Origin of the sequence: Nibrella saemangeumensis (assembly GCF_039541915.1) — a bacterium.
GTDB lineage: Bacteria > Bacteroidota > Bacteroidia > Cytophagales > Spirosomataceae > Nibrella > Nibrella saemangeumensis.
This window is the reverse complement of sequence record NZ_BAABHD010000005.1, coordinates 57,672-115,342: the sequence shown is the minus strand read 5'-3', so window position 1 is coordinate 115,342 and position 57,671 is coordinate 57,672. Positions and strand designations below refer to the sequence as shown.

Below are 57,671 nucleotides of genomic sequence, written 5' to 3'. Positions count from 1 at the left end.
TTCTGACGCAGCGGGATTTGCCCGCCAACCGTAAAGACCCCATTACCTCGGCGGGTCATGCGCAGTTGGTAGAAGGACCCGACGGGAAGTGGTACTCGATTTTCCTGGCCGTCCGTCCCTACGAAGGCGACTTTTACAACACGGGTCGCGAGACGTTCATTGCGCCGGTGGAGTGGGTAAACGACTGGCCGATGATTGAGCATGGCGAGAAAGCGATTTCGTATAGCTATCCGGTTGGTTACAAAGAAGTAAAGCCTAAAGGAGCGTTACCGCAGTCGGGAAATTTTGCCTACACGCTCACCTTCGACAAGGCGCTCGACCCGTCGCTGTTGTTCATGCGCACCCTGGATAAGAGCTGGTATTCGCTCTCCAAAAAGCAGGGGTTAACTCTGAAGTTAAAGCCCGAAACCATTATGGAGATGGGCAACCCGGCGTTTATCGGCAAGCGCCAGCAGCACCTCTACAGCACGGCCGAAACGGAGCTGGATTTTACGCCGACATCGGAGAAAGAAAAGGCAGGGTTAGTCATTTTTCAGGACGAAGGCCATTTCTACTTCGTAGCCAAATCCATGGCACAGGAGAAGGCTGTGCTGCAGCTTTACAAAAGCAAACCACGGGAAAAAGACATGGAACTGCTGGCCGAAGTACCCCTGACCAATGCGTCGGGTAAAACGGGCCTTCGCATTACCTCGAAAGGCGACACCTACAGCTTTCACGTGGCAACGGACGGAAAAAACTGGACGCTGCTGAAAGACAATGTGGACGCCAAATTCCTGAGCACTAAAGTAGCCGGCAGTTTTATCGGCTGTGTGTACGGGATGTACGCTACATCGTCGGGCGAAAACAGCACCAACACGGCGTCGTTCAGCTACCTGAAATACCGGGGCGATGACCCCATGTACAAATAACAAGTATTGACCAGCATACGCTACTTATCCTTTCTAAACCCATGAAAACGGTAACCGCAAAATTTTCTTTACTGCTTATTGCCCTGCTGACAAGTGGCATCGCTTACGCCCAATCCAATTTCAGCAGCAAAGTCATTGGCATAGGCGTTGTTGTGGCAGACCTTCAACGCTCGCTGGACTTTTACGTCAACGGCATTGGTATGGTGAAAACCGGAAGCTTCACTATCAACGAAGAGTTTTCGAAACGCTCTGGTCTGGCAAATGGGGCGTCTGCTGCCGTAACGATTCTGAAGCTGGAAAACAGCCCCGAGGCTACCGACTGGAAGCTGATGAGCTTCAACACGAAAGCGTCGCATCCCAAGCCCAAATTCATTCAGGACGATACGGGTATGCAGTACATCACCATCAACGTGAAAGCGCTGAAGCCTATCATTGAGCGGCTGACCCAGATGAAAGTGCCCTTTCTGGGCAGTACGCCAACGCCCCTGAATGGCAAATCGCACTTTGTGCTGGTGCAGGACCCCGACGGGACGTTTATTGAACTGATTGGTCCACTTGAGTAATACGGCCAGGCGGCCCCTCAGAACCCTTGCTCTATGAAGACCCTGCTTGCTCGTACTGGTTTGTTATTGATTACGCATGTGCTAATGCAGCTTTCCGCACAGGCGCAGAACGCCCGTAACCCAATCATTTTCGCCGATGTGCCAGACATGGCCATGATTCGGGTGGGCGATACCTACTACATGAGCAGCACGACTATGCACCTGAGTCCGGGTCTGCCGATTATGAAATCAAGAGACCTGGTCAACTGGCAGTTGGTCGGTTACGCCTACGACACGCTGGCCAATGTGGATGCGCTGAATCTGACTAACGGCAAAAGCACCTACGGCCGGGGCTCGTGGGCCAGTAGCCTGCGTTATCACAACGGTACCTATTACGCAACGACTTTCGCCCAGACGACTGGAAAGACGTATGTCTATACCACCAGAAATATTGAGAAAGGCCCTTGGAAAGTTGTTTCGTTTAAGCCATCGTACCACGACCACAGCCTGTTTTTTGATGACGACGGACGAGTATATCTGATATATGGCGCAGGCAAACTCCGGCTGGTCGAATTGACGGCTGATGCGTCGGGCGTAAAACCCGGAACGACCGAGCAGGTTTTGATTGAAAACGCCAGCACACCATCCGGCACCGGTGGTGGCCTGCCCGCCGAAGGGTCGCAATTGTTTAAGGTGAACGGCAAGTATTACCTGTTCAACATCAGTTGGCCAAAAGGCGGTATGCGAACGGTAATTATTCACCGTGCCGATAAGCTGACCGGCCCCTGGGAAGGCCGGGTAGCCTTGCAGGATTTGGGCGTGGCGCAGGGTGGACTGATTGACACGCCTGATGGCCGGTGGTTTGCGTACCTGTTCCGCGATTTTGGCGGGGTTGGCCGGATTCCGTATCTGGTACCTGTCAAGTGGGAAGACGGCTGGCCGGTGCTGGGCGAAAATGGTAAAGTGCCCCAAACGCTCGATCTCCCCGCCGGCAAAGGCCTGATTCCGGGCATCGCTGCCTCCGACGAGTTCACGCGCAAACGAGGGGAACCTGCGCTGCCGCTGGTCTGGCAGTGGAACCACAATCCCGACAACAGCCTGTGGTCGGTGGCGGAACGCAAAGGGTACCTGCGCCTGAAAACCGGCCGTACCGACACCGCCTTTGTGATGGCCCGCAATACGCTTACCCAACGAACCATTGGCCCTGCCTGTACGGGCACTACCCTGCTCGACGCGTCGAACCTGAAGGACGGTGACTTTGCCGGGTTAAGCCTGTTGCAAAAGAATTATGGTCTGGTGGGCGTGAAAGCTGAAAACGGGAGCCGGTTTATCGTCATGGTCAGCGCCGGTTCCGGTAGGCCCATTGAGGTGCAGCGCGTGCCGTTGAGCCGGAAAACGGTTTACCTGAAAGCCGAATGCGATTTCCGCGACCGCAAAGACACCGCCCATTTCTTTTACAGCCTCGATGGTACATCCTGGACGGCGATTGGTGAAGCCCTGAAAATGCCGTACACCATTCCCCATTTCATGGGCTACCGCTTTGGACTGTTCAACTACGCTACCGTTTCGGCGGTCCGACCGGAACCTGGGGGCTATGCCGACTTCGATTTTTTCCGGATTACCGATACGATTTCGAATCCAGCAACGAATTAACGCCCACTCAAGCTTTTCGACAACCTATGCCTTACCCTTTTCCTTATGAAAAAGCCAACAATCCTATTGGTTAAACACTCCCAGACTCCGGGCAAAAGGCTAATGACCGTGGCCGCGTTAACCGGCTGGCTACTGGTTTCGCCATTCGTATCGCAGGCGCAGGAGGTCATTCCGCTATACTCCGCTGCGGTACCGAATTCAAAGCAGGCAGAGGTCAGCGAAACGGGTGTAGAATCGGGCGTGCTGAAGGGCATTACCAAACCCACGCTGGAGTTTTTCAGACCTGCGGCCGGTAAAGCATCCGGGGCGGCTGTCATCATCATCCCCGGTGGGGGCTACGGCGTGGTTGTGTATCGGGGCGAAGGGGTCAATACCGCCAAAGCGATGGCCGAACAAGGTGTCGCGGCTTTTGTGCTGAAGTACCGGCTGCCCAGCGATGCCATTATGCCCGATAAGAAAGTTGGCCCGTTGCAGGATGCCCAGCAGGCTATCAAACTGGTGCGGGAGAATGCCGGCAAATGGGGTGTTGATGCTAACAAAATAGGCATCATGGGCTTTTCGGCGGGTGGGCATCTGGCTTCCACCGCGGCTACGCACTTCGACAAAGCGTATATCGACAATGGTAACAGCACCAGCCTGCGGCCCGATTTCCAGATCCTGATTTATCCGGTCATCAGTATGCAGGATAGCCTGGCGCATGGTGGTTCGCGGGGTAACCTGCTTGGCAAAAATCCGTCGCGGCAAGACATTGATTTGTTCTCCAACGAGCTTCAGGTAGGCGCTACCACGCCCCCCACGTACCTGACCCACGCGGCCGACGACAAGGTGGTCGACGTCGATAACAGCATCGTCTATTTCGAGAAACTCCGACGCCAGAAAGTGCCCGTCGAAATGCACATCTATCCCAAAGGGGACCACGGATTTATTTTCCGGCACCCCGGCTGGATGGACCCGCTGTTTGCCTGGATGAAAGCGAATAACTGGATAAAAACCAATTAACTGCACCCTTCCTGTCAGCCATGTTTCTTACACCATTAACCAGTACGCTCTTTCGCTCATTCACTCTTTCGCTCTTTAATCTACAATGAATCGATTAGCCTTACTCACTTTGCTTCTGCTGTACTGTCGGATTACTTCCGGGCAGCCATCGCCGGTCTCAATTCAGGTCGATGCCGCAAAGCCGGTGGGCGACATGAAACCATTCTGGGCGTATTTCGGGTACGACGAGCCCAACTACACCACCCGGAAGGATGAGCAGAAACTACTCACCGAACTGCAACAACTGAGTCCTGTGCCGGTGTACGTGCGGGCGCACAACCTGCTTACGTCCAAAGGCAACAGCCCCGGTCCGGATTTGAAATGGGGCTTTACGGATGCTTACCGGGAAGACGCCAACGGCAAACCCATCTACACCTGGACAGTGGTCGACAGCATCATCGACGCCTACGTGAAGCGGGGCATGAAGCCGCTGATGGAAATCGGGTTTATGCCCAAAGACCTGTCAGCCAAACCAGAACCCTACGAACATACCTGGAGCCAGGGGGGCAACATCTGGACCGGCTGGACGTACCCGCCCAAAGACTACGACAAATGGCGCGAACTGGTGTATCAGTGGGCCAAACACAGCATCGACCGCTACGGAAAACAGGAAGTGACAAGCTGGCTCTGGGAGGTCTGGAACGAGCCGGATATCGGCTACTGGTCCGGTACGTTTGAGGAATACTGCAAGCTGTACGACTATGCCGCCGACGGCCTGAAACGCGCCTGCCCCGAATGCACCATTGGCGGACCACATACCACCAGCCCCCGCAGCGAAAAAGCTTATAGTTACCTGACGCGATTTATCGAGCATTGCTTGCGGGGCAAAAACTACGCGACGGGTAAAGTCGGTACGCCCCTGCAATACATTGGCTTTCACGCCAAAGGCAATCCGGAGTTTGTCGACGGGCATATCCGCATGAACATGGGCGTGCAGCTGAAAGACATTCAGCGGGCGTTTGAAGCCGTCAACTCGTTTCCCGAATTGAAAAACATTCCCATCATCATCGGCGAGTGTGACCCCGAAGGCTGTGCCGCCTGCGCCGTTACCCGCGACCCCAAATACGGCTACCGGAATGGCACCATGTATTCAAGCTACACGGCTTCTTCGTTCGCCCGGATTTACGAACTGATGGACCAGCACAAAGTCAACCTGCGCGGAGCCGTGAGCTGGTCGTTTGAGTTCGAGGACCAGCCGTGGTTTGCGGGTTTCCGCGATTTGGCAACCCACGGTGTCGACAAGCCGGTGCTGAACGTATTCCGCATGTTCGGCAAGATGAGCGGCCAGCGCGTTGCGGTCCAGACCGACAACGGATTAACAGCTTCCAATATCATTGCCAGTGGCGTACGGGCGCAGAACGACGTGAATGCCATCGCCAGCAAAAGTCCGAACTCGGTCTGCGTAATGGTCTGGAATTACCACGACGATGACGTTACCGGACCGGCCACACCTGTTCAGCTTACGGTCAACGGACTCGGTAAAAACAAGGTTCGCATCCGGCACTACCGCGTGGATGGTCAGCACAGCAACTCGTTTGAGACCTGGAAGGCGATGGGGAGTCCGCAGCAGGTGTCGGCCGACCAGTACAGGACATTGGAAAAAGCCGGAAAGCTTCAGGAACTGGCTCCACCTGTTTCAAAAGTGGTTGCTAACGGCAAAACGACGCTCACCTTCGACCTGCCCCGGCAGGGTGTATCGCTGATTGAATTGACTTTATAATGCTTGGCTGACTATGGATGTGAACGTTCGCAAAAACTAACCCTAAACCTTAATCAATGATGAACCAACCATTATCAATTCGCTTTTTGCTGGCCTGCCTGCTGCTTAGCCTGGGTAGGCTGGCAGGGGCCCAGCCGCCCGGAAGCCCACCGGTGGTATCGCCCCAGGTCAATACCGACAACACGGTTACGTTTCGCTTGCTGGCCCCGGCTGCTAAAGACGTAAAACTGAACGCCCAATTTGAGAAAGCCCCCGTCGCCATGACCAAAGACGCGCGGGGGGTCTGGAGCGTAACAACAGGTCCGGTAAAGCCGGATATGTACCCGTATAGCTTCACCGTTGATGGCATTTCAGTAGCCGACCCCAAAAACTCGTCCATCTTCCCAAACGAAGGGTTTCAGAACAGCCTGGTTGAAATAACCGGTTCGCCCCCTCTAGTACATACCATTCAGAACGTACCGCATGGCACCGTGTCGTACCAGTTTTACACCTCGCCCGAACTGGGACAACGGCCCGTGGTGGTGTACACCCCGCCCGGCTACGAAACCGATACAAAAACAACCTACCCTGTGCTGTACCTGCTGCACGGCACTACGGACCTGGAAGAAACCTGGACCAAAGTGGGGCGGGCCAATATCATTCTTGACAACCTGATTTCGCAAGGCAAAGCCAAACCGATGGTGATTGTGATGCCGTACGGAAGGGCTTTCCCGGTCATCAGCAAATCGTCGGGGAGCCTGCGCAACTGGGACAACCTACAGGCGTTCAAAAAGGATTTTCTGGGTAATCTGATGCCGTTTGTTGAAAAGAATTACCGGGTCAGGAAAGACAAAGATAGCCGGGCGATTGCCGGTTTCTCGGGTGGTGGTGGCGAAACGCTCTATCTGGGCCTAAACAACCCCGACCTGTTTAGCTGGGTTTGTGGCTTTGCGCCGGGTATGCTCAAAGAGGAGTTTGAGCGGAACAATGCCACCGCTTTTGCCAACCCTGCCCTGACCAACCAGCGGCTGAAGCTGTTCTGGATTGGTGTCGGGAAAGAAGATATGCTGTACCCGGTTATCAACGATTACCTGAAGGTGCTCGATGACAAGAAAATCAAACACGAAACCCTGATTTCGGACGGTGGTCATACCTGGATGAACTGCAAGCTCTACCTGTCGACTATCGCGCAGAAGTTATTTCGATAAACCGTTGCCTGTTCCTAAACCCGACACGTTCCGTAGTGTCCTTATCCGTTCAATACCATGAATCCAAAACTTCGTACACGTCTATTGTTTCTCTGGGCAATAGTACTGGTGCCCATTCTGGCAGGGGCCCAGCCACCCCGCGGCCCGCTGGTGGTGTCGCCCCAGGTGAACGCCGACAAAACCATTACGTTCCGGTATCTGGCTCCGCAGGCCAAAACGGTCGAACTGAGCGCGCAGTTTGAAAAAGCGCCCGTCGCCATGACCAAAGACGCGCAGGGCGTCTGGAGTGTCACGGTCGGCCCCGTTAAGCCAGACATTTACCCGTACAGCTTTCGGGTGAATGGCATTACGGTCATGGACCCGGCCAATGTGGCGTTCTTCCCCAATGAGCGTTTCAAAGCCAGCCTGGTCGACGTACCCGGAGATACGCCCCTGATTCACGCCATGCGCGATGTGCCCCACGGCTCCATTAACTACGAGTACTATCCATCGATGGAAGGCACCACGGGTTCACTGGTGGTCTACACCCCGCCGGGGTACGATACGAATCCGAAACAGAAATATCCGGTGTATTACCTCATCAGCGGCACCACCGATACCGAAGAAACCTTTTTCAAGGTCGGTAAAACCAACCTGATTCTGGACAATCTGATTGCGGAAGGAAAAGCCAAACCGATGATTATCGTAATGCCCTACGGGAACATAGCTGCGCGGGTCGCCGAGCAAAAAGGCGGTGCCAAGCCCGCCGACCCAACGGGGCGCGATAACCCGGATGCGGTAAAACGAGCCAACGACTTCGCTACTGATCTGGTAAGCAACGTCATTCCGTATATCGAGAAGAGTTACCGGACGATTCCCAACCGCGACAACCGGGCTATTGGCGGATTCTCGCGCGGGGGCGGCCAAACGCTGCGCACAGCTTTCAGCCACATGGACAAGTTTGCCTGGGTTTGTGCTTATAGCTCGTACCTGTCGCCGGAAGAAATGGAGCGCAGTTACCCGTCCATCGTCGGCAATCCCGCCAATACCAACAAACAGCTCAAACTGCTGTGGGTGAGCGTAGGGAGCGATGACTTTCTGTACAAGGGCACCGTGGAGTTTATGGACTACCTGAAGGCCAAACAGGTGAACTATAAAAGCCTGATTACCGACGGCGGTCATACCTGGATGAACGTCAAAACGTACGTTGCCGCCACCACGCCACTTCTGTTCCAATCCCAAACCCCACGCCCATGAAACGAATCGTATCTCTGCTGTCAGCCGTTTTTTTGGCTGGTATTACGGCCATGGCCCAGCAACGCCCACCAGCCATCAGTTCACCCGACGTTCACCCCGACCACAGTATCACGTTCCGGTATTTCTCCCGCAATGCCAAAAAGGTGATGGTATCCGGCGAATTTTTGTCGGCCCCGGTCGCCATGACCAAAGACACCTTAGGCATCTGGAGCGTGACGGTACCACCTGTTAAGCCCGATATTTACCCGTATAGCTTTACCGTCGACAGCGTCCAAATGTCCGACCCGAATAACACATACATCTTTGCCAACGAACGTTTCAAGCGCAGCATCGTCGATGTGCCCGGCGACCAGCTGCTGGTGCATTCGCTCCAGAACGTACCCCACGGCAAAGTTAGCTACCGGTATTACAAGTCCGGTACATTGGGTACCACCCGGCAACTGCTGGTGTACACCCCACCCGGCTTCGACCCGAACGGCAAAACCAGATACCCGGTGCTGTACCTGATTCACGGCGGCTCCGATACTGAAGAAACCTGGACCAAAGTGGGCCGCGCCAACCTGATTGCCGACAACCTGATGGCGCAGGGGAAAGCCAAGCCGATGCTGATTGTGATGCCCTACGGCAATGTGCGTCCCGCGCCCATGCCCGATTTCACCAAAGACATGGTGAATGACATAGTGCCGTTTATTGAAGCCAACTTTCCTGTCATCAAAGAAAGCAAAGGGCGGGCCGTCGCTGGCTTTTCGGTCGGGGGCGGGCAGACGCTGAACATCGGCCTGACCAACCCCGATAAGTTCGCTTACGTATGTTCGTACGCGCCCTTCACGGCTACCGACGAGTTCAAGAAGAATTTTACCGATTGGTCACCCGATGCCGCGCAGATGAACAAGCAGTTGAAGCTGTTTACCATCAGCGTCGGTACGGAAGACTTTCTGTACGAGCCGGTGAAGCAGAACATCGCCATGTTTAAGGATAAAAAGCTGGCGGTGAAAAGCTACATTGTGCCGGGTGGGCATACCTGGATGAATTGCAAGCAATACCTGGCAACGACGTTGCAGGAGGTTTTTAAATAATTTTAAAACTCTTACCCCAATGACACTTAAAACGATTGCTGCCTTATTCGCAGCCACGGTAATCAGTACAGCCTCTTTTTCGCAGGCCAGCCAACCGGCCATTGCAGAAGATTTCAAGCCCTCTACCCTGAACCAGCCGGGGCAGGAGTACCCGCAGGTAAACTCCCAGGGGTACGCCCGATTCCGCATCCATGCTCCTAAAGCCGACAGTGTCCGGGTGAGCCTAGGGCTGGGTGGCCGGGGCGGCACCATCCTCACCAAAGGGGAAGACGGCTTCTGGACCGGCACCACGGCGGGACCGATGGATGAAGGCTTTCATTACTACAACGTCACGATTGACGGCGGCAAATTCAACGACCCCGGTGCCAAGAACTACTACGGTTCCGTCCGGTGGGAGAGCGGTATCGAAATACCCGCTCACGACCAGGACTTCTACGCCCTGAAAGACGTACCGCACGGTCATGTTCAGCAGGTGCTTTTCCCCTCAAAAAGTACGGGAACATCACGTCGGGCATTTGTGTACACCCCGCCGGGCTACGAGAAAGACCGGTCGAAAAAGTATCCGGTGCTGTATTTGCAACACGGTTGGGGTGAGGATGAAACCGCGTGGAGCAATCAGGGCCACGCCAATCTGATTATGGACAACCTCATCGCCGAAGGCAAAATCAAGCCTTTTATCATTGTGATGACCTACGGCATGACCAACGAAGTGAAGTGGGGCCGCATCCGCGATTTTAAGATTGATCCCTTCCAGACAGTGCTGACCGAGGAGTTGATTCCCTACGTGGATGCCAACTTCCGCACCCTCGCTAACCGCGACAACCGGGCGATGGCCGGCCTGTCGATGGGTGGCATGGAAACTAAAATGATTACCCTCAACAAGCCGGAGACGTTCGGGTATTACGGCCTGCTCAGCGGGGGCGTTTACGCCCCGGAGGACCTCAAGGACAAGGCAAAACCGAAGCTCGTTTTTATTAGCTGCGGCAGCAAGGAACGGCCCGATGGCGTGAAGAAGGCGGCCACCGATCTGAAAGCCGCCGGATACAATGCCGTTTCGTACGTGTCGGAGGGTACCGCCCACGAGTTTCAGACCTGGCGTCGCAGCCTGCACGAACTGGCTCCACTGCTGTTTAAGTAAAACCGTTTTGCGGACCGTTCAGATTATCACCCCGCAATACCCCTAAGAAATCCTATGCAGGCCTTTTTATGAAAACAATCATCACTTTAGTTGCCTGGGCTGTGTTGCTGACCAGCACCGTTCGGGCTCAGAACGCTGGCGTACCGGCATCCACCAATATTCCAGGTCAGAAATACCCGCAGATTTTGCCCGACAACCGGGTCGTGTTTCGGGTGAAAGCGCCGGAAGCCCAGAAAGTCCAGATGGACCTGGGCCGGAAGTACGACATGGTAAAAGACACCAGCGGTTTCTGGACCGTTACGACTGACCCTATCGTGGAAGGCTTCCATTACTACTCCCTGATTATCGACGGCGTTCCCCTTTGCGATCCATCGAGCCAGACGTTCTACGGCATGGGCCGGATGGCCAGCGGCATCGACATTCCGGACAAGGACATGGAGTACTACCAGCCCAAAAATGTGCCCCACGGTCAGGTTCGTTCGGTCAGTTACTACTCCGACATGACCAAAGCCTGGCGACGGGCTAATGTCTACACTCCGCCCGGCTACGATGAAAATCCCAGAATGCGCTATCCGGTGCTCTACCTGCAACACGGTTCGGGCGAAGACGAAACCGGCTGGCCCACGCAGGGTAAAATGAATTTTATTCTCGATAACCTGATCGCTGAAGGCAAAGCAACGCCCATGATTGTGGTGATGGAGCGTGGCTACGCTACTGACCCAACCAAACCCGTTAGCACAACGGTCAGCGGTCCGGCCGGGGGCGGCCCCGCCAGCATGAACAGCAATGTCTTCCCCGACGTGCTGGTGAAGGAGGTGATCCCCATGATCGACAAGTCGTTTCGAACCCTGGCCGACCGCGACAATCGGGCAATGGCCGGCCTGTCGATGGGTGGTTTTCAAACGTTCCAGACTACGATGACAAACCTCGACAAGTTTGCCTACATTGGTGGATTCAGCGGAGCAGGACGTTTGCAGCCGGGCGCTGATATTAAGCAGCTTTACAACGGAGCCTGGGCCGATGCCGACGCTTTCAACAAGAAGGTGAAAGTGGTCTATGTGAGCATCGGCACCAAAGAGCCGGAGCGCATGTATGCCGGTGTGAAAGGGTTTCACGAAGCACTCGATAAAGTAGGTATCAAACACGTCTATTACGAGTCGCCTGGTACGTCGCACGAGTGGCAGACCTGGCGCCGGTCACTGCGGCAGTATGCCAGCCTGCTCTTTAAAAAGTAACCTGCGTTTTTGTCATCCCGACGCAGGAGGGATCTTCGGGAAAGACTGAAAACCTTTCGGCTAGCGAAGATCCCTCCTGCGTCGGGATGACAAAAAGGTCCCCGGAATCAACTGATACTTACAAAAACGATATACGAATGAAACGACTCTTTCTGCTGGCGGCCATTATTGGTATTTTCTGCTGTGATGGCTTCGCTCAGCCCACCGACAAAGAAGCCCCAAAAGGCTTTGACCAGCCGCAAACGGGCATTCCCACCGGCAAGCTCGATACCGTCCGGTACGAGTCCAAAACGGTAGGTACCACCCGGAAAGCATTGGTGTATACCCCGCCCGGCTTCAACAAAAAGACCAAGTACCCGGTGCTGTACCTGCTGCACGGCATTGGGGGCGACGAAAAGGAATGGCTGAACGGTGCCAAACCGCAGGTCATTCTCGACAACCTCTACGCTCAGAAGAAGCTGGAGCCGATGATTGTAGTGATGCCCAACGGCCGGGCCATGAAAGACGATCGGGCCGTGGGCAACGTCTTCGACCGGGAGAAGGTAGAAGCCTTCGCCACGTTCGAGAAAGACCTGCTGAACGATCTGATTCCGTTTATCGAGAAGAAATACCCCACCCGGACCGACCGCGAACATCGCGCCATTGCGGGACTGTCGATGGGTGGCGGGCAGTCGCTCAATTTTGGCCTCGGCAATCTGGATAAATTTGCCTGGGTGGGTGGCTTTTCGTCGGCCCCCAACACCAAACGACCCGAAGAGCTGGTACCCAATCCCGAAGACGCCAAAAAGAAACTGAAGCTGCTCTGGATTTCGTGCGGGGACGCCGACGGGCTGATCTCCTTCAGCAAGCGCACGCACGACTACCTCTACCAGAACAACGTACCGCACGTTTACTATGTCGAGCCGGGCGGGCACGATTTTAAGGTCTGGAAAAACGGGCTGTATATGTTCTCGCAGTTCCTGTTCAAGCCGGTGGATAACGCATCGCTGACGAAGTACACCGTGCTGGGTTCACCGGCGGCTACCAATATACGAAACGCGAAGTATCCGCAGATTCTGCCCGATAACAGGGTGGTATTCCGCGTAAAAGCTCCCGAAGCCCAAAAGGTACAGGTTGACCTGGGTAAAAAGTACGACATGGTGAAAGATACCGCCGGTTTCTGGACCGTCACCACTGACTCCATCAGTCGCGGGTTTCATTACTACTCGCTGCTGATTGATGGCGTACCGCTGGCCGACCCCGCCAGTGAAACCTTTTACGGCATGGGGCGCATGGCCAGCGGCATTGAGATTCCCGACCGGGACGAGGGTTTCTACGCCCTGAAAGACGTACCCCACGGCGACATTCGCATTAAACGTTATCTCTCCAAAGCTTCGAACACCTGGCGGGAAATGTACGTCTATACCCCACCGGGTTACGACCAGTCGGCGGAGAAGTACCCGGTGCTGTATCTGTTGCACGGTGGGGGCGAAGACCAGCGCGGCTGGGCCACGCAGGGCCGTACCGGTCTGATTCTGGATAACCTGATTGCCGAAAAGAAGGCCAGACCGATGGTCATCGTGATGCTCGACGGGAACATGGGCAATGCCGGCGGCCCTGCCGGGTTTAACGAAAACGTGCTGCGCGCATTCGAAAACGAGCTAAAACAGGGTGCCATTCCATTCGTCGAAAGCAATTTTCGGGTTGAATCCAACGCGAAAAACCGGGCTCTGGCGGGCCTGTCGATGGGCGGTTTGCAGTCACTGTATGCCGGTATCAAAAACACGAATATGTTCTCCTCGCTGGGCGTATTCAGTTCGGGCTGGTTTGCCAACAATCCCAAGCTGTCGGACCCCCAGTACGCCTTCATGAAAGACAATGCCAGTACCATTAACAATAACTTGAAGAACCTGTGGATTTCGATGGGCGGTAAGGAAGACATTGCTTACCAGAACTGTCAGGTCATGATGAAGAAGTTCGATGAAATGGGCATCAAATACACCTACAGCGAATATGCCGGCGGGCATACCTGGCCCGTCTGGCGGCACGATCTGATGATGTTCAGCCAGTTGCTGTTTAAATAGTTGTGATGCTCCTATTCGCTAGTTTGTTCCGGTTGTGTTTTTGTCAATAATCGTGTGTTTGTCATCCCGACAAAGGAGGGATCTCAGTGGTGGCTCACGGCTAAGATCCCTCCTATCGTCGGGATGACAAAGCGACGGGATGACAAAAAACGCTAATGGCAAACAAGTAAAGTGTAATACACCTCCCTGAATTTAATCTATGAAAAACCATTTAGCCACTCTATGCGCAGCAACCCTGGCCGGCATGACCCTGCTGCCCGTTGCTACCCTGGCCCAAAAAATCCCTTCGTTAAAAGATACGTTCAAAAAGGACTTCGGCATCGGCACGGCACTCAATAACGCCCAATTTGAAGAACGGGACCCGCAAATGACCCAGTTTATTGCGCGTCAGTTCAACATGGCCACGCCCGAAAACATCATGAAGTCGGCGCTGATTCATCCAAAATGGGATACCTACAACTTCGAGCCGGCGGATAAGCTGGTTGAGTTCGGCAAAAAGCACAACATCAAAATCAATGGACATACGCTGATTTGGCATAGCCAGTTACCCTCGTTCATCCGGGGAATTAAGAGTAAGGATTCTATCCAGACTTTTTTCAGGGATCATATCAAAACGGTGGCCGGGCGCTATGATGGAAAAGTGTTCTCGTGGGATGTCGTTAATGAAGCACTCAACGAGGATGGAACGATGCGAAAGACCGTTTTCCTGGATCACCTTGGTGACAATTACGTAACCGAGGCTTTCCGGCTGGCGCAACAGGCAGCCCCTAAAACGGAGCTGTATTACAACGATTACAACAATGAAAAACCGGCCAAGCGGGCGGGCTGTATTGCTCTGATCAAAAAGATTCAGGCCGCCGGAGTCCGTATCGATGGTGTGGGTATTCAGGGACACTGGCACGTGGGCCGGGTACCGCTAAAAGACATCGAAGAAAGCATTCTGCAATACGCGGCCCTGGGCCTGAAAGTGATGTTTACCGAGTTAGACATCGAGGTCTTACCCCGCAATTTTCAGGGGGCCGAAGTAAGTCAGCGGATGACCGCCAACGAACAGTCGAATCCCTATACCGCCGGCCTTCCCGATAACGTGCAGCAGCAACTGGCCGCTGATTACGAAGCCCTGTTTAAGCTCTTTCTCAAGTACAAAGACAACGTTACCCGCGTCACGTTCTGGGGCGTGAACGACGGCGATAGCTGGCTGAACAACTGGCCTATCCGGGGCCGGACCAGCTACCCGCTGCTGTTCGACCGGAACAACCAGCCCAAGCTGGCTTTTTATAAAGTAGTTGCCTTAAAGAAATGATGTGCAGCTTTCACTGTCCAATCGTGGACAGCGATTTGTCCGCTTCTGGACAGTGTTATTCGCCCGGTTATGGCTATGAGTACCTGAACACTGGTTTTAAGCGCTGGCACCAGATTTGATTTAGGAATTGCTGACTTTTCTATGGGTACGTGACGAGCGTGGATCAGGCCAACACGTCGAGTGGATGCACAATCCATCGGGCCACGTCGCGCGAAGCTGACCGACAGTATCGATACCTTCACGGTCTTGAGAAGGTATCGATACGAAGACCACCATTTGATAACCTTTTCAGCAATTGAATCATGATTGGAAGCTACATCAAAACATCGAGCCGCAACTTAATTCGCAACAAGCTGTTCTCGTTCATCAATATTGTTGGCCTTGCCATCAGTATGTCCGTCGGGTTACTGTTGATCGCGTTCGTGCTCGACTTGCTTTCATACGACAAGTTCCACAAGAATGGGGAGAGGATCTATCGCATCACCAGCGTACTGAATGCCAATCGTGAAAAAAAACCATCGGGGTCTGGCCAATCGCGGTCGGGCCAATCGCGGCCCGGCAGTAAGTTTGCAACCACCTCAATAAAGGCCGGGAAGCTTATCCGGGAGAAAGTGACCGGCATTGAAGAGGTAGCCATTTTGCGCAACGATTTTTCGCAGGATGCGAAGGTTGGCGACGACGTTCTACCTATCAAGGGCTACTGGGCGGATCCGTCACTATTCAGGATTTTTACATTTCCGATGTTGGAAGGTAATCCCGAAACGGCACTCAAAGATCCTTACTCGATCGTTCTCACGGAAACGGCAGCGAAAAAGCTATTCGGCAACCAATCGGCGCTCGGCAAGGCAATCAACTTCGATACACTCAATTACCAGGTGACCGGTGTAATGAAGGACGTTCCTTTCTTTTCGCATATCAGCTTCGAAGCGTTGGTATCGCTGTCGACGGCCGAGCAACTCAGCAGAAATGACAAAAACTTTGACAAGTGGACGAGTATGTCGTCGAATTACGTGTACCTCCGACTGCCGGAAAATGCCGATATAACCTCCATCCAGTCGCAGCTCGACGCTATTGCAAAGCAGGAAAATCTCGCCGAAGAAAACACGAAAATCCAACTAGAGCTTCTTCCATTATATGATATCGTGGTCGGAGAGAATCTCCGTGCCTCGGAGGGGGGGCCTGGCTCCGTGGGTCCTCATATGCCTCCGGTTGTGCTTTGGGTACTTGGCGGACTTGCCCTCGTTGTGATCTTGTCGGCGTGTTTCAACTATACCAATCTTTCGATGGCCCGTGCCATGCGCCGATTTAAGGAAATAGGTCTTCGCAAAGCGATTGGTGCCGACAAGAGCCAGGTTTGGCAACAGTTCCTGATAGAGGCAATTATGATCTCCCTGGCAGCCCTGCTGCTGTCGTTCTTCATCTTTCTCCTATTACGGCCGCAACTGATAAACCTGGCTCCGGAGATGCAGCGCATGGTGAAGCTCGAGCTCTCGCCGGCTATGGTGGTAGCCTTTATCGTCTTTTCGGTCACCGTAGGTGTTATTGCCGGTTTCACGCCTGCGCTATTCTTTTCAAATGTCAGCGCGATCAATGCGTTCAGGGATGTGTCCGCCCGGTCGGTAAAAGTATACCGACACGTAACCCTCCGGCGGGCGTTGGTGGTTGTTCAATACACGTTCACCCTGATCTTTATAACCACCACTGCTATTGGTTATGTACAATATAAAAACATCCTTGCGTTCGACCTGGGATTCAACACCGGAAACATCCTCAACATCGATATGCAGGGCAACAAACCCGATGCGCTTGTCAAAGAACTGAGCGAGATACCAGAAGTAACGGCCCTATCGCGGTCGTTGATAATTACCAGCGTTGGGAATGCCTGGGGCGGGTATATGAAATATAAAGATTCCCGCGACTCTACCCTGGTGATGACTAACAACGTCGACGAAAACTACCTGCCTGTGCACGAATACAAGCTTATTGCCGGGAGTAATTTTATGGCACGACCCACTACAGGCGCAGCTGCTACGGAAGTGATCGTTAACCAGCAATTCTTAAAACGATTCAACATAGGTGTCAACGACCCCGAAAAAGCAATTGGAGAGAAGGTTACATTCAGTAATTTCAAAGGAACACGCCAGATGACCATTGTTGGCGTAATGAAGGACTTTCACTATGGCAAGGTTGACAACCTCATCGGGCCGGTAGCCTTCATGGCCTGGACACCCGAAGACAGGGCCGTCATTAATGCCAAAATACAAAGCTCCGACATGCCGGCGACCATGGCCAAGATTGAATCCGTGTGGAAGAAGATCGATCGTGTTCATCCATTAGAGGCTAAATTCTATGACCAGGAAATAGAGGAAGCCTACAGCGAATTTTCTACGATGATCAAGATCATTGGCTTTCTTTCATTACTAGCCATTTCTATCGCATCGATGGGATTGTTCGCAATGGTAGTATTTACAACCGAGACGAGGCTAAAAGAAATCAGCATCCGCAAAGTGATGGGGGCCAGTTCCGGCAATCTTATCTTCTTATTGAGCCGCGGTTTTCTGGTGCAGTTGTCGGTATCGGCACTCATCGCTCTGCCCATAACCTACCTTTTCTTTGAAAACCTTGTGCTTACCAATTTCCCCTATCACACACCTGTACAGGTTGCTGAATTGTTCGTCGGCTTGCTGGCGGTATTACTGATCGCATTCCTTATGATCGGATCGCAGACGATAAAGGCAGCGAAAAAGAATCCGGCGGAGGTTTTAAAGAGCGACTAGTGATTATGGATACCATGCTCTAAAATCCCTATTGTTGTACAGGAGTTACTCGATTGCATCTGGCTACTTGAGTAATACACTTAAGCGGTAAGGTTTAGGTAAGCAATCGTTTTACTTCATACCCTTAATAGTTACCATTCTGGTATTGTTATTTAGGTTCAGATCAATCAGTAGGTGGTTCGGGTCGATACCGGCACGTGCGGGCTGTTCTGGCACATGGAGGACAATCGTTTGCCTGCCGGATTTAAAACGATGTTTTTGCCGATAAAGGTTTTCTGCCGATGACGCGCCTTGTTCTAGCGGGGCGTAGACGCCGATCTCTATCCAGTCGTTCATTGGTATGTTCGTTTCTGTTCCGATGCTATCAACGGTTACTTTGCGGGCTTCTACGTCGAGCGAGACCTGCCAATGGCCTGCTTTGGTCTGTTTCGCGGTGGCTTGCTCGGTCTTCAATTCCCAAAACGTGTTCGACGCGAAGAGGTCATGCAGCAGGTAGTGCAGTGAGTCTGGTGTGACCGCCTGTAACTCCCGGTAGAAATCGAGCGTCGTTGGCAGGGGTGGGTTTGGGGTATAGGAACGTAGCAGACCCCTGAGTGCGTTGTTGACACGGGCTTTCCCGATGTAATTTCTTAGGGCAAAGAGCGCGAAAGGACCCTTGCGGTAGATCATGAACCGGTTATTGGCCCGGAGCAACGGAGGAGCCGCACGCGAGCGGGGTACTTCGTATTCCAGTCGCATCTGTGACAAATACCGGAGCAGATGCTCGTAGCCCAGGGTTTCCTCCACTACCTGCATGGCTGAGTACGTTGCCAGGCTTTCAACGAGTAAACCGGCTCCCTCCACCGCTGCGGGGGCCAGGTAAATGCCCCACCACTGGTGGGCTACTTCGTGGGCCATGATGTGGTAGGGCAGGTCGAGTCCGCCGGGCTGCGGGTTCATCAAGGAGTAGCCTTCCTGATAGTCAATTGTCATGGGCTCGGCATGCATGCCGAGGCCGGCACCCGGTCGCTCCAGCACCCGAAAATGACTATACGGGTAGGGACCAAATTCCTGGGCGTAATAAGCCAGTGAAGCCTGTGCGCTTTTCAACATGCGTGCCACGTTGGCGTCATGGGCGGGATGATAAAAGATCTGGATCGTAACGGGTTTTGGAGATGTTGGCCCTGATGGAGGTACCCACTGGGTTTCTCGTATCGCGTACCTCGCCGAGAATAAAGCATATTCGTTGAGAATCGGTGCATTGGTGACATAGTGGAAGTACCGGCGGTCTCCTTTCGTCCACGTACGCTGCAGGGCACCCGGTGCCACCGCGATCTGGTCCCTGTTGGTGCCCACAACCGCTTCAAAATTTATCATCTCTACCTGACGGGTATCGTTGCGGGCGGCCACAGCGTAGAGTGACGGTCGCTCGGGACGCGGAGGGAGTCCATACGCTGTGCGGTCGCGGGCATCACGGAGACGGCGATCGGCATGGTAGCCAATGATCGGCATCCAGGCTCCGCTGGTGATATGCGAACCATTTCCAACTACCGAGACATCTACCCCATTATTACTGAATCCTGTAGGCTTGATATGGACTTCGAAGTTCATTTGCAGGGAGTCGCCGGGGGCAAGGCGATCTTTCAGGGAATACATGTGGTAACCGAGCCTGGTATCAACCACAACGGCAGCTGCCGGACGGTCAAATGAAACGGCAGCGAGCCCCTGGTAGGGGAGTGTAGAAATATGGATAGATTCGATGGCTACCTTGCTGCGATTTACCAGTTGGTACGTACCCCGGATGTCGGATGTTTGCTCGTCGGGGTAGATCTCAACATGTAACTGAGTGCGCGCCAGCACCGGTTGCAGGGTGTACTCGTACTGGCCATACCGTTGCTCGTATTCCGCCCGAATCGCCTTCCTGCCCGATTGCGTTACATACGGATTGAGCAAATTGGTGTTGTAAAACATAAATCCGGCGGAGCCAGCGACAAGCGCCACGGCTAACAACGAAGCCAGTTTGTAATGTCCGAACCGATGCTGGGCCAGGTGAATCCGCGCCCTGATGCCGCCTTCTTTGCTTCGCACCCAGAACAACGTCGCTACCACCGCGAGCAAAAAGGCCCACGATGCCCAGTAAAGCTTAAACCACAGCCACGGTTTGACAAACGGGCCGAAGCCCTGCATGTCACTGTATGACCAGCCCGTATCGGATGCATAAATCAGCAGGTTGTGCTCAACGCCAAGCATCGACGCGAAGAGAATGAACCCATACGCGCCGAATGCGACCATGTGTCCGATGTACTTCTGATTTACCAGGACGTGGATCACAAAGACGAGTAGCGCAAAAAGTAAGTAGTTCGTCAGTTGAATACCGAAGAGCGCCTTCACGTAGACATCCATCTCGAACTGGTGATAACCCATGACGAGCTGATTGATAATTCCGGCAACCATCAGTAACCCTACCCATATGGTAATGAGGAGAGCTAAGCTCATGAATTTGCCTAGGAATAGTACCCATTCGAGAACTGGCGTGGTATCGGAAAGCTCATGCAGCCCGGCTTCGCGTTCGCGCCAGACGAGCTCACCGGCGTAGAAGATGGTGAGCAGGGGGATGATGATCCACTGTGTTTGGATGCTGCTCAACGGCGGAGCTATGATTCGTAACACCTCTTCCGTGCGGGCAAACAGCGGAACGCCAAGCCATTCCATGTATTCGGTGGCGAACAGACCGGTGCCAATTGCTAAACCGGCGACGAGTGTGAGGCCACCCCAGCTTTTTGCCATCGCCCTGAATGATGTTCCCGCGATGGCGAGTACCTGGCGTACCTGCGTAGCGAAGGCAAAATCGCGTAAATAGCTCGGTACGCTGATTCGCCTGGTCTCTGCGTTTCGTGTAGGAGAGGTATCCAGTAAAGCCCCGCCCGACCGCAGCGGTTCTGATCGGCGTCGAAAAAGACTCAGGCGTTTGCCGGTGGTGACATGACCAATCTGAAAGCGAACGTACGTGAAGGCAAGCGCACCGGCCGTTATACCGAACCACATGACGCGGTTCCAGAGCCAGGTACCTTCCAGCAGAACCAGCCGCGTATTCTTGTCGATCGGCGTCCAGCCTTCCATCTCCATGATGATGCTGGTGCCCAGCAGGTCCATTAGGCTCCCGAGTACCTTCCACTCCAGGGCAAAGCGGACCGTTGTGCCGCCAAACTGCGAAAAAATGATGATGGCAATGCTGGCGATATAACTGGCAATGGCGCGACCGCTTAAGGCCGCGAACGTAAACTGGATGGCCGTCGTAGCGATTACCGTAGGTAAAACCAGGAACGCGTAATTAGTCAGGTAGGACGCGAGCTGAAATGGACCGATTAACTGGGTCTTTGCACCGGGACCATAAAAAGAAAGGAGCATCCCGGCGTAAAGCGTCAGCAGGATCAGGGTATTCAGGACGAGTGCGGCCAGGAATCGTGCACCTAGGTAAGTACTCTTGCTCACGGGCGTGGTGTAGGTAAGCGGATGCATACGCATCTGGATGTCTCGGGTGGCGGCATCGCCGGCCACCACTCCGCCAATCACTACCCAGATCACGCTGCCGAAGACCGTAAAGAACGCGATGGTGCCCGGTGCGTTCAGGTACGTTCCGTCGGTAAGTGTGACCAAACGCAGGATCATAAACCCGAACAAAAGAAATACGGCGAACAGCAGCCATGTTGATGCATGTCGCAACTGGTACCTGAACTCAAAGCGAACCATTTCACCAAACTTCATAAAAATAACGTAGGCAAAGGTGTGTAGAGGAAGGCAGGGAAATTATAATGGAATAGGTAATAGAGCTCCGGCTTTAAAGCAGATAAGGCAAATAGATGATCAGAGCACATATCACCGCGAAAAGGCATATGATGAATACTGCGCCCGAAGCCAGGTCTTTTGCCTGACCAATTAAAGGATCAGGATGTTGGTTAACCCGATCGGCTAATTTTTCAAGAGCTGTATTAAAAACCTCCGCCATCCAGGCTAACCCAATTAATATCAGGGTGATAACCCACTCTGTTCGGCTGATCTTTAGTAGATAGTTTACCAGAACAACACCAATCGCAGCGGCTAGATGATACCGCATATTGTGTTCATAGTAGAACGCCAGCCATACACCGCGCACCGAATATTTATAACTACCGAAGTGTTTTTCTATTCCACTCAACTTCTTTTGTTCGCTTTTTGCCATGTTATTCCAGGACATGTGATAGATAGACAACTCCATAGTTGAGAAAGCAAACCATCCGTCCTCTGTTTAATGGTGTCAGTATGTTCTGCTTATCTGACGACTTTTCATTAAAAGATAAAGTAGCCATGAGCCAGAAGAAGAGAGAGACTACAATGTCTATTGGATCAAACCGCCCGTTGGTAAAATGAAGCAGCTGACACATTTCGAGACCAACGCTGAATAGGAGCGGAATGACTACACAGTTGATTTGCCGGAATTTATACTGGATGTAGTAAGGCTTGGACGTGAGCGTTATACAAAATACCCATAATCCCTCGGGTAATGAATAGATCACGACCTCATTGAGCGGCAAAAACCTGATGATAGCCTTCTTTACAGTGACATAGCTGTTGAATGAGATTATACGGATGGCAATCTCATTAACAACCGTCTTTTCTGTTCGATAGAACAGATAAATAAATAAGCTGACGAGCAATGACGCGATGATGAAGTAATAGTACCTTCTCACTGCTTCTGGTAAATTAAAAGTTTGAAATAGGCTGCCGGACCAAAATGAACCTCCTTTAAAAGCTCGAAGCTTCTGATCGTCGCTATGTCATGGATGTAAAAAACCGATTTGAAATGAACTATCTTCGAGAAAAGGCCGAAAGCGCGGTCCAGGTGTTTTAACCAGTTATTGGGAGTGAAATGATTAAGAATGAAGACTCTTCCAGTTGGCTTCAACACTCTGTATACCTGCTCGAACAGTCGTTCAGGGTTATCAACAACGGCAATCACGTGTGATAGAACAACGTAATCAAACTGCCCATCCTGAAATTGCAGCGCTTCTCCATCCATCTGCAAAAGCCGTACATGTTTATGATTTTGTTTGCCTGCAATCTTAAGCATCTCAGAAGAGGTGTCAATACCAGTGATGTAATGCTTTTTATAGAGTGGCAAATGAGCGCCGTTGCCAACACCAATTTCAAGCAGATTACCAGCGGGCAACGTGTTGACTTCATTAAACAGCACCTGTTTTTGAGGCTTCAGAAAAACATCCACCAACGGATAAAAGCATGAGAATTTATTATAAAATGAATCAGTTGGTATCATCATCCCTATTGACTTCAGGTTACGCCACATAAACTAATTCATTATTCAAATTTTATCTCCTCAATATTGTCACCTTCTTCCCAGTCGAGCAGGTTATATGGGTCAATGCCTCCGCGTGCCGGTTTGTGCGGCAGCGTTACCGTAACGGTTTGCTTGCCGGAGCGGATGAAGTGCTTCTGTACATACAAGGGCTTACCCAGCACTTCGCCAGGCTTGGCGGCAGCGAATACACCGATTTCCACCCACTGATTCACTGGTACCTCGGTTTCGGCACCCGCGCTATCGGCAACGATCTTGTGCGCGTCCACCTCAAACGTCACCTGCCAATGGCCGGCTGCTGTTTGTTTGGCCGTGGCCTGCTTCGTATCGAAGGTCCAGCTCGCGTTCACCTCGAACAGGTCGTGCAGCAGGGGTTTGAGCGAGTCCGGCGTGACCGCCTGGAGTTCCCGGTACAGGTCGATCGTGGTAGCCAGGGTAGACGCTTTCTTCACTATAAGTGTGCGAAGCGCCTGGTTTACGCGGTCCTCACCCACGTACTCGCTAAGGGCATGCATCGCATAGGGACCCTTGCGGTAGTTGGCCCAAGGGTCCATGGCCCGGAGCAGCGGCAGACCCGTGCGCATCGGGGGCCAGGGGTTAGGCTCGCGCATAAAGCTCATAAACCGCCGTAGCGCTTCCCGACCCTTTTCGTTTTTCACGAGCTGCATGGCCGAGTACCAGGCCAGGCTTTCGGAGATGACGCCCCCACCCTCGGCAAACGCGCCTTTCAGTTGCATCCCCCACCATTGGTGCCCCATCTCGTGCGCTACGATCTCGAAGATGGCGTCGAAACCGTCGCCCTGCGGGTCCAGCTGGAAGAAGCTCTCGCCGGCGGTGATCACCCCACTCCCGTCGACGCCCATGCCCATGAAGTTGCCCGGCTGCTCGACAATCTGCAGGAAGCGATAGGGATAGGGGCCGAACTGCGCCGAGTAATAGTCCAGCGACGCCCGTACACTGCGGAGCAGGCGCTCTCTGTGTTCCGTATGGCCGGGGTGAAGGTAAATCTGAATATCTACCCCCTGCCCTGCATTTGCCGAAGAGTGTTTCCAGTATTCCCGATGCACGGCGTAGTCAGCGGAGAAGAAGACGTCCTGGCCATTGATTGGCACGTCGCTGGCGTAATGGAAGTACCGTCGTCCTGCCTTGCTCCACGTGCGACGCAACTCGCCCGGTGCCACCGCTACCTGACCGGCATCGGTGCCGACGGTCGCTTCGAAGGTGGCCGCTGCGCCCGCCATCACACCTGGGTCAATATCACCCGGTGCAGGGAGGGTAACCTGCCGGGGCAGGCCGTACGTACGCCGGTCTTCTGCACTCCAGAGTTCGCGTAGCGGCTGGTACCCGATAACCGGTAGGGCCCCACCGGTAAAGTAGGTGCCGTTTTCGAGAATTCCCTGGCCCGCGCCGTTGCTGCGGAGGCCACTGTTGCGGAAACCACGTGGCTCTAACTGCACGTCAAAACGGAGCGTCAGCGAGTCGCCGGGCTGGAGCGGCTTGTCCAGCGCGTAGATATAGTGGCCGAGCTTATCATCGGCCACAACTACCCTGGCCGGGCGATCAAATGTCATGCGCGTCTCGACGTAGAAAGCCGGTTCCAGATGCACAGCGTTGATCGGAACTATGTGACGGTTAACCAGGCGGTAGGTGCCGCGCATCGTGGCTGCTTTCCGATCGGGATAGATCTCAATGGTTACCTTTGTCGCCACACGCACTGGCTGGGGAATACCCTCATACTTCCCGTATTGCCGCTCGTAGTCGGCCCGGCGTTTCACCAGTTCGTTGTCAGTAACATACTCGTTGAGCACATTGGTATTGTAAAAAATGAATCCGCCCAGTAGAAGAATGAGTACCCCCGTGAGTACGGCCAAGCCTGCCGTTGTCCGTGTGAACCGAAGCCGCGCAAGTTGCAGCCGCTTTCCAGAACCCGACTCCCTGCCACGCACCCACAGCAGCCTCGCTGAGATGGACAGCAGGACCGCCCACGCGGCCCAATAGAGTCTGAACCAAAGCCATGGCCCAACCGATTGGCCGAAGCCGCGCATATCGGTAACAGACCACTCCGGACCGGATGCATAGACAAGCAGGTGGTGCTCGATGCCGAGGAATGAGGAGAATACCATCAGGAGATAAACGACCAGCGCTACCATCTGCCCTACGTATTTCTGGTTGACCACCGCCTGCACCGTCATGGCCAGGGTGGCGAATAATAGGTAATCGGTGAGTTTCAGCCCCAGCAGGACCTGCCCGTATCGCAGGATCTCGAACTGGTAGTAACCCCTTATTACCTGAACCGTGAGACCAACTCCGACGATGATCGTCATGAAGGCGGCCAGGATCAGTCCGAGACCGATGAGTTTGCCAAGGAAAAGAACCCACTCCGGCACCGGCGTCGTATCGACGTTCTCGCTCAGTCCGGCATCGCGCTCCTGCCATACCAGTTCACCCGCATAATAGATGATGAAGAGCGGCACCATCACCCAGTAGTTGGTTGGCGAGGTGAGAACACCAGTGAGGTGTTTGGTCAGCAGATGAGGGGTCCGCGGCAGTAGGGGTATGCCCCAGTGTTGCATCTCCACCAGTACCACGAACGTCAGCAGCATCGGGAACGCGATCAGGAGGAAGAGCCCACCCGGACTCGTCGCGATCAGGTGGAATGAACTCCGGGCAACCGCGATCGTCTGACGCAGATTGGTCGTGAACCCAAACGATTGAGGGGCGTGCGGGATTGGAATGGTCATCCGGGACGCCCCGATATCAGTGGGTGAGGGTCTTTTCGCAGCGAACCGTCGCGTAAGCCAGGCCCACCAGGCCGTGGTGGTGCGGTGCGCAAACTGAAAGCACAGATAGATAAAGCCGAGTGTTACGAGGGCAATACCAAGCCACAGCAGCCGGTTCCAAAGCATCGCGTCTTCGAGAGTGAACAAGCGAACGTTCTTTTCAATGATGGTCCACTTCGACATCATCTCGTTCATGATGGCCATGACACCGATGGGGTCCGCCAGCAGAGCCCGATCATGTAATCCGGACATATACAGCGTCAACGTTACCGGGTAGGAGAGGAAGAACAGGACCAAACTGCCAAAATAACTTGCCATCGGACGGCCGGTGAACAGCGCTGCCGAGAACTGGAACGTTGTAGCGATGAGCGCATTCGAAAGCCCAATGTATCCGTACGCGGCCAGATAGGCAGTTGGACGGAATGGGCCAATGATCTCAGGGTTAGCGCCCGGACCATACGCAGCGAGCAGGCTGCCCATCTGTACGCCAAGCAGAATGAGCGCATGCAGGACAAAGGCGGCCAGAAAACGGCCACCCAGGTACTGCGCTTTGCTGACCGGACTCGTGTACGTGAGCGGGTGCATCCGGGTTTGCGCATCCCGTGCGGCTGCCTCACCAGTTACGGCCGGCGCGAGCAGCAACCAGATCTGGCAACTGAACACGGAAACGGACGTGATGATGAACGGCGAGTTGAGAATAAAATCCTGGGGAAGTGTAACGGGGACAATGGCTACCCTGGTAGAGAAAAAAGCGAATACGACCAAGACTACCAGGGAGAGCCAAGGCCAGGGACGGCGCAGCTGATAGGCGAACTCGAAGCGGAAAATCTCCCAGAACTTCATATTAAGCCTCCTTCGCAGGTTGTTCAGCGCTTTGCTGATTTTGAGAATTGCCAACATAACCAGCCATGGCACTGAAGTATACATCCTCCAGATCCGGCTGCACCGGGTCAAATCCTGCCGGGGCTTCTTCGCTGTACACATGGACGACCGTGCGCCCGCCCAGCAGTTTAGTGGAGATAATCTTCTGGTCGCGCTCCAGTTGGGGCAGCGCATGCTTCTCAATAATCCTGCGCCAGATTCGCCCCTTAAGGGCCTCCATAGCCTTCAGCGGTTCAGCTTCGTGCAGAATCTCGCCCTTGTTGATGATGGCCATGCGCGTGCATAGCTCACTGACGTCTTCGACTATGTGTGTTGAGAGGATAACGACACTATTCTCGCCAAGTTCGCTTAACAAGTTCAGAAAACGTACCCGTTCTGCAGGATCCAGCCCGGCAGTTGGTTCGTCAACGATCATCAGCTTTGGATCGCCGAGGAGTGCGACGGCAACCCCAAAGCGCTGACGCATACCGCCGGAGTAGCCGCCCAGCTTTTGTTTGCGCACATCCCAGAGGTTGGTTTGCCGGAGAAGAGCTTCTACAATTTCTTTACGGGCACCCCGGGTCGCAATTCCCTTGAGGATCGCAAAATAATCCAGCAGACTTTCGGCGCTTACCTTCGGGTAGACGCCAAATTCCTGCGGAAGGTAACCAAGTGTCTTGCGTACCTCATCTTTTTGTTTGATCACATCCAGCCCGCCAAGATGAACCTGCCCTTCATCCGGCTCCTGCAACGTCGCTAATATGCGCATGAGGGTGGATTTTCCCGCGCCGTTAGGCCCGAGCAGACCATACATGCCTTTGGGAATGGTGAGCGTTACGTTCTTCAGCGCCTGGACACCATTAGGATAGGTTTTGGAAAGGTTTGTAATGTCCAGCCTCATTTGTCCTGCATTTTCCATAGTCCCTCATTAAAAAGAATGTTGTATTTCAAAAGTACTTTGTGTTTCAAAGTTAAAATGAGAAATTTAGTTATCCTAGCTTTGCCGGAATTATTGAATTATTTTCCGGCAGGCTATTGCGGCATTCCTTCTAAATGAGATAAAGCAGCCTGTAAATTACCGGAACACTTCTATTTCGTCTGTTCGTCGGCGTCTGTAACGACCATGGGGTGCCGCTTATCCTTTTTTCGTTGAATACGTCTCGCTGCTCCAGTACCTTGCTATACTTTTCCCGTGTCTTTGGCGTATTACACATAGTGTTCACCTTCGTTTACATGAAACAAGTCGTACCTGTGATGCTGGTGTGGATGACCAGCTTTTTTTTCAGCAGTGAAACGTTTGCCCAGGCCCGCTATACCGTCAGCGGTTATGTGCGGGAGCAGGGTAGCCAGGAAGCGCTGATTGGCGTCAGTGTCTACCTGCCCGGTACGGCAACCGGAACGACCACCAACACCTATGGCTTTTACTCACTGACGCTCCCGGCGCAGGATAGCCTGGCGCTCACGTTTTCGTTTGTCGGCTACGAGCCCATTACCCGCACCGTCGGATTGCGCCGGAATACCGAGCTAAATATTCAGCTGACTCCCGGTCGTACCCTGACGGAAGTGGTTGTCCGTAGCTCGCGGGCGGAGGAGAAGGTCAGCGAAAGCGCTCAGATGAGCCAGGTAGAGATTCCGGTAGCGCAGATCAAGAAAATACCGGCGCTACTAGGCGAAAAAGACGTGCTGAAGGTGCTGCAATTAATGCCGGGCGTGCAGAAAGGCTCTGAGGGCAGTACGGGTATCTATGTTCGCGGGGGTGGTCCCGACCAGAACCTGATCATCCTGGACGATGCCATTGTTTATAACGCCAATCACCTCTTCGGCTTCTTTTCGGTTTTCAATGGCGATGCCCTCAAGAGCGTCGAGTTGACCAAAGGCGGTTTTCCGGCCCGCTACGGTGGCCGGCTGTCGTCGGTGATCGAGATGAACATGAAGGATGGCAACAAGGAGGGAATTCATGGTGAGGGCGGCATTGGCCTGATTGCCTCCCGGCTAACGGTCGAAGGTCCCATCCAGAAGGGGAAATCCTCGTTTCTGGTATCGGGCCGGCGGACTTACCTTGATCTGGTGGCCCGGCCCCTCATCCGAGCGCAGAGTGAAGGCGATGTGGTGGCCGGCTACTATTTCTACGACCTGAACGCCAAAGTCAATTATGACTTCGGCCGAAAAGACAAGCTGTACCTCAGTGGCTATTTCGGACGGGACCAGTTTTACAGCCGGGAGAAAGAAGATAACGGTTCAACCAACGCCGGCCTGAACTGGGGTAATGCAACGGCCACCCTGCGCTGGAACCACTTGTTTTCGGAGAAACTCTTTGCCAATACATCGGTCATCTTCAGCAATTATCTGTTCCGGATTTATGCGGGCGATGAAACCAACAACGCCGACGGAACCAAAGACACCTACAATCTGCAATACGACTCCGGCATTCGCGACCTGATGGCCAAGTACGATGTTGATTTTTACCCTACCCCTCAGCATTCGCTCAAGTTTGGGTTACAGACGATCTTTCACCGCTTTACGCCCAGCGCCATTGTGCTGCGGGATACCGAAGTCACCCAGTTCAAACGGGAGGTAGAGGCTATTAATGTGGTGGAGTCGGGATTGTATGTGGAGGATACCTGGAAGCCGACAGACCGCTGGCGCATCAACGGCGGTTTCCGGCTCAGTCATTTTGCGCACAAAGAGGTCAGCTACATCCGGCCCGAGCCCCGGCTGTCGGCGGCTTTCGTGCTGAGACCAGACCTGTCAGTGAAAGCATCTTACGCGCTGATGAACCAGTACGTTCACCTGTTGTCGAATACCGGCATCGGCCTGCCCACCGACCTGTGGGTACCTACCACCGACCGCGTAAAACCCCAGCAGTCGCAGCAGGTAGCGGCCGGGTTTGCCAAAGACTTCAGCGAGAAAGGCCTGACGCTGACCATCGAGGGGTACTATAAAACCATGGACAACATTATCAACTACCGTGAAGGGGCCAGCTTTTTGCTAATTAACGACCCAAATTCGGCCAACGAGGTGCGGTGGGAAGACAACGTGACCACGGGTCGGGGATGGTCGTACGGAGCCGAGGTTCTGCTGCAAAAGAAGGTGGGACGGTTTTCTGGCTGGACGGGTTATACGCTCTCCTGGACGCAGTGGCAATTTCCGGAGCTGAACTTCGGCCGCAAGTTTTACCCCCGCTACGACCGCCGGCACGATATTTCGCTGGTGGGTATTTATGAGCTGACGCCCCGCATCACCCTCGCCGGCACCTGGGTGTACGGAACCGGAAACGCCCTGACGGTTCCGCTGGCCGAATATGCGGCCTATCCGCATCAGGCCAATACCATTTCGCGCCGGGGCGGTAACCAGTACTTTGGTAGCAACAGGTTGGTCAATGAGTATGGCCCCCGCAATAGTTTCCGGGCGGAAGCTTATCACCGGATGGATTTCAGTATCCAGTTCCACAAGAAGAAGCGTCATCACGAGCGCACCTGGGAGCTTAGTGTCTACAACCTGTATAACCGCCGGAATCCGTTCTACTACGATCTGGATACCAAAGAGCAGGGGCAGGGCCAGCCACCCGTTACTGTGCTGAAGCGGTACTCCGTATTTCCCATTGTTCCATCGTTCAGCTATAACTTTAAATTCTGATGACTAAGCTACTCCGTTGGCTGCCTGTTTGTGCGGTGTTAGTCCTTACCGCCTGCGATAGCCTGGTGCAGGAGGTCGATCCCGGCCGGTTACCCGTTGTGGATAAGAAACTGGTGGTCCATAGTTTTATTTCCCCGCAGGATTCCGTTTTGGCGGTGGCGGTCGGTGAGTCGAGACCGGTGCTGGGTACGAACCCCGGTACCCGTTTGATCCTGACCAATGCCACGGTAACCCTATCAGATGGGTCCCGCTCCATTACCATACCTTACAATACACAGGACGGGGCTTATACCACCAGCAGCCGCACCTTTCCGATCCGGGCGGGGCAAACCTACCGCCTGCAGGTCAGTACGTCCGATAACCGGCGGGTGGAGGCTGTCTGTACCGTCCCCAGGGCTATTCCTATCGCTACCGCTCTGGTTGATTCGGCCGTGAGCACCCGCCTGTTTTCCAACCAGCGGGAGATGGTATACTACACTCGCCTGACGTGGCAGGACCCGGCCGGTGAAGCCAATTATTACCGCGTGGCCGGTGATGTATCCTATAGTATCGACCCTACCCGGGGAACGGCCAGCGAACCGCTGTCGTTCGGCCGGAGCAGTTTACTGGTGTCTGACCGAAATCAGGATGGCCAGACTATTTCCTCGTCGCGGGGTGAATTACCGGTGACTAGTCAGGTACCGACAACTGCTGTCCGGCAGTACACCATTACGGCCCATCTGCTCCATACCGAAAAGAACTATTTTGACTACCATACAACGGTCATCCGGCAGGACCAGACCGGCGGTAATCCCTTTGCCGAACCCGTACTTATCTCCGGTAACATCGAAGGTGGCCTGGGCTGCTTTGGTGCCTACAGCCGCGCTACGGTTACCCTCACCCTGAAGAAATAAGAAAGCCCCGGCTAAGCGTTTGCTTTACCGGGGCTTTCTTAAATCAAGATTATACTATGCGCTCTGAATATTGCTATTCATCACTTCTGTCTGTTTCCGGATCGACTCCATGTGGATGATCTTATAAATCTCTTCCACGAGTTCGGGGTACAGGCCCATTTTCTTGCCCAGTTTGGCGCGGGTCTCATGGACTTCTTTCCAGCGGTCGGGCTGGAAAACGGTTACGTTGTTGTCGCGCTTGTATTCGGCCAGTTTCTCCACCTGGGCCATACGGGCCGCCAGCACTTCGATCAGTTGCCGGTCGATGTTGTCGATTTTCGCCCGGATCTGCTCCATGGCACCCTGGAACTCCAGGTTCTGTGACTCCACCTGACGAATCTGTAGATGCTCCAGCATTTCGCCAAAGGCAATTGGCGTTAACTGTTGCGCAGCATCACTCCAGGCTTTATCCGGGTCGATGTGCGACTCCACAATCAGACCGTCGTAGTTCAGGTCCATGGCCATTTGCGCCAGTTCCTGCAGGTACGCCCGCTTACCGGCCATGTGGCTCGGGTCGCCTATAATCGGCAACTGCGGGAACATGTCTTTCAGTTCAATGGCCATCTGCCACATGGGTACGTTGCGGTACTTGCTGGTTTCGCCGGTCGAGAAGCCCCGGTGAATGGCACCCAGTTTGGTGATACCCGCTCCGGCGATCCGCTCAAAAGCACCCACCCACAGGGCCAGATCCGGGTTAACCGGATTCTTCACCAGCACTGGTACGTCTACCCCGCGCAGGGCGTCGGCAATCTCCTGTACGTTGAAGGGGTTAACGGTCGTGCGGGCACCAACCCAAAGAATATCTACACCATACTTCAGGGCTAATTCGATGTGCTCCGGCGTGGCCACTTCCACCGCAAACGGCAGACCCGTTTCGGCTTTTGCCCGCTGGATCCAGGGCAGGGCCGCTTTGCCCATCCCTTCAAAACTACCCGGTCGGGTACGGGGCTTCCATACGCCGGCCCGGATCACGTGAACGGCGTCCAGCTCTTTTAACTGGCGGGCCGTTTCACAAAGTTGTTCTTCGGTCTCGGCGCTGCAGGGGCCGGCGATGATCAACGGTTTGCCGTCGGTCTGTATCCACGATTCGAGCGGCTCAACGGCTAATTCTGGCTTCATGACAAACTCGTATTCAGGTGATTACTATTACTCTTCTATAAGGAACTTTTCAATGCGAATTTATGGTATATTTGCAGGGAAATCACTGAAATTCAGGCTGATTTCGTCATCTGTTTTTGTACCTTTATTAGTTTGCTGATTTCGTGTGGGTTAGTCCTTTTTAACCTTGTTTATTAAAAATTCGTTTTATATTCGTGCCCGGCTTAACGGGCCTGTTAACTGGACTTACACCGACACTGTTTAGAGAAGCACCGTCACTACGGAGCACCACTATGTCGAATAGAAGTAATCTTATGCCGACAACTGCCCAACGGCTCACTGAGGTGAAGCCTGTTTCATTTGAGGACACTTCGATTGCCTTTTCCACCCAGTCGGATTTTAAATTAAGGAAAACCTACTGGTTGTTTGCGTTGATGAATAAGGGATGGCTGGTAAATTTAGGCACTTTTTTTATAAAATTTGCATTCAAACTCCATCTTCCTATAAAAAATCTCATTAAAAAGACGATTTTTGAACAATTCTGTGGAGGAGAGACTATCAGTGATTGCGAAAATACTATTCAGCAGCTTCACGGCGCCCGTATTGGTACCATTCTGGATTATTCGGTGGAAGGCGAGGATAGCGAAACCTGTTTTGATGAGACGACCCTCGAAATTCTGCGTACCATCGAACGGGCCAGCGAATCAACGGATATTCCGTTTTCTGTTTTTAAAGTCACCGGCCTGGGGTCCACCGAATTGCTGGAGGCTGTTCAGACTGGCGATGCACTGACCGACGAGGAGCAGGCTGCTTTTGAGCGTATCCGGCAGCGGGTTGATTCGCTCTGCCGCCGGGCTTATGAGCGTAACGTCAAGATTTTCATTGACGCCGAGGAGAGCTGGATTCAGGATACCATTGACACGCTGGCGTATACTATGATGGATCGGTATAACCATGAGCGTCCTGTCGTTTACAATACTTACCAGTTTTATCGCTGGGAGTCGCTGGAAAAGCTGATAAAAGAGACCGAAACCGCTCGCCAGAAAGGCTATTTCCTGGGTGCCAAGCTGGTTCGGGGGGCTTACCTCGAAAAAGAGCGCATGCGGGCGCACGAAGAGGAGTATCAGGACCCGATTCACGCGACAAAAGAAGAAACCGACCGCGATTTCAACGCAGCCATTGATTTCTGCCTGGCCAACCGGGATGTTGTCTCCATTTGTCTGGGTACCCATAATGAGTATAGTTGCCACTATTGTATTGACCAGATGAAAGAGAAGGGGCTTGCGGTTAATGACCCGCATATCTGGTTTGCCCAGTTGCTCGGTATGAGCGATAACATTTCCTACAATCTGGCCAATGCGGGTTACAATGTAGCAAAATATGTCCCCTACGGACCGGTGGAAGCAGTGATGCCCTACCTGTTTCGGCGGGCTGAAGAGAATAAATCGATTGCCGGACAGAGCAGCCGCGAATTCTCCCTGGTAAAGAAAGAGTTGGCCCGGCGCAGGGGCCGTTAATATACCTCCGGCAGCATGGCCGGAACGCCGTGTCAGGCGAACGAACGAGATTCGGCAACCGAAACCGAACGGCTCCGGCAGCATGGCCGGAGTTACGTATTTTTACAAGATGATTCATAAAAGCCCTTTAAAGTTCTTTTTGCTCAGTCTGTTTCTGATCGCTCTCGATCAGGCGGTGAAACTTCTGGTCCACTTTTATATGGAACCCGGTTTTCCTGGTCAGATTAAACTCGTTGGCGAGTGGTTTAAACTTCACTATGTGCTGAACCCCGGTATGGCTTTTGGAATGCAGCTCAGCCATGAATATGGCAAGTTGCTGCTGAGCGTGTTTCGGTTGGTGGCAATGGCGGGTATTGGCTGGTACCTGGTTTACCTGGCCCAGCGGGGTGCGCCGGATGGGCTCCTGTGGGCAATGGCCATGATTCTGGCCGGGGCGGTTGGTAACGTAATCGACAGTACGTTTTATGGGGTGCTGCTGGGTAATGCGCCATATGGCTCACCAACGCCCTGGTTTCATGGTCAGGTAATCGATATGATTTTCATTGATGTCTGGGAGGGCTTTATTCCGGATTGGGTACCGCTCTGGGGTGGACAATACTACTCGACCCCGATCTTTAATATTGCTGACTCCTGCATCTTTATCGGCGTCTGTATGATTCTATTCTTTCAGCGTCGCTTTTTCGGAGAACATACTGACGAAGAGGGAATGCTGCCCCAGGGTGAGCCCCATCCGGAGGAGGTAGACATTGTACCGGCTGCCGAACTGGACGATACCTACCATACGCATCCTTACGGAGAGTCTGCCGCGACCAGTCACCCGGAAATTGCCACAGTTGAGAATGCAGAAAACAGGGCTGAGGTATTTCCTGACACCGAGCCTGCTACTGATCCGGAGCCGTTCTCATCCGAGCCGGAAGTGCCCGTTGAGCGGAGAAAAGATGCTGACCAGCCATAAGAAAGGCCCGGCTAATGCCGGGCCTTTCTTATGGCTCTAATTAGTCAGGGTTACTTCGAGCTACCCACACTTGCTTTCAGACCAACAGACTCGCTTTCCTCTAGTGGGGCAAAGTCCTTAAACGTTTTTTTCAGCGCTTTGTCGTTAGCTTCTTTCTTGTTCTGCCAGTTAGCGTCTAACTCCAGGGCAACCAGACCACTCAGGCTCATGGCCGCCCGAAAGTCGTCCAGCTTCTTAACAAATTCAGGTGACCGGCGCGACGACTTCAGGGCAAACTCTCTGGCAAATACATCCCCTTTATTCTGCAGCTCACTTTTCTTATTCATCACGTAGTTGAAACGGTCGAGCAGGTCTTTCATCGACTTGCCAATTACCTCGGTAGCTTCCAGCGTACCCATTGTCATGACTGCGGTGCCGCCGATGGCCGAGATCAGCCGCTGATTCTGCTGGGCCGTGGTGGTGGCTTTAATAGATGTGATGGCTGGTGTTACCCCCGTAATTGCCCCCAGTGAGGCATTGGCTACCGAACGGCCACGCTTACCTTTTTTAGCTTTCTTGTAGCCTTTCTTCAGCTCTTCTTCCTTATCCTGCAGTTGTTCGAGCAGGTTCCAGGCGCTTACCAGCGCCTGACGGTATTGTATATAGTAATAGCGATCCTTCTCCGCTTCATTGATGGTATTTACTACCGTAAAGGAAACTTTCTTTTCTTCCCGGTTTTGAGATTTGTCAAGGGCAAAGAAGGTAAGCTGAATCCGCAGCGAATCGTATGGGTCTTTTACAAAATCGTACCCGGGCGTCCAGATAAACTCATACTGGTTGTTGGTATTGCGTACCAGGGCGTTTTTAGGCACCTGCTGGTTATCCGACAGAAAATCGAACGTGGTAATGTCGTCGTCGCCATTCGGGTCCGACAGGTAAAACTTCAAATTGACGGATGCGTTTTCCTTCAGCCGGTACTGCGTTTCTTTCGGGACAATAGCGATATCGGGTGGCAGATCCATCTGGGTTACCTCAACCTTCAACCTGCCCTTGGTCCGGCTTTTAGTGGGTTGGTCCTCTACCCAGAACTCTATGTACATGGGCTTGTTCTTAAGCTGGTTGAACTGGTTCAAGGAGAGCGTCCACGTTAATTCACCCTGCGAAGAGAGCTTGGTGCCTTCCGGCATCTGATCTGCAATGGGAATAAACGCCAGGGGGTCGTTGTCTTCGTCGCGCACTACGGCCGGGTCCATTTTATAAACATTCTGCGTCCGGTAACGCACATAAAAGGGGCGTAGCTCACCAATGACCGGGGGCCGGTTGACATGTGTCACCCGGAAGTTCACGGTTTGTGTGACGGCATCACCCCGATTGTTGCGTACTTCAAAGATTACCGGAATTGTTTTAACGTTTTCGGTGCGGTCGACCAGTTCGAAACCAGGCGTCCAGCTAAACTGCCCCAGCGAATCGCACTGCATACCGGCCAGCTTTCCCTGAGCAATGGAAAAGACAAGGCTGTCTGCCGGAGCTCCGGTAGCTTTCAGGTCGAATTGGAGCTTTTGGCCTTCCGCAACGGTATTCCAGCCGCGCTGCTGTGGTAAGACTAGTTGTAACGGTAATGGTTTACTATCCTGTGCGGAACTGGTAAAGTAGGTTAAGAAAAGGCTTAGACCCAGTAGTGTCTTTGTGTGCTGATACATATCGGGTAAGTCAAACTAATGGTCATACTGTTAACGCAAAAGTAGCACTTAGATTTTATGTGCTTCCTGTAAATATAATACTTTAAAGTTTTTTTGAGGAATAAGTAATATTTTATTGCACTATTTTTACTCTATGCTATTCATTGGTCTTTACCCAATCAACAATAAAAAATGCCAACCGGTTTCGGCTGGCATCTTTACGATAGGCAAAACCTATTACTTCTTCGGAGCAGGCGTAGTTGGCTTGGCCGGGGTAGCCGCCGGGCGGTTTGTCGCCGGAGCAGAACCGGTAGTGGCCGACGCATTTTGCTGCTGCGGATTCACACCCATTTTCTTCAGGACCAGTTCTGTTACGTCACCTTCCTTCGGGGCAAACAGCAGGATCGGAGTCGTACCAGCACCAGCATCTAGGTTAAAGATGTATGTGAAGCCGTTTTCTTTCGCTACCGCATCAATATTGGTCTGAATTTTCTGTACAACCGGATTCACCAACTGCTGATACTTGGTCTGCAACTGGCTTTCTGCACTACGCTGAAATTCCTGAATACGGGTTTGCAGCCCTTGCAGTTCCTTCTCGCGATCGGCACGAATGACATCCGACATCTGAGCCGCACCCTTCTCATAGGTAGCCAGTTTGTCTTCAAACTCTTTCATCAGGCGCTTCATCTCGTTTTCAGATTGTGTGCGCTGGATGGTTAATTGATTTTGGATTTCCTTGCTTTCCGGAGTCTGCGACAGAATGTAATCAATGTTTGTATAGCCCAACTTAAGCGGTCCCGCAGCGGTTGTTGAGGATTCTGCCGGGTTTACCGGAGTTTGAGCCTGCGCTTGTGCCTGTGCGCCCAGACCACCCATGATAAGGGCTGCAACGAACGCCATGACCAGATTTTTCTTCATTCTGTTTTGTAATTTACTATTTAGGTTTTGTGGTTACTCTGTTTGATGCATTCCCCGGAGTCGTTCCGGTACCGACGGAAGGCTGGTTAGCAGGGCCGGCGGCTGTAGTTCGATTAGCTTTGTTGTCGGTCTCCAACCCCAATTCTTCCATTACGTAGTCGGTATAGTCATGCCGGGGGTTGGTGTACAACATGACAAAATCACTGGCCTTGTCAAAGACAAAATCGAGCTTTTTCTGGGCCGCCACTTTTTCAATTGCTCTATTTACTAACTCCATTGGACCCTTCATGAGTTCCTTTTTCTTGGTAAAAAGGAGGCCTTCGTAGCCGAAAACCTTGTTATTGTACTCACGGGCTTCCCGTTCCTTCTCACTGATAACCCGCTGGCGTTCCCGCTTCATGTCCTCAGTCAGCAGAATTTCTTCGGCCTGGTATGCCTTGTGGAGTTTGTCGATCTCTAAGTACTTGTCCTGAATATCCTTCGACCACTTTTCGGTAAACTTGTCAACTTCCGTCAGCGCCTTTTGGTAATCCGGCATCTTACTGAACACAAACTCCGTATCCACATACCCGAATTTCTGGGCCTGTGCCGGGGCTGCCATCCAAACGGAGAGCAAAATTAGGAAAACCAATCCTTTTTTCATTCGGTCACTAAGTATTTTTTGGCAGCGCCGGATTGATAACAATTTGATTGACAGTTTGATTCCCGCCGGGCTTTGGTCCTTAGACAAACCGTTCTGCCCCAGGTTTAAAGCAGGTGCCAACTTTATCGTTAAACGTCAGACGGGTTGTTTTCTTATCTGAACTGCTGGCCGATGGTAAAGTGAAACTGACCGGTATTCTTCTTCTGTACACCCGGCAACTCATCGAAGCCCCAGCCGTAGTCGATACCGATCAGACCAAAGGCAGGCATGAAGATCCGGGCTCCCATACCGGCCGACCGCTTGATGTCGAAGGGGTTAAACTGCCGGTAGCTGCCCCAGTTATTACCGCCCTCCAGAAAGCCCAGCACAAAGATGGTTGCCGAGGGGTTGAGCGATACCGGGTAGCGAAGTTCCATAACGTACTTGTTGTAGACGACACCGCCCTGATTGCGCTGGTTAAAGTCAACCACGCGGTTATTATCGGCTGTATAGACACTACGATCCTGGTAGCCACGCAGACCAATGATGTCCTGCGCCAGGGCAAACGTACCCTGACCGGCCAACCCGGAACCTCCGAGTACGAAACGCTCAAACGGACCAATTTCGGTGCGGGCGTTATAACTGCCCAGAAAGCCCATATGAGCGCGGGCGTTCAGCACCAGTTTACCGAAGACGGTCTGGAACCAGCTCGCGTCGAACATCCATTTGTGGTACTCCACCCACTTGAAACGGTCTTCGGCCGCCGGTTTGTAATCGACCGGACGGAAGATCGAATAGGGGGGCGTAAAGGACCCGCTTAACGTAAAGGATGAACCACCCCGCGGAAACTGCGGGTTGTCGATGCTGTTGCGGGCCAGGGTAGTATTAAACGTGAAGTTGTTGGAAATACCGTTCCGGTAGCCATTGTAGAACAAATCCAGGTTGTTCAGATTGTACCGCTGGTAGCTGATGGAGTTGCTCAGCGTAAAGAAATCATCAGGCACTTTCAGTTGCCGGCCCAGCCCCAGGGTAAAGGCGGTGTTGGAATACGAACCTATAGGCTGCAGTCCCCGGATGGAGCGGGTAAACAGGTCTAACTGGCTGAACGACCGGAAGATCGTATGGCTCCAGCTCAGCGAGAACGAGTTGGGTTTGCGGCCACCCAGCCACGGCTCCGTAAAGGTAGCCGAGTAGGTCTGAAACTGCCGGCCGTTGGCCTGGAAGCGTATCGCCAGTCGCTGTCCGTCGCCGGCCGGTAGTGGCCGCCAGGCGTTCAGGTTGGTGATGTTCTTGGCCGAGAAATTGTTGAACGATAGTCCCAGCGTACCCACAAAACCAATGTAACCGCCCCAGCCACCGGATAACTCGATCTGGTCGTTGGGTTTTTCTTCCACGGAATACTCAATATCGACGGTGCCATCCGGCTGCGGCACGGGGTTGATGCCGATCTTCTCCGGGTCGAAGTAACCCAGCGTGGCTAATTCGCGTTGGGTCCGGATGATGTTGGTTTTAGAGAACTTCTGACCTGGCAGCGTCCGGATCTGGCGCATCACCACGTGGTCGCTGGTCTTGGTATTACCGTTCAGAATAATGCGGTTGATCGTCGCCTGCTTACCTTCGAAAACCCGGATTTCCAGATCAATGGAGTCGCCATCAATGGTTTTTTCTACCGGCGTAGCGCTGTAGTACAGGTAGCCGTCGTCCATATACTGCGAACTCAGATCCTGCCCCGGATTCCCGTTCATGCGTTTCTCCAGGTCTTCCGGGTTGTAGACATCCCCTTTCTTGATACCCAGTACCTCGCGCAGCCGCTCATCGGTATACAGGTAGTTGCCTTCAAATGAAACATTGCGGTAGTAATACTTCTGCCCCTCATCGAGCTGCATGCGGATGTTGATCGACCGGTTATCGTGGGCAAATATGGTATCATCGACGATGACGGCATCCCGGTAACCGAGCTTATTATAATACTCGATCAGCTTCTCTTTGTCTTCTTCGTACTTTTTCGGGATAAACTTGGAAGGGGTGAAAAGCCGTCCGAAACGCTTCTCTTTCGTGCTCTTCATCTTCATCCGCACCTTGCTTTCCGGTACTTCCTCCTGACCAGCAAATTCAATGCGGTTGATCTTTACCTTCTGCCCTTTATCCACCAGAACCCGCATGGTCGCGTTGTTCCGGCTGCTGTCGGGGATGGTAGTAATCTTTACTTTGGTATTGAGGAAGCCTTTATCAACAAAGTACTTCTTAACGGCCAGCTGCGTATTCTTAATAATGGTGTTGGTGATGATCTTACCGATGTTGATCTTCACCTTGTCTTTCAGTGCATCCTGCTCACCCTTCCGGATACCGGCATAGGTAATCCGGTACAGACGGGGCCGCTCCTGTACCTTTACGTTCAGGAAGATATCACTGCCTTCTATTTTGGTCACCACCAGTTCCACATCATCGAGCAGCCCCGATTCCATGAGTTTGCGAATGGCCGAACCGTCGGCATCGCCCGGAATCCGAACCTTGTCGCCTACTTTCAAACCCGTCAGTGACACAAGGGAGTTCGGATCCAGGTAGCGGGTACCGGTAACGGTCAGACCGGCAATTGTGTACTCTTTGGGATCCGCGTAGTTGGTCAGTTCGTTGGGCGGGGCAGCCGGTGTAGTAGTGGGGCGGCCAACGCCTACCCGTACCTGGGCCTGAAGACTGACCGGCAGCAGGATGGCCAATAACAGGGTGATGCGGACTGCCTTTTTCAATAAAGAGGTAGTGAGAACGTGCTTCAAATTAGATGTATCCATTCCAGTAAGTAAAAACGCTGCATCGCTGCTGCGGTTGCCGTGAGGCTACTTATCTATTTTTTGTTGCGATGTTTGGAACTGTACTCCGACAGCCGCACGGCTGCGGAACCGTTACCTGACCAACTGCTCGCTGATTTTACCGAAGCGACGCTCGCGCTTCTGGTACGAAATAATTGCTTCATACAGGTGTTCTCTCCGGAAATCCGGCCACAGCACATCCGGTATATACAGTTCTGAATACGCCAGTTGCCAGAGCAAAAAGTTGCTGATCCGCATTTCGCCACTCGTCCGGATCATCAGTTCCGGATCGGGCATATCGCGCGTCGCCAGATACCCGCCGAACATGGCTTCGTTGATGTCACTTACCTGCAGGTGACCATCCCGCACCTCGGCGGCAATGTGCCGTACAGCTTCCAGAATTTCCCAGCGGCCGCTGTAACTCAGCGCCAGCACCAGCGTTAGCCCGGTATTGTTTTCAGTGGCCCGCATGGCCTCCAGTAACTCCCGCTGGCAGTCTTTCGGCAGACTTTCGGTATTGCCAATGGTGGCCAGCCGGACGTTGTTGTCCATCAGGGTTTTAATCTCATCGCGTATTGTATGCACCAGCAAATGCATCAAGGCATCGACTTCAATTTTTGGCCGATTCCAGTTTTCGGTCGAAAACGCATACAGGGTCAGGTATTTCACGCCCAGTTCCGCACATCCTTCTGTCACCTCGCGAACTGCCTTTATTGCGTTTCGATGCCCAAATACCCGGGCTGCCCCCTGCCGTTTCGCCCAGCGTCCGTTCCCGTCCATGATAACGGCAATATGTTGAGGCAGATTGCTCCGGTCAATGTGTTCTTTCATCCAGCCGAGGAGGTTTTAACAAATATTAACAGACTGTTATTAACAGCCTGCGAAGTTACATAAACGCCAGGCCGTTTCAAAACATACCAAATCGGTAGATAAGCCTTTACCGGTGCCAATTTAAAACAAGCGGCTTTTACAAGGGGTTATTTACCGCTTCATGCAGACTTATACCAGTTTTTCGTTCTATGTTTGTCATGGTTCCATTTAACACACCTGCTACATGCTTTTATCCGGTAAACTCAGCCGCTCTTTTGCTCTGCTGCCGCTGCTGATGCTCCTGCTCTCCGGCTGCCAGCAAAACGAGGACGCGCAGCCCAAAACCATTGCCGATGTCATTCTGGAAAACAACGAATTCACCATACTGCGGGCCGCTATACTGCATGGCGGCATGTCCGACGCGCTAAAAGGAGCCAATCTGACCATGTTCGCGCCGGACGACGCTGCCTTCCGGGCGTCCGGCTACGCTGATCCCGCAGCCATCACCGCCTTGCCGGCCGACGACGTACGCCGGCTCGTGCAGTACCATGTGCTGGGCAACCTGGTCACGCTCGCCGACATACCCGGTGGTACCAATACCCCGGTAGCAACGGCCGGCGGAACAACGGCGTTTATTACCAATAGCAACAACCAGCTTTTTCTGAATGGCTCCCGCATTGGCCAGACGGCGATTTCGGCGGCTAATGGTATCATTCACGTCATTGACCGGGTACTGAACCCCGCTGCCGGCAACGCCATGGCTACCGCCCAGGCCCGAGGGCTGAACTTGCTGGTAGCAGCGGCTATGCGGGCGGCTTCTGTCAATCCGGGTATTCTGACCGCCCTGAATGGGGGCGGAACGGGCGGTACCAATGCTCCCATGATTACCCTATTTGCACCTACCGATGAGGCCTTTCGGGCGGCTGGCTATAACGAAGCGGGTATCAATGGTGCCAATCCGCAGACACTGGTTAATCTGCTGATGTACCATGCGGTACCGGGCGTGCTGTTTTCGCATCAGTTTCAGTCGGGTCAGTTGGCGACAATGCTCAGCAACAACCGGATCACCGTTGCGGCATCAACTACCGGCGTTTCAGTCAGGGGGACCAAGAATACAGGACTGATACCCGTTCGCACGGCCGATATTGCCACCAACAACGGGGTAATGCATATTATTGACCAGGTTCTTCTGCCCTGATTGCGTTCTTATAAGCCGCAGCCGGAGGGAAATGCTCCGGCTGCTGGTACAACCTTCTTCTCTGCCTATGATCGCCAAAATTTCCCTTGGTTTGCTGGGCCTGATACTTGTAGCCGGGGTTATTGCTGTTGCCATCGGCTACTCCATCTCCGGTCCGAAATACACGGGTCCGGTCAGCGATCATTTCGACGGTCAGCAGTTTTTTAACCCCAATCAGGTGGAGCCCCGTGGCTTTAAAGACGTGTTGAGCTGGATGCTGAACCGCGACCGCACGGAATGGGCCCCTTACCGCGATGTGCCGCCCGGCCCACCCCCGCCGAACTGGGTGCCGGGCCAGGATCTGCGCGTGACGTTTGTAAATCATTCATCGGTACTACTTCAGTTCGACAGCCTGAACGTGCTGACCGATCCGGTCTGGTCGTATCGGCCCAGCCCCTTTACCTGGATTGGACCGAAGCGCAACCGCCCACCGGGTATCCGGCTCGAAGACCTGCCGCCCATCGATATTATTCTGCTGAGCCACAGCCACTGGGATCATCTGGACCTGCCCACGCTGCGGCAACTAGTTAAACGGGATAAGCCCCGGATTTTTTGTCCATTGGGCGTAAAAGCCCTGCTGGACAGGGAAGGGTTTGGCAACATCTCAGAGATGGACTGGAATCAGTCGCAGCCGTTCAATGAGCGGACCCGCATTCACTGTGTACCGGCGCAGCACTTCTCGGGCCGGGGCATGTTTGACCGCAATGCCACCCTCTGGTGCGGTTTTGTGGTGGATAACCAGACGGCCGGCAAACTCCACTTTGCGGGCGATACCGGCTATGGGCAGTTTTTTAAGCAGATTGGCAAGCAGTACGGGCCCATGCGGCTGGCGCTGATTCCCATTGGTGCCTACAAGCCGACATGGTTTATGGCTCCGGTCCATTGCTCACCCGCCGAAGCAGTAGAAATTCACAAAGATGTCTGCTCGCAACAAAGTATCGGTATCCACTACGGGACATTTCCGCTGGCCGACGAAGGCGAGACGGAGCCCGTGACCGATCTGCGCAAGGCTCTTCAACAGCAGGGAATTCCGCCCGAAAAGTTTCAGGCGCTGGAAGAAGGCAAAGGAGTAGTGTTCTGAAAATTCAGGTAATTTTGCTGCTCATTGCAACGTTTTTATTATTTATGGAGTCCAGGGTAGTAGTCTACTATCCATTTATTTACATCAAATTATGTTAAGAAGATTTGTCGCTCTTTGGGGCCTTGCGGTACTGGTAAGTTTAAGCGCGTGTAAAACCAATTATGTTGACCCCGACCAGTCGGCCGCCGAGCAGAACGAAACGGACATTAAAACCTACGTCACGCAGAATAATCTGAATGCCCAGCGAACCACTTCCGGGCTTTACTACGTCATTACCACGGCAAATCCCAACGGCAAAAAGCCGGGTATTGGCGATGAGCTGGAGTTTAATTACAAGCTGTTTACCCTAGGTAATGTCAAAGTCGATAGTTCTAAAAAAGATACGGCCGTCTACCTGCCTTTCGGCTTAGGGGCCATGTTGCCGGGCCTGGAAGAAGGGATGTCGCTGATGCGGGAAGGCGAAAAGGCCACACTGCTGATGCCTGCTTACCTGGCTTTTGGCAGCCGGGCGCAGCCGTTGATACCCGCCAACTCGGCTGTTCGGTTTGATGTGCAACTGCTGCGGGCGCGTACCGAAGATCAGCAGATTCAGGATTACCTGGACCGGCAGAAGCTGACCGTATCCGAGGCAACAACCAATGGCGTTCGGGTGGTTAAGACCACGACCGTACCCACCGGAGCCGCCCTGGCGACCGGCCAGACGGTGAAAGTGAACTATGCCGGCCGGTTGCTCCGGGGTAAAACGGATTTTGACAAAGGCACCATTGATGTGACGCTGGGTCAGCGGCAGGTTGTGGCGGGCTTTGAAGAAGGCATCAGTAAACTGCGGGTTGGGGAGAAAGCCCTTATCATTTTCCCCTCGGCGCAGGGCTATGGTACACAGGGTCGTTCGAGCAACGGTGTGTATGTAATTCCACCGTATTCTCCGCTGGCGTTTGAAATCGAAGTTGTTTCGGTGCGGTAACGGCACCTGACCTTATTAACAGGACAGCCCCCCTGCGGTTGTGCTGATCCGGTTTGTCGGACGGCGCAACCGCACGGGGGCTGTCCTGTATGTGGTATTGACACTGCAACGTTCGGGCAAAAGCTGTGTCTTTCAGGAAATTTTAAAACATTACCCCTCCATTAATGGGTTTAGCTATGTCAGTCTACAATTATGTTTTCCCCTATGTATAAAAACTACTTTAATTTCCGCTTTATCAATTTAGTGGCTGTTTTGTTGCTGGCTGGTTCCGCCGTTTTGGCGCAAAGTGTTCGAGGGCGGGTAATGGATGCCACTACCGGTACCAACCTGCCGGGCGTTTCGGTGGTAGTGGTCGGCACAACAACCGGTACCACAACCGATGGCCAGGGGCAGTTTACGCTCCGGCTGGACCCCGGCAGTTATACCCTCCGCGTGAGTTTTATCGGCTACCAGACCGAAACCGCTCCCGTACAGGTTACCGCCGGGACAACGGCTACTGTAAACATCTCCCTAAAGGAGAGTTTGGCTAGTCTGACTGAGGTGGTGGTGGTAGGCTCCCGCTCGACGCAGGCCCGGACCAGCACCGAAACCGTAGCGCCGGTCGACGTGATTCAGTCCCGCGACCTGCAGGCCACCGGGCAGGTAGACCTGACGCAGCAGATCAACTTTGTTGCTCCCTCGTTCAACTCGTCGCGCCAGACCATCGCCGACGGTACCGACCACATTGACCCGGCCACCATCCGGGGGCTTGGGCCGGACCAGGTGCTGGTGTTGCTGAACGGCAAGCGCCGGCATAACCAAGCTCTCATCAACATCAACGGCACCATTGGCCGCGGCTCCGTCGGTACCGACCTGAACGCCATTCCGGCTACGGCGATCGAGCGTATTGAAGTGCTGCGCGATGGTGCATCTTCCCAGTACGGTTCCGATGCCATCGCCGGTGTGATTAACCTGCGGCTGAAAGAACGGCCCGGCACCACGGTGAACGCCCAGCTTGGGCAGCAGTACGCCGGCGATGGCCGGGTAGCGCAGGTAGGCGTCAATCATGGCTTTAAGATCGGCAACGAAGGCTTCCTGAGCCTGACCGGTGAGTTCCGTCGCCGGGGGGCTACTAACCGTGTCGGCGACTATACCGGGCCTGTCTATGTAAACTGGAACGTTGGCCGGAACACAGGAGAGACCGATGCCGCTTATGTAGCTCGCCGGCGTACCTTATACGATCAGGATCAGGCGCTCATTCAGCAGAACAATTTTGATCTCTCCAACAACATGCAGATCGGCAATTCGCAGGTCGATAACGTTGGTTTCTTCCTGAACTCCCGGATACCGATCAGTGCGAAAGCCGGCTTTTACGCCAGTGGCGGCATCAACTACCGGAAGGGAAAGGCCGCCGGCTTTTACCGCTACCCCTTCCAGACGTCGCAGGTCATTGCGCCTTTATACCCCAATGGTTTCCTGCCCAATATTGAATCGATCATTAATGATCAGTCGCTGCTGGTGGGCGTGAATGGCGAATCGAACGGCTGGCGGTGGGACATCAGCAATGTCTTCGGCGGTAACTCCTTCCGCTTCGATGTGACCAATTCCAACAATGCCTCCCAGTTTGCCCAGGGAGCCAGCGCCCAGACCAGCTTTTATGCCGGTACGCTGAGTTTTTACCAGAATGCGGCCGACGCCAGTGTGGCCAAAGATTTTGGCTCGCAAATTGGCCTGAAGTCCTTCAACGTAGCCGTTGGCGCTACGTATCGGTATGACATGTACCGCATTAAAGCAGGCGAAGAATCCTCGTATCGTAATTTTGCTCCCGAGGCAAATCCAAGCCGGATCGGAGGCTCTCAGGTATTTCCTGGTTACCAGCCGGCCAATGCCATCAACGCTAACCGGAATGTAGCCGGAGCCTACGTCGATATTGAGACCGACATAAACGACAACCTGCTGCTGAATACGGCCGGTCGCTACGAAAATTACAGTGACTTTGGCGGCAATTTTGCCGGTAAGCTGGCGGCCCGCTACAAGTTTTCCGATGCCTTCTCCCTTCGCGGCACCATCAGCAACGGTTTCCGGGCTCCCTCACTGCACCAGCGGTATTTCAGCGCCGTAAGCACCGTCTTTGTGTCGACGGGTCAGTCGGTGGAACCGCGCCAGACGGGTACCTTCCGGAACGATAGTCCGATAGCCCAGGCCTTTGGGGTACCATCACTTACCGCCGAACGGTCGGTCAACTACAGCGTGGGTATTACGTCCCGGCCGGTATCAAACCTGAGTATTACCGTTGATGCCTACCAGATCGACATCCGCGACCGGATCATCTACAGCAATCAGTTTTCCCGCGGCACATCCGGGGCCGGTCTGATTGTGGCTAATATTCTGAACGGTGCCGGGCAACAGGAAGTCAATTCCGCTCAGTTTTTTTCCAACGCCGTGAATACGCGGACCCGCGGTATCGACGTGGTGATTGCTACCAGTCCGCGCCTGAATCAGGGCTCGCTGGACCTGACACTGGCGGCCAATTTTAACGAAACGAAATTGACCGGTGCCATTCAACGCCCGACCAATCTGCCGAACGATGCTACCTTCGGGAACTTCCTGTTTAACCGGCAGGACAGCGCCCGGCTTACATCGGCGCAGCCCCGTAGCAAGCTGTCGCTGAACGTGAATTACCGCTTGAACAAGTTCGGGGCGGTGCTGCGCTTTACCCGTTTCGGGGAAGTTGTGACATTGGACCCCGCCAATGCGCTGCTGGATGAGGTATTCAGTCCCAAACTGGTCACGGATTTCAACGTCTCGTACCGCATTCTGCCAAGCATAAACCTGACGCTGGGGGCCAACAACATTCTGGATGTCTACCCGGATAAGCTGACCAAGAACCTGTATCCCACCCCGGAGCGGTTCGGGGCGGCCGTACTGGATAACTCCTCGTTCGGACGGTTTATCTACAGCCGGGCAGCCACCCAGTTTGGCTTCAATGGGGGATATTATTTCCTGAACGTGTCGGCCAGTTTCTAGCTAAACAACTTTCTTAATGAAAAGCCACGGCGGATTACCTGCCGTGGCTTTTTCGGTTGAGGCTGCACCGGACCCGCTGCAAAATTATACGGGCGAAAATGAGCAGGGTTGCGTTAATTTGCTCCTGAATTACCCGGACACATTACCCCTTTTAGCGTTACCTCGCCATGGACAACAGCGAAATTGTTGATATACTGGAACTGACCGGCCGCCTGCTGGAACTGCACGATGCCGATGCCTTCCGGGTCCGCGCCTACCAGACTGCCGCCTTCAATCTGGACAAAACCACCGAACACCTTGCCCAGCTGTCAGCGGCCGATCTGATCAAACTACCCGGCGTCGGCAAAATGGTGGCCGGCAAAATCCGGGAGATTGTGGAAACCGGCCGGCTGCAGGATCTGGATGAACTGCTGGCCCGTACACCGGAGGGTGTGCTGGAGATGTTCCGGATCAAAGGGCTGGGCGTTAAGAAAATAAAAACCATCTGGCAGGAAGTGGGTATTGATAACCCCCGAGACCTGAAAATTGCCTGCGAGAATGGCCAGATCGCCCAGATCAAAGGTTTTGGCGAAAAGATGCAGGAGAAGATCCTGCAATCGCTGGAGTTTATGCAGAGCCAGTCGGGTAAGGTGCGGATGGACCGGGCCGAGGCCCTGGCCAATGTGCTCCGCGACGAACTGCTGAAGCGTTTTGCGCGGGTAGAGATCAGCGGACAGGTGCGCCGGCAGGCGCAGGAGGTAGATACCCTGCAACTACTCATTGAAACGCCTGATCCGGTAGCGGCCCAGCGGGACCTGGCCGAACTATCGTTCCTGACGCAGAACGAAGCGCTATCGTCGCCGTTTGCCTGGCGGGGTGAATTGCAGGGCAGCGACGTACTGGTTGAACTGCTGCTATACCCAAAAAACCAGATAGATCAGCGCCTGTTCATCCATACCGCTACCGAATCGCACCTGGTCCAGCCTGGCTCCTCGGGTCAAACACTGTTGCAGGTAGCACTCACCCAACCGGTTGCTACTGAAGAAGAAATCTATAGCCGGGCCGGCTTACCCTACATCGTGCCCGAGATGCGCGAAAACGCCCGTGCCTTTGACTGGGCCGCCCGGCACAGCAACGATGAACTCGTTACCTGGGAAGACCTGCGGGGTATTCTGCACAACCACAGCACCTGGTCAGACGGAAAGCATACCGTGGAGCAGATGGCGCTGCACTGCCGTGAACTGGGCTTCGACTACTTCGGGATTGCCGACCATTCTCAGACTGCTAATTACGCTAAAGGGCTGGATGAAAACCGGGTACGACAACAGCAGGAGGAAATCGACCGGCTGAACGCGCAGTTCAGCCCCTCGTTCCGCATTTTTAAAGGCACGGAGTCCGATATTTTGAGTGACGGCTCACTGGATTTTGACGAAGAAACGCTGGCGTCGTTCGACTACGTGGTAGCGTCGGTCCACCAGAACCTGAACATGTCGCTCGAAAAAGCCACCACCCGCCTGTTGCGGGCCATTGAAAACCCGCACACCACCATACTGGGTCACCCCACCGGCCGGCTGCTGCTGGCCAGGGAAGGGTACCCGATTGACCACCGCGCCATCATCGATGCCTGCGCTGAGCACCAGGTGGTCATCGAGATCAACGCCAGCCCGTACCGGCTCGACATCGACTGGCGGTGGATCGACTACGCTATGGAGCGGGGGGTGATGCTCAGCATCAACCCTGATGCCCACGAAATGGCCGGGCTGCTGGACATGCGCTACGGACTTGCCGTAGGCCGGAAAGGGGGATTGACCAAAAACATGACCTTTAATACACTATCTTTGGGTGAAATGGAGACTTATTTGCAGGACCGAAAGCGCAAATTGAGTAAGGAAGTGTAAATTACCTGCTTTCCCGGAAGTGATGTTTCCCTAACCCTGCTTTATGCGCTTTCTTCTATTTCTGGTATGCCTGTTTAGTTTGACCTATAGTACTATTGCTCAGCCATCGACCAGCGGTTCCGTGTACTCGCTGACGGGGTACGTGCGGGAGTCGGTTACCCAACAACCCATTCAGGGAGTAACCATATTTATCAGCGATAGCCGCCGGGGTGTAACAACGGGCAAAGACGGCTACTTCATCATTTCGGTTCCGGCCGGTACCTACACCGTCAGGTTCTCACACGTTGGCTTTAAGCCCGTGGCATTGCCGATCACGATCAGGGAGCATACCTATCGGGACGTGCTGCTGGAAGACGATACCAAAAGCCTGGAAGAGGTAACGGTAACGACCGAAGCGCCGGACCGCAACGTTCGCAAAGTCGAGATTGGGGTATCGCAGATGAGTATTCGCAACATCAAGCGGATTCCTGCTTTTATGGGCGAAGTAGATGTCGTTCGCAGTCTGCTGCTGCTGCCGGGCGTCAGTACGGTAGGGGAGGGCGCCCCAGGACTAAACATCCGGGGGGGCAGCACCGACCAGAACCTGGTGCTGATGGACGATGCCCCGATTTTCAACGCCAGCCACCTGATGGGGTTCTTCTCAGTGTTCAATCCGGATGCGGTGCGCGACGTTACCCTGCACCGGGGCGGTGTTGCGCCGGCTTACGGCGGCAGGGCCTCATCCGTGCTGGATATCAAGGTCAGAGAGCCTGATAATCAGAAATGGTCGGTCAGTGGTGGTGTCGGGCTGGTCTCAAGCCGCCTGGGGGTGGAGGGGCCCCTTATTAAAAACAAGCTCTCTATACTGGCGGCTTCCCGGCTGGCCATTAACGACTTTTTATTTAAAATAGGGCCCACCAATCTGCGCGACACCCGCGCCAACTTTTACGACGTTACAACCAAACTTAAATACCTCCTCGATGAGCACCATACGCTGACCTTTACTGGATATATCGGTAAGGATGTATTTAAATTAGCGTCTGATTCGTTAGCTACCGTTGAAGTGAATGCCTCTTCTACCCGCTACGACTACCGGACGCTAAACGGCACCCTGCGCTGGAATTACTTCATTAATGATCGCTTCAATCTAGCTACTACGGCTGTTGTCAGCCATTACGCGTCTACAAACTCCTCACCTGATTCGGCCAACGCCTTCCGGCTGGAGTCGGAAATTCAGCAGCGTCAGCTAAAAACCGACCTGAGTTTTCTGGTCAACGAGGCCCATAGTGTCCAGGGAGGGGTAAGTGTCATTGACTACCGTATTCAGCCCAACCAGCTGATTCCTGGTACGTCTTCCAATGTGCTCCCGGTTATACTGCCCCTTGAGCAGGCCTATGAGCTGGCAGCTTATATTCAGGATGAGTGGACCGTCAACGCGAACTTCTCCGTTTTGGCCGGCCTCCGCTACTCGGAATTGCTGACCCAGGGACCGGCCACGGTGCGCACTTACCAGGAGGGTATTCCAAAAGAAGATGAAACCGTAGCGTCGGTGAAGACCTACTCAGCCGGCACTATCTTCCACCGCGCCGGCGGTTTTGAGCCCCGGCTGGCCCTGCGGTTCACCCTGGCGGAGGGTCAATCCATCAAGGCAGGCTACAATCGGCTGCGGCAGTATATTCACCAGATTACCAACACCACGGCAGCCCTGCCTACTGCGCGCTGGGCGCTCAGCAATCCGTACATTCAACCCCAGATCGCCGATCAGTGGTCCCTGGGTTATTTTCGGAACACCGCCACCAATATGTACGAGCTGTCGGCAGAGGTGTATTACAAGCTGATTCAAAATGCCATCGACTACAAAGACGGGGCCCAACTGCTGCTGACCCGGTTTCCGGAAACAGAGTTATTACAAGGGCAGGGAAAGGCTTACGGTCTGGAGACTATGGTGCGGAAAAACAAAGGGTTCTGGACCGGCTGGGCCAGTTACACCTACGCCCGCACGTTCCTGACCATTGATGGGCCGTATCTGGAGGAGCGGGTAAACAACGGCAACGTATATCCGGCCAATTTCGATAAACCCCACACGGTGAACATCGCGGCCGTTTACCGGCCCAGCGCCCGCTTCAATGTTTCGCTGAACTTCACCTACAGCACCGGGCGACCCATTACGCAGCCGTATGCACGGGCGCGGGTCAACGGCGTTGTTGTACCGATTTACATTGACCGCAATCAGCAGCGTATTCCCGACTACCACCGGCTCGATTTTTCGATGCAGTTTGAGCAGGACCCGGCTAAGAAGAAGCGCTGGCAGAGCAGTTGGGTTTTCTCCGTCTATAATGTGTATGCCCGGAAGAACGCCTACTCGGTGTTTTATAAGCTGAACTCCCGCTCGTTTACCGATGCGTCCAAACTCGCCATCTTCGGCACCGCGTTTCCGTCGCTGACCTACAATTTTAAATTCTAAGCCTCCGGCCCGACACTAGTTATGCTCGACTCAATCCCTTCCCTTACCGCTTTCCTTAGTCTCCTGCTGGCCTTATCGTCATGTGTTACGCCTTATCAGCCGGAAACCGAGACCATGCCGAGTGCGCTGGTGGTAGAAGGGCTCATTACCGATCAGCCTGGCCCTTATACGGTTAAACTGACCCAAACAGCTGATTATTCGTTCAAAAGCGTCAATCTGCTGGTCATCGGGGCTACCGTCACCCTGAGCGATAATGCCGGTAACCAGGAGGTGCTGCGGGAAGTGGGCGTTGGCGGAACCTATCAGACCAGTGTCAGCGGTATAAAGGGAACAGCCGGGCGCACATACAGGCTGACCATCCAGACCCGCGACGGCAAACGCTACGAATCGGAGCCGGAGCTGCTCAAAGCCACTCCGCCGATTCAGAACGTGTATGCCGAGTTCAGGGAGGACCCTTACGGCCTGACCAGCGATAGAATCAGCGGCTGGGATGTATACGTCGACACAAAAGATCCCGAAGCCCCAGGCGATTACTACCGCTGGATCTGGACTCACTACGAACCCATTGTGGTCTGTCAGTCCATCGAAAATCCCCGAACCGGGATCATAACCGATTTTTCCTGCTGTTCGCCCTGCTGGGATATTGTGCGATGCTACGACTGCATCAACGTCAATTCCGATGCCAGTATCAACGGCCAGGCCATCAGCCGCCAGTTTATCCTGCGGGTGCCGTTTACCTCGTTTGCTCCCTATTACCTCGAAATCGAACAACAGTCGCTCAGCCGGGGAGCGTATCAGTTTATGAACAGCGTAAAAAAGCTGACGCAGAATACCGGCGGCCTTTTTGATGCCGCTCCGGCATCGGTACGGGGCAATGTCCGCTGTATCAGCCACCCCGACGAGATTGTCTTCGGTTATTTCGGGGCTGCCGGAATTGCGGTTGTGCCGCTTACGGTGGAGCGTACCCAGGGTATCGGCAATCCGCCAATACAGCGGACGCCGAATATCCCTCAGCCGTCTGCCTGTGTGCCCTGCCAGAACAATGAATACCGGACCGCCGTCAAACCTCAGTGGTTCCAGTAGCCTTGAGCCGGTAAATAAGGGAACCGGAAACATAAAGGCCGGTCGCTTACGTTATTACGGTACTCTGAACCGAGTGTTGTAATTTTGCCGTAATGCGTACTTCATCCACCAGGTTTCTGATTCTTCGCTTTTCGTCCATCGGCGATATTGTGCTGACGACGCCCGTGATTCGCTGCCTCAAACAGCAGTATCCGGGGGCGGAGGTTCATTTCTGCACCAAAGAAACGTACCGGTCCATCGTTGCCGACAACCCGTATATCGACAAGCAGTTTTACCTCGGTAAAAGCCTGAATGAGCTGATCGGACAGCTCCGGGCCGAGAAGTACGATTACATTATTGACCTGCACAACAACCTCCGGACCCGCCTGATCAAACTGAGTTTGCTGGGGGTAAAAGCCTGCACCTTTGAGAAACTCAACTGGGAGAAGTGGCTTTATGTACAGCTGAAGATCAATACGCTGCCCAACGTTCATATCGTGGACCGGTACATGGCTACGGTGCAGCCGCTGGGCGTCAGAAACGACGGCAAAGGGCTCGACTACTTTATCCCGTACAAAGACATTGTTGAGCAGGACTGGCTGCCGCGTACCCATCAGCCTGGGTATGTCGCCTATGCCATCGGGGGGCAGCATAATACCAAAAAGCTACCCCTGCCGCGCATGATCGAGTTATGCCGCAAGATCAACTACCCGGTGGTGTTGCTGGGCGGGAAAGAAGATGCCGAAAACGGCGACGCCATCGAGCGGGCGCTGGGTAGTCAACGTATCTACAACGCCTGCGGCAAGTACAACCTGAACCAGTCGGCATCGCTGCTGCAGCAGTCTAAAGTGGTGTTCAGCCACGATACGGGGCTGATGCATATAGCGGCTGCGCTCAAAAAGAAGATTTATTCGCTCTGGGGGAATACCACGCCTTTGTTTGGTATGTACCCATACAAGACGAGCTACGTTATTCTGGAAAATAACGCGTTATCCTGCCGCCCGTGCTCTAAACTGGGTTATGCCGAGTGCCCGCTGAAGCATTTCAAATGCATGAACGAGCTGTCCTTTGACTTTGACATTAAGGAATTAAAACAGAAGCAAAATGGTTAATATACGGATACATACCATCACATCCGTAGATTCTATCGAGTTCTGACTATGGCAAAAAAAGTGAATATTGGGTTAGTGCAGATGTCGTGTACGGCCGATGTGGAAGCCAACCTGCAAAAGGCTATTAAGGGCGTTCGGGAGGCAGCCGCCAAAGGTGCCCAGATCGTTTGTCTGCAGGAGTTGTTTACCTCGCTCTACTTCTGCGATGTAGAAGACCACGACAACTTTAAGCTGGCCGAACCCATTCCCGGACCGTCGACCGACCGCCTGTCGGACGTTGCCCGCGAGTGTGGAGTGGTGATTATTGCCTCGTTGTTTGAAAAACGGGCGCAAGGGCTCTACCACAATACCACCGCCGTACTGGATGCCGACGGAACTTACCTGGGCAAATACCGGAAAATGCATATCCCTGACGATCCGGGCTATTACGAAAAGTTTTACTTCACACCGGGCGATATGGGGTACAAGGTATTTGATACCAAATACGCCCGCATTGGGGTGCTGATCTGCTGGGATCAGTGGTATCCGGAAGCCGCCCGCATTACCGCGCTGATGGGAGCCGAAATCCTGTTTTACCCGACGGCCATCGGCTGGGATACCAACGAACCGGATTCAACGCAGAATGACGAGCAGTACAACGCCTGGCAAATGATTCAGCGGTCGCACGCCATCGCCAACGGCGTACACGTGGTGGCCGTGAACCGGGTGGGCCGCGAGGCCGACCAGCAGTTCTGGGGCGGTTCGTTTGTAGCCAATCCGTTCGGTTCGCTGCTGTACCTGGCTCCGCACGACCATGAGGTCGTCCACGTGCAGGAGGTAGATTTGGCGTTGTCTGATAAATACCGTACGACCTGGCCATACTTTCGCGACCGGCGCATCGATAGCTACCAGCCGATCACGAAACGATATATAGATGAGTAAGCCGGTACGCTGGCTAAGATTGACTATACTGATAAGCTGGGTGCATAACCCGGCTTTTTTTATGTAAGTAGCTGATCTATTGTTGATTTTCTGCCCATACTGCGTAAAATCCGGCCCGGTTTTGGTACTATTGTCAAGCCCCGTAACCGTTCATCGGAATCCGATATGCGGTTTATTCCCTACCTTGTAATATTGTCCTATCAAAACAACGATTCTTAACCATGCCAGAACAGGAAAAGAGTATAGGCCGGAAAATTCTGAGCTTTTTTGTGAAAGAAGATCCGGATAATGGATCCGCGTCGGCGCAACCTAATGCCCCTGTCATAGCGGGGCCGGCAGCGGCCACAGGAGCTTCCCTACCGGGTACCTCCGTACCTGGTACGGGTACGCCCAATGCCGTAAACCAGACGCCGGCGGGTGGGCCTTCGTCATCGGAGACCAAGTTCATTGAACACTTTGCCGCCGTGCTGGAAAAAACCAACCCGCAGGGACCCGACTACTTTGAATTCCGCGAAACGCTCCGCAACTTATCCAACCTGGGGTTGGGTGAAGAAAAACAATACCAGGCCGCCTGGGCGAGCTTTAAAGCGATGGGTGGGGTAACCGATGTGGGCGTACTGACCAATACCGCCAATCAGTATTTGAGCGCGCTGAACGCCGATCGTGAATCGTTTCGAAAGAGTGTTAATGATGCGCTGGCGGAACGAGTGGGTGGGCTGCAAAATGAGCAAAAGCAGCTTCAGACGGTGAATGAAAACCTGGCAAAGCAAATTTTGGAACTCCAGAACAAGATCAATGCCAACAACGAGCGGCTGGGCAAAATCGGCGCGGAGATTGACGAACAGAGTCAGAAGATAAACCAGAACCGGCAAACCTACGAGGTGACGTATAATACCTTCGTGGAGCAGATTAAAGCCGATCTGACCAAGATCGCTAATTACCTGAAGTAACGTAAATAAACGCTTTCAACCCTATTCTAACCAACAAGACAATGGCAACTCCTGATTTTTCGCAAATCGGTGGCAGTAGTACCACCGACGTGGAAAAACGTTCCTTCTGGAACCGCCCGGAGGGTATAGCGGGCTTCTTCTTTCTGGCCGCTATCGCTGGGTTTGGCCTCTACTATTTCAACCGGGTAGTCGCTTTTCTGATTGAAGTGACCGAGAATACCTTATATCTGGCCTTGCTGCTGGCGGCTCTGGGCCTGCTGATCTTTCTGTTTACCAGTAAGGACGTCCGGACAGCGGTATTCTTTCTCTTTAAGACACTAATGCGCAAGATCACGGGCGTGGTAATCCAGCTCGATCCGATCGCCATCATGAAAATCTACATTGAGGATCTGAAAGACAAGCGCCAGAAGATGCAGGGGCAGATCAATCAGTTGCAGGGGCAATTGGTGAAGCTGAACAAGCAGATCACCCACAATAACGACCTGATTAAGCAGAAGTTTGCCGAAGCCAACAAGGCCAACAGCCTGTCTGACCGGCCCGGTATGCGGGAAGCCGCTTCGCTGGCAACCATCGAAGGCGCGGGTTTGCAGGAAATGAACGAAAAGCTACTGCCGTTGCAACGGAACATCAGACTGGTGCTGGAGTTTATGGAGAAGGTCAACAAAAGCGCTGACTACATCATCCGGGAAACCGAGATCAAGGTTAAGCTGAAGGAGGTCGAATACAAGATTGTGAAGGAAAGCTCCAACGCCCTCAAAACCGCTGTCAGTATCTTCCAGGGTAATCCGGACAAGAAGTTTTACTTTGACCAGTCGATGGAGTACATCCAGGATGATATGAGCCAGAAACTTGGCGAAATGAAGCGGGCCATGGACCTGTCGATGGACTTTATCAACTCGGTCGATATTCAGAACGGTATCATGTCCGACAAGGGGCAGAAGTTGCTGGAAGCCTATAACAAAGGTGATTTCAAGCTTATTCAACTGGATGCGCCGGTGGCAACGCCGGCAATGCAGGCCCGGCCGGTCAATCCGCCGAAAGATGAAGGCTACCGCAGCCTGTTAGACTAAATTTATCTTAACCGTTTATTTCTCAACCTTTCAACTTCGTTCACCAACATGAGACGTTTAACCGTAGCCGGCAGGCTGTTCGTAACGGCCCTGATTCTTGCGGCCTTATATTTTGGATTCAGAATGCTGGGGGGCAATGAACTGCTCCG

Annotated in this window: 40 protein-coding genes (2 of these 40 cut by a window edge); 29 read left to right on the top strand and 11 right to left on the bottom strand. The window is 53.5% G+C overall.

Annotation, left to right across the window (positions count from 1 at the left end; genetic code table 11):
* The 13 genes from ABD949_RS02380 to ABD949_RS02320 form a co-directional block, all read left to right on the top strand.
* On the top strand, window positions 1–908 hold the 3' portion of the coding sequence (locus ABD949_RS02380; protein ID WP_345240186.1) for a glycoside hydrolase family 43 protein. 772 nt of this gene lie to the left of the window's left edge; only the last 908 of its 1,680 coding nucleotides appear in the window; the start codon falls outside the window, past its left edge; its stop codon occupies window positions 906–908.
* Window positions 909–949: 41 nt separating this feature from the next.
* Window positions 950–1,471 carry a VOC family protein gene (locus ABD949_RS02375; protein WP_345240184.1) on the top strand — a complete coding sequence of 174 codons (522 nt, stop codon included), beginning with the start codon at window positions 950–952 and terminating at the stop codon, window positions 1,469–1,471.
* A gap of 33 nt (window positions 1,472–1,504) precedes the next feature.
* Window positions 1,505–3,103, top strand: a complete 1,599-nt coding sequence (locus ABD949_RS02370) for a glycoside hydrolase family 43 protein (protein ID WP_345240182.1) — start codon at window positions 1,505–1,507, stop codon at window positions 3,101–3,103.
* A 102-nt stretch (window positions 3,104–3,205) separates the two neighbouring features.
* A complete protein-coding gene (locus tag ABD949_RS02365; protein WP_345240958.1) occupies window positions 3,206–4,102 on the top strand; it encodes an alpha/beta hydrolase in 897 nt (298 codons plus the stop codon).
* Between the two features lie 85 nt (window positions 4,103–4,187).
* Window positions 4,188–5,861 carry a GH39 family glycosyl hydrolase gene (locus ABD949_RS02360; RefSeq protein WP_345240181.1) on the top strand — a complete coding sequence of 558 codons (1,674 nt, stop codon included), beginning with the start codon at window positions 4,188–4,190 and terminating at the stop codon, window positions 5,859–5,861.
* 59 nt (window positions 5,862–5,920) lie between these two features.
* Window positions 5,921–7,048, top strand: a complete 1,128-nt coding sequence (locus tag ABD949_RS02355; protein WP_425576717.1) for an esterase — start codon at window positions 5,921–5,923, stop codon at window positions 7,046–7,048.
* 57 nt (window positions 7,049–7,105) lie between these two features.
* A complete protein-coding gene (locus ABD949_RS02350; RefSeq protein ID WP_345240177.1) occupies window positions 7,106–8,284 on the top strand; it encodes an alpha/beta hydrolase-fold protein in 1,179 nt (392 codons plus the stop codon).
* Entirely contained in the window at window positions 8,281–9,360 is a 1,080-nt protein-coding gene (locus tag ABD949_RS02345) for an alpha/beta hydrolase (RefSeq protein WP_345240175.1), read from the top strand. The genes ABD949_RS02350 and ABD949_RS02345 overlap by 4 nt, the downstream gene beginning before the upstream one ends.
* A 19-nt stretch (window positions 9,361–9,379) precedes the next feature.
* Window positions 9,380–10,498, top strand: coding sequence for an alpha/beta hydrolase-fold protein (locus ABD949_RS02340; protein ID WP_345240173.1), 1,119 nt, complete (start codon window positions 9,380–9,382; stop codon window positions 10,496–10,498).
* A 68-nt stretch (window positions 10,499–10,566) separates the two neighbouring features.
* Window positions 10,567–11,733, top strand: coding sequence for an alpha/beta hydrolase-fold protein (locus tag ABD949_RS02335; protein WP_345240171.1), 1,167 nt, complete (start codon window positions 10,567–10,569; stop codon window positions 11,731–11,733).
* A gap of 137 nt (window positions 11,734–11,870) precedes the next feature.
* Window positions 11,871–13,796, top strand: coding sequence for an alpha/beta hydrolase-fold protein (locus ABD949_RS02330; RefSeq protein WP_345240169.1), 1,926 nt, complete (start codon window positions 11,871–11,873; stop codon window positions 13,794–13,796).
* 244 nt (window positions 13,797–14,040) lie between these two features.
* The gene (locus ABD949_RS02325) at window positions 14,041–15,099 is read left to right on the top strand and encodes an endo-1,4-beta-xylanase (protein WP_345240957.1); all 1,059 of its coding nucleotides are present in this window, start codon (window positions 14,041–14,043) and stop codon (window positions 15,097–15,099) included.
* 302 nt (window positions 15,100–15,401) lie between these two features.
* Window positions 15,402–17,876, top strand: a complete 2,475-nt coding sequence (locus ABD949_RS02320; RefSeq protein ID WP_345240167.1) for an ABC transporter permease — start codon at window positions 15,402–15,404, stop codon at window positions 17,874–17,876.
* Between the two features lie 111 nt (window positions 17,877–17,987).
* Here ABD949_RS02320 and ABD949_RS02315 read toward each other — a convergent pair whose 3' ends face one another.
* The 5 genes from ABD949_RS02315 to ABD949_RS02295 all read right to left on the bottom strand — a co-directional run bounded on the left by ABD949_RS02315 (window position 17,988) and on the right by ABD949_RS02295 (window position 27,747).
* Window positions 17,988–21,620, bottom strand: a complete 3,633-nt coding sequence (locus tag ABD949_RS02315) for an ABC transporter permease/M1 family aminopeptidase (RefSeq protein ID WP_345240165.1) — start codon at window positions 21,618–21,620, stop codon at window positions 17,988–17,990.
* A gap of 73 nt (window positions 21,621–21,693) precedes the next feature.
* The gene (locus ABD949_RS02310) at window positions 21,694–22,074 is read right to left on the bottom strand and encodes a diacylglycerol kinase family protein (RefSeq protein WP_345240163.1); all 381 of its coding nucleotides are present in this window, start codon (window positions 22,072–22,074) and stop codon (window positions 21,694–21,696) included.
* A 504-nt stretch (window positions 22,075–22,578) separates the two neighbouring features.
* The gene (locus tag ABD949_RS02305) at window positions 22,579–23,196 is read right to left on the bottom strand and encodes a class I SAM-dependent methyltransferase (RefSeq protein WP_345240161.1); all 618 of its coding nucleotides are present in this window, start codon (window positions 23,194–23,196) and stop codon (window positions 22,579–22,581) included.
* 11 nt (window positions 23,197–23,207) lie between these two features.
* On the bottom strand, window positions 23,208–26,885 hold the full coding sequence (locus ABD949_RS02300; RefSeq protein ID WP_345240159.1) for an ABC transporter permease/M1 family aminopeptidase: 3,678 nt from the start codon (window positions 26,883–26,885) through the stop codon (window positions 23,208–23,210).
* Window positions 26,830–27,747, bottom strand: coding sequence for an ABC transporter ATP-binding protein (locus tag ABD949_RS02295; protein ID WP_345240956.1), 918 nt, complete (start codon window positions 27,745–27,747; stop codon window positions 26,830–26,832). Before ABD949_RS02295 ends, ABD949_RS02300 begins: the two co-directional genes overlap by 56 nt.
* Window positions 27,748–28,100: 353 nt before the next feature.
* Between ABD949_RS02295 and ABD949_RS02290 the strand changes: the two genes are divergently transcribed.
* Window positions 28,101–30,482 carry a TonB-dependent receptor gene (locus ABD949_RS02290; RefSeq protein WP_345240954.1) on the top strand — a complete coding sequence of 794 codons (2,382 nt, stop codon included), beginning with the start codon at window positions 28,101–28,103 and terminating at the stop codon, window positions 30,480–30,482.
* A complete protein-coding gene (locus ABD949_RS02285) occupies window positions 30,482–31,375 on the top strand; it encodes a DUF4249 domain-containing protein (protein ID WP_345240158.1) in 894 nt (297 codons plus the stop codon). Before ABD949_RS02290 ends, ABD949_RS02285 begins: the two co-directional genes overlap by 1 nt.
* A gap of 54 nt (window positions 31,376–31,429) precedes the next feature.
* Here the strand turns inward: ABD949_RS02285 and ABD949_RS02280 are convergent, their stop codons facing one another.
* Complete coding sequence (locus ABD949_RS02280) at window positions 31,430–32,533, bottom strand: chorismate mutase (RefSeq protein WP_345240156.1); 1,104 nt, start codon at window positions 32,531–32,533, stop codon at window positions 31,430–31,432.
* 272 nt (window positions 32,534–32,805) lie between these two features.
* Here ABD949_RS02280 and ABD949_RS02275 point away from each other — a divergent pair, with 272 nt between their 5' ends.
* Window positions 32,806–34,029 (top strand): proline dehydrogenase family protein, encoded by a 1,224-nt coding sequence (locus ABD949_RS02275; protein ID WP_345240154.1) that lies wholly within the window; start codon window positions 32,806–32,808, stop codon window positions 34,027–34,029.
* Between the two features lie 109 nt (window positions 34,030–34,138).
* Window positions 34,139–34,984, top strand: coding sequence for a lipoprotein signal peptidase (locus tag ABD949_RS02270; RefSeq protein WP_345240952.1), 846 nt, complete (start codon window positions 34,139–34,141; stop codon window positions 34,982–34,984).
* 50 nt (window positions 34,985–35,034) lie between these two features.
* Here the strand turns inward: ABD949_RS02270 and ABD949_RS02265 are convergent, their stop codons facing one another.
* The 5 genes from ABD949_RS02265 to uppS all read right to left on the bottom strand — a co-directional run bounded on the left by ABD949_RS02265 (window position 35,035) and on the right by uppS (window position 41,820).
* Window positions 35,035–36,663 (bottom strand): hypothetical protein, encoded by a 1,629-nt coding sequence (locus ABD949_RS02265; RefSeq protein WP_345240152.1) that lies wholly within the window; start codon window positions 36,661–36,663, stop codon window positions 35,035–35,037.
* 216 nt (window positions 36,664–36,879) lie between these two features.
* Window positions 36,880–37,560 (bottom strand): OmpH/Skp family outer membrane protein, encoded by a 681-nt coding sequence (locus ABD949_RS02260; RefSeq protein WP_345240150.1) that lies wholly within the window; start codon window positions 37,558–37,560, stop codon window positions 36,880–36,882.
* A gap of 16 nt (window positions 37,561–37,576) precedes the next feature.
* Window positions 37,577–38,203 carry an OmpH/Skp family outer membrane protein gene (locus ABD949_RS02255; RefSeq protein ID WP_345240148.1) on the bottom strand — a complete coding sequence of 209 codons (627 nt, stop codon included), beginning with the start codon at window positions 38,201–38,203 and terminating at the stop codon, window positions 37,577–37,579.
* Window positions 38,204–38,355: 152 nt separating this feature from the next.
* On the bottom strand, window positions 38,356–40,971 hold the full coding sequence (bamA, locus tag ABD949_RS02250) for an outer membrane protein assembly factor BamA (RefSeq protein WP_345240147.1): 2,616 nt from the start codon (window positions 40,969–40,971) through the stop codon (window positions 38,356–38,358).
* A 111-nt stretch (window positions 40,972–41,082) separates the two neighbouring features.
* Complete coding sequence (gene uppS, locus ABD949_RS02245) at window positions 41,083–41,820, bottom strand: undecaprenyl pyrophosphate synthase (RefSeq protein WP_345240145.1); 738 nt, start codon at window positions 41,818–41,820, stop codon at window positions 41,083–41,085.
* Between the two features lie 223 nt (window positions 41,821–42,043).
* Between uppS and ABD949_RS02240 the strand changes: the two genes are divergently transcribed.
* From ABD949_RS02240 to ABD949_RS02185, 12 genes are all read left to right on the top strand, one after another.
* Complete coding sequence (locus tag ABD949_RS02240) at window positions 42,044–42,997, top strand: fasciclin domain-containing protein (RefSeq protein WP_345240143.1); 954 nt, start codon at window positions 42,044–42,046, stop codon at window positions 42,995–42,997.
* Between the two features lie 67 nt (window positions 42,998–43,064).
* Complete coding sequence (locus ABD949_RS02235; protein ID WP_345240141.1) at window positions 43,065–44,117, top strand: MBL fold metallo-hydrolase; 1,053 nt, start codon at window positions 43,065–43,067, stop codon at window positions 44,115–44,117.
* 91 nt (window positions 44,118–44,208) lie between these two features.
* Window positions 44,209–45,081, top strand: coding sequence for an FKBP-type peptidyl-prolyl cis-trans isomerase (locus ABD949_RS02230; protein ID WP_345240140.1), 873 nt, complete (start codon window positions 44,209–44,211; stop codon window positions 45,079–45,081).
* Window positions 45,082–45,285: 204 nt separating this feature from the next.
* Window positions 45,286–48,087, top strand: a complete 2,802-nt coding sequence (locus ABD949_RS02225) for a TonB-dependent receptor (RefSeq protein ID WP_345240139.1) — start codon at window positions 45,286–45,288, stop codon at window positions 48,085–48,087.
* Window positions 48,088–48,254: 167 nt separating this feature from the next.
* Window positions 48,255–49,964, top strand: coding sequence for a helix-hairpin-helix domain-containing protein (locus ABD949_RS02220; RefSeq protein WP_345240137.1), 1,710 nt, complete (start codon window positions 48,255–48,257; stop codon window positions 49,962–49,964).
* Window positions 49,965–50,007: 43 nt separating this feature from the next.
* Window positions 50,008–52,407: a TonB-dependent receptor gene (locus ABD949_RS02215; RefSeq protein WP_345240135.1), complete on the top strand. Its 2,400-nt coding sequence runs from the start codon at window positions 50,008–50,010 to the stop codon at window positions 52,405–52,407.
* A gap of 21 nt (window positions 52,408–52,428) precedes the next feature.
* Entirely contained in the window at window positions 52,429–53,490 is a 1,062-nt protein-coding gene (locus ABD949_RS02210) for a DUF4249 domain-containing protein (RefSeq protein ID WP_345240133.1), read from the top strand.
* Window positions 53,491–53,582: 92 nt separating this feature from the next.
* Entirely contained in the window at window positions 53,583–54,581 is a 999-nt protein-coding gene (locus ABD949_RS02205; RefSeq protein ID WP_345240131.1) for a glycosyltransferase family 9 protein, read from the top strand.
* Window positions 54,582–54,629: 48 nt separating this feature from the next.
* Window positions 54,630–55,502 carry a carbon-nitrogen hydrolase gene (locus ABD949_RS02200; protein ID WP_345240130.1) on the top strand — a complete coding sequence of 291 codons (873 nt, stop codon included), beginning with the start codon at window positions 54,630–54,632 and terminating at the stop codon, window positions 55,500–55,502.
* A gap of 221 nt (window positions 55,503–55,723) precedes the next feature.
* Window positions 55,724–56,452 (top strand): hypothetical protein, encoded by a 729-nt coding sequence (locus ABD949_RS02195; RefSeq protein WP_345240128.1) that lies wholly within the window; start codon window positions 55,724–55,726, stop codon window positions 56,450–56,452.
* Window positions 56,453–56,493: 41 nt separating this feature from the next.
* The gene (locus ABD949_RS02190; protein ID WP_345240127.1) at window positions 56,494–57,522 is read left to right on the top strand and encodes a hypothetical protein; all 1,029 of its coding nucleotides are present in this window, start codon (window positions 56,494–56,496) and stop codon (window positions 57,520–57,522) included.
* 48 nt (window positions 57,523–57,570) lie between these two features.
* Window positions 57,571–57,671, top strand: the start of a protein-coding gene (locus tag ABD949_RS02185; protein ID WP_345240126.1) for a hypothetical protein. It continues 949 nt past the right edge of the window; only the first 101 of its 1,050 coding nucleotides appear in the window; it begins with the start codon at window positions 57,571–57,573; its stop codon lies beyond the right edge, outside the window.

Excerpts from the sequence above, each read along its gene's own strand:
- ABD949_RS02285 (WP_345240158.1), top strand. The coding sequence starts at position 30,482 with ATGACTAAGCTACTCCGTTGGCTGCCTGTTTGTGCGGTGTTAGTCCTT.
- ABD949_RS02225 (WP_345240139.1), top strand. The coding sequence starts at position 45,286 with ATGTATAAAAACTACTTTAATTTCCGCTTTATCAATTTAGTGGCTGTT.
- ABD949_RS02230 (WP_345240140.1), top strand. The coding sequence starts at position 44,209 with ATGTTAAGAAGATTTGTCGCTCTTTGGGGCCTTGCGGTACTGGTAAGT.
- ABD949_RS02310 (WP_345240163.1), bottom strand. The coding sequence starts at position 22,074 with ATGGCAAAAAGCGAACAAAAGAAGTTGAGTGGAATAGAAAAACACTTC.
- ABD949_RS02265 (WP_345240152.1), bottom strand. The coding sequence starts at position 36,663 with ATGTATCAGCACACAAAGACACTACTGGGTCTAAGCCTTTTCTTAACC.
- bamA (WP_345240147.1), bottom strand. The coding sequence starts at position 40,971 with ATGGATACATCTAATTTGAAGCACGTTCTCACTACCTCTTTATTGAAA.
- ABD949_RS02315 (WP_345240165.1), bottom strand. The coding sequence starts at position 21,620 with ATGAAGTTTGGTGAAATGGTTCGCTTTGAGTTCAGGTACCAGTTGCGA.
- ABD949_RS02370 (WP_345240182.1), top strand. The coding sequence starts at position 1,505 with ATGAAGACCCTGCTTGCTCGTACTGGTTTGTTATTGATTACGCATGTG.
- ABD949_RS02350 (WP_345240177.1), top strand. The coding sequence starts at position 7,106 with ATGAATCCAAAACTTCGTACACGTCTATTGTTTCTCTGGGCAATAGTA.
- ABD949_RS02275 (WP_345240154.1), top strand. The coding sequence starts at position 32,806 with ATGTCGAATAGAAGTAATCTTATGCCGACAACTGCCCAACGGCTCACT.
- ABD949_RS02220 (WP_345240137.1), top strand. The coding sequence starts at position 48,255 with ATGGACAACAGCGAAATTGTTGATATACTGGAACTGACCGGCCGCCTG.
- ABD949_RS02195 (WP_345240128.1), top strand. The coding sequence starts at position 55,724 with ATGCCAGAACAGGAAAAGAGTATAGGCCGGAAAATTCTGAGCTTTTTT.
- ABD949_RS02345 (WP_345240175.1), top strand. The coding sequence starts at position 8,281 with ATGAAACGAATCGTATCTCTGCTGTCAGCCGTTTTTTTGGCTGGTATT.
- ABD949_RS02365 (WP_345240958.1), top strand. The coding sequence starts at position 3,206 with ATGACCGTGGCCGCGTTAACCGGCTGGCTACTGGTTTCGCCATTCGTA.
- ABD949_RS02290 (WP_345240954.1), top strand. The coding sequence starts at position 28,101 with ATGCTGGTGTGGATGACCAGCTTTTTTTTCAGCAGTGAAACGTTTGCC.
- ABD949_RS02255 (WP_345240148.1), bottom strand. The coding sequence starts at position 38,203 with ATGAAAAAAGGATTGGTTTTCCTAATTTTGCTCTCCGTTTGGATGGCA.
- ABD949_RS02190 (WP_345240127.1), top strand. The coding sequence starts at position 56,494 with ATGGCAACTCCTGATTTTTCGCAAATCGGTGGCAGTAGTACCACCGAC.
- ABD949_RS02335 (WP_345240171.1), top strand. The coding sequence starts at position 10,567 with ATGAAAACAATCATCACTTTAGTTGCCTGGGCTGTGTTGCTGACCAGC.
- ABD949_RS02295 (WP_345240956.1), bottom strand. The coding sequence starts at position 27,747 with ATGAGGCTGGACATTACAAACCTTTCCAAAACCTATCCTAATGGTGTC.
- ABD949_RS02215 (WP_345240135.1), top strand. The coding sequence starts at position 50,008 with ATGCGCTTTCTTCTATTTCTGGTATGCCTGTTTAGTTTGACCTATAGT.
- ABD949_RS02360 (WP_345240181.1), top strand. The coding sequence starts at position 4,188 with ATGAATCGATTAGCCTTACTCACTTTGCTTCTGCTGTACTGTCGGATT.
- ABD949_RS02240 (WP_345240143.1), top strand. The coding sequence starts at position 42,044 with ATGCTTTTATCCGGTAAACTCAGCCGCTCTTTTGCTCTGCTGCCGCTG.
- ABD949_RS02280 (WP_345240156.1), bottom strand. The coding sequence starts at position 32,533 with ATGAAGCCAGAATTAGCCGTTGAGCCGCTCGAATCGTGGATACAGACC.
- uppS (WP_345240145.1), bottom strand. The coding sequence starts at position 41,820 with ATGAAAGAACACATTGACCGGAGCAATCTGCCTCAACATATTGCCGTT.
- ABD949_RS02325 (WP_345240957.1), top strand. The coding sequence starts at position 14,041 with ATGACCCTGCTGCCCGTTGCTACCCTGGCCCAAAAAATCCCTTCGTTA.
- ABD949_RS02375 (WP_345240184.1), top strand. The coding sequence starts at position 950 with ATGAAAACGGTAACCGCAAAATTTTCTTTACTGCTTATTGCCCTGCTG.
- ABD949_RS02270 (WP_345240952.1), top strand. The coding sequence starts at position 34,139 with ATGATTCATAAAAGCCCTTTAAAGTTCTTTTTGCTCAGTCTGTTTCTG.
- ABD949_RS02320 (WP_345240167.1), top strand. The coding sequence starts at position 15,402 with ATGATTGGAAGCTACATCAAAACATCGAGCCGCAACTTAATTCGCAAC.
- ABD949_RS02355 (WP_425576717.1), top strand. The coding sequence starts at position 5,921 with ATGAACCAACCATTATCAATTCGCTTTTTGCTGGCCTGCCTGCTGCTT.
- ABD949_RS02305 (WP_345240161.1), bottom strand. The coding sequence starts at position 23,196 with ATGTGGCGTAACCTGAAGTCAATAGGGATGATGATACCAACTGATTCA.
- ABD949_RS02300 (WP_345240159.1), bottom strand. The coding sequence starts at position 26,885 with ATGTTGGCAATTCTCAAAATCAGCAAAGCGCTGAACAACCTGCGAAGG.
- ABD949_RS02210 (WP_345240133.1), top strand. The coding sequence starts at position 52,429 with ATGCTCGACTCAATCCCTTCCCTTACCGCTTTCCTTAGTCTCCTGCTG.
- ABD949_RS02235 (WP_345240141.1), top strand. The coding sequence starts at position 43,065 with ATGATCGCCAAAATTTCCCTTGGTTTGCTGGGCCTGATACTTGTAGCC.
- ABD949_RS02330 (WP_345240169.1), top strand. The coding sequence starts at position 11,871 with ATGAAACGACTCTTTCTGCTGGCGGCCATTATTGGTATTTTCTGCTGT.
- ABD949_RS02205 (WP_345240131.1), top strand. The coding sequence starts at position 53,583 with ATGCGTACTTCATCCACCAGGTTTCTGATTCTTCGCTTTTCGTCCATC.
- ABD949_RS02260 (WP_345240150.1), bottom strand. The coding sequence starts at position 37,560 with ATGAAGAAAAATCTGGTCATGGCGTTCGTTGCAGCCCTTATCATGGGT.
- ABD949_RS02340 (WP_345240173.1), top strand. The coding sequence starts at position 9,380 with ATGACACTTAAAACGATTGCTGCCTTATTCGCAGCCACGGTAATCAGT.
- ABD949_RS02200 (WP_345240130.1), top strand. The coding sequence starts at position 54,630 with ATGGCAAAAAAAGTGAATATTGGGTTAGTGCAGATGTCGTGTACGGCC.